The sequence below is a fragment of the Parabacteroides sp. B2-S-102 genome (assembly GCF_023656665.1).
GTDB classification, from domain to species: Bacteria; Bacteroidota; Bacteroidia; order Bacteroidales; family Tannerellaceae; genus Parabacteroides; species Parabacteroides distasonis.
Map to the genome: position 1 here is coordinate 1 of NZ_JAMOKM010000021.1, position 57671 is coordinate 57671.

A 57671-nucleotide genomic window follows, 5' to 3' on the forward strand; every position below is an offset into this window, starting at 1 on the left:
TTAGTTCTAATGAAACTAACAACAAATTTCAATTAACATAATTTTCCTTCATTATCTTCTTCCTCCTATAACATCCAATCACTATCTGACTATCATCTTGGAATAAAATTACAGCTCTATTTACAAGCTTCGAAAACAACTCAATCAGGAAATTAACCATTAACTCTAATTTCTTCCACAAATATTCAATGATTTGCACAGATTATCTCTACATTTGCGATATATATATATTAATGTATTGACTATGAACTGGACCCAGCTATTATCCGGCAAGCGTTTTGGGATGGAAGAGTATCACGAGCGGAAACATGAGAGAACTGATTTCCAACGAGATTATGACCGTTTAATTTTCTCATCCCCTTTCCGAAGACTACAAAACAAGACACAGGTATTCCCCCTGCCGGGAAGTATCTTTGTGCATAACCGACTTACACATAGTCTGGAAGTATCCTGCGTAGGACGTTCATTGGGTAATAACGTAGCGAAAGGGCTTATCCAAAAATATCCGGACGGCAGTATCAACTTCCCAGAGATAGGTTCCATCGTATCAGCCGCTTGCCTTGCCCATGATATGGGAAACCCTCCATTCGGGCATTCCGGAGAGAGAGCGATCTCCGCTTACTTCTCCGAAGGGAATGGGCGAAAACTAGAAGAGAAAGTACGGAAGGAACGGGGACGCTGGGAAGACTTCGTCCATTTTGAAGGTAACGCAAACGCCATGCGGTTGCTGACCCATCAGTTCATTGGACGCAGGAAAGGGGGATTTGCCTTAACATATAGCACATTAGCCTCTATCATCAAATATCCTTACGCATCCATCTATTCAGGAAAGAAAGGGAAATTCGGCTTTTTCCAGTCGGAGGAGGGAAGTTATCTGCAAATCGCCCAAGAGCTAGGGATCGGGCATAACCCGGAAGCCCCGGACAAATTTCTTCGTTACCCGTTAGTTTACTTAGTAGAGGCGGCAGACGATATCTGCTATCAAATTATGGATATAGAAGATGCTTGCAAACTACATATCCTGACCACCGAAGAGGCCATACAACTATTATTGGGATTTTTCGAAGGAGAGCGGTTGGAGCATATCCGCAAGGTCATGCATATGGTAGACGATACCAATGAGCAAATCGCCTATCTTCGTTCTTGTATTATCGGGCTATTAGTGGATGAATGTTCCCGTGTCTTTTTAGAGAACGAGGAAAGCATCCTCAATGGTACCTACAGCACTCCGTTAATCAGTAACATATGCGATCAAGCCAAGCAGGCTTACGCTAATTGCTCGGCTACAGCATACAAGAAAATATATAAGGCAAAAGAAGTACTCGACATTGAATTAGCCGGTTATCATATTTTCAGCCATCTGATCGACAGCTTGACCGAGGCCGTGATGAACCAAGAGCATGCTTACAGCAAACTGCTCTTACAACGGATACCGGAGCAATATGACACGAACGCTCCTACTACATATGGCAAGATACAATGCGTACTCGATTATATCTCCGGCATGACCGATGTATATGCGCTCGATCTATACCGTAAAATCACCGGTATGAGCCTGCCGGCCGTTTGATGTTGTAATAATGTGTTAGAATTCTTCCCGGTACTTGCTTTCCATGCGATCATCCAAGATGCTTAGATAGCTTTTATAGCGGGACTCGCTGATTAGCCCATCGTTAACGGCTTGAATGACGGCGCAGCCCGGTTCATGACGGTGCGTGCAGTTATTGAAACGGCATTCTTCCGAGTATTTAAACAACTCCCGGAAATAATGGGAGATCTCAGCGTCCGCCATCTCGATCGTTCCAAATCCTTTGATACCCGGAGTATCGATCAAATAGCCTCCCCCGGGAAGGGAAATCATCTCGGAAAAGGTGGTCGTATGCATTCCTTTGTTATGATATTCGGAGATATCACCGGTACGGAGATTCACCCCCGGCACCAGTTTATTGATAATCGTGGATTTTCCGACACCCGAATGGCCGGACAAAAGCGTAATCTTATCTTTTAGATCCGCTTTCAAGGCATCCAAACCTTCCTCGGCCCGGGCACATAGCGTCGAACAGGGATAACCAATCGAGGTATACAACTCGATTAAATTCTCCAACGCTCTTTGATCCTCATTATTATAACGATCAATCTTATTGAAAACTAATTTAACGGGAACACGATAAGCCTCGGCTGTCGCCAAGAAGCGATCGATAAATATCGTTGTTGTTATAGGATAATTCACTGTAACGATCAGCATCGCCTGATCCAAATTCGCGGCGATAATATGCGATTGCTTCGATAAGTTAGAGGCACGACGGATGATATAGTTCTTACGCTCCTCGATCTCTGTAATAAAAGCGGTTCCTTCTTTATTAATATCGATTACGACACGGTCTCCTACCGCGACCGGATTGGTACTCTTTATGTCTTTCAGACGAAAGTTACCCTTGATCTTACTCTCTATATCTCGCCCGTCTTCCGTACGGACCGTATACCAACTACCTGTGTTTTTTATTACCAGTCCCCTCATGAGAATTGAAAATTGAGAATTGAAAATTGAGAATTGGAATAAGGACTCAATGGGGTTCCTTAATTCTCAATTCCCAAGTTTCAACTTTCAATTATTTAAACGGTCATTACTTCTTTTTCTTTAGCGGCGTAAAGCTCATCGATCTTTTTGATAAACTTATCATGGATTTTCTGAACCTCTGCCTCGGCATCTTTCTCTACGTCCTCGGGAACCCCATCAGACTTGATGCTTTTCTTCAAAGCCTCGATAGCGTCACGACGAGCGTTACGAACGCTGATCTTCGCGTTCTCCGCCTCCTGCTTACATTGTTTCACCAATTGACGGCGACGCTCCTCAGTCAACGGAGGAATACCTAAGCGGATCACCTCACCGTTATTCTCCGGCGTGATACCTAACTCAGAATCCAGAATACCTTTCTCAATATCGCGGATGATCTTCTTCTCCCACGGAGTGATCATGATAGTCCGTGCGTCCGGAACCGTCACCGTAGCCACGTTAGTAAGAGGAACAGGCGCCCCATAATACATTACCTTCACACAATCGAGGATTTTCGGATTAGCCTTACCAGCCCGAATGTGAGACAATTGCTCGTCCAGATACTCAATGGCGAACGTCATCTTCTCTTCCCCTGCTTTGATCAATTGTTTCGTATCTATCATAAATATACGTTTTTTGTTTGCGAATCTTTTAATTAACAAAAGTAATAAAGATTTCCAACTTCGCAAACATATAATTAAAATACTCCCTAACAAAAGATTTATAATACCGTATAAAAGCTTATCGCCCTCACTGTTTACTTAACTTAGGCGTAAAGAATAGTAAGTAGGCTACGCCCACGCACAACACCAGCACTGCTCCTACTTGAGAAGCCAACATATCGGATGCCACGCCCATAAAGATCGGGAAGATCGTGCCGCCAAACAGTCCCATAATCATCAAACCGGACACCTCATTCTGCTTATTCGGCATAGAAAGCAGAGCTTGGGCGAAAATAATGGGAAAGACGTTCGAGTTTCCAAAGCCGATCAAGGCGATACAAGCATAGATGATCTCTTTCGAATGAAATAGCAGCAAACCGATCATCGCCAATAACATCAAGAAAACACTAAAGGCGAAGAATCCTTTCGGAGAGACTTTTCGCAAGATAAAAGCCCCGGAGAAGCATCCCGCCGTACGGAATATGAAATAGAGGCTCGTGGCGAAGCCTGCGTCGGCCAACGTCATGCCCAGACGTTCCATCAAGATCTTCGGGGCGGTCGTATTCGTCCCTACATCGATCCCCACATGGCACATGATACCGATAAAGCAAAGCAGGATAAAAGGCTTGCCCAGCAAAGCCAGACATTCGCCAAAGGTGGAGGGCCGCCCCTCCTCTTTGGTCTCGTGGATAGTGGTAGCTCCCAATAGCAGGATAGCGATCACGGCGATCACCATATAGACCGGAAACAAGACACGCCAACCGAGTTCCATCGACGGTATCGCTTGGGTAGCACCCCACATGGCGATATAAGGCGCCAAGAAGGAGGCGATCGCCTTCACGAACTGACCGAATGTCAAAGAACTAGCTAGTTTATCCCCGCTTACGATATTCGATAATAACGGGTTCAAGGAAGTCTGCATCAAAGCGTTGCCGATACCCAACAGGGAGAAGGATATCAACATGACCATATATGCGTCGTCGAAGATCGGGATCATTAGCGAAAGAAACGTTACGATCAAGCTCAATAACACGGTCTTCTTCCGCCCGATACGGTTCATCAACATCCCCGTCGGGACGGAGAAGATCAAGAACCAGAAGAACACGAGCGACGGGAAGATATTCGCCTCCGAATCACTCAAGCCTAAATCCGCTTTCAGGTAATTAGAGGCGATTCCCACTAAGTCCACGAATCCCATGGCGAAGAACGCCAACATCACGGGAATCAATTTCAAGGATGAAGTCTTCTCGCTCATGGCTTATAAATCTTTAGGGTAAGCAGGCCATGCGCCACTCTGCGTACAAACATAAGCGGCTACTTTTACCGCTTTCTCATGTGCCTCACGTAAAGGTTTTCCGGTTAAGATCGATGAAATAAACGCCCCGGAGAAAGAATCGCCGGCGCCTACCGTATCTACCACCTGTACCTTCGGGGTAGGAATCGTAGAGACCTCCTCCTCGGAAAAGATCGTACTATACTCCGCCCCGGCCGTAAGTACCAAATAGCGCAAACCATATTTCTTCATGAACCAGCGACACATATCCTCTATCGTGCCTTCCAGACCAAACATCGGGCGAAGCATTTCCAATTCCTCATCATTGATCTTGAATACGTTCGCCAATTCGAGCAACGATTCGATCAATTCCTTCGAGTAGAAATGCTGGCGGATATTGATATCGAAGAAGCGCAAGGCATGACTAGGCATATAAGAAAGTAAGGTACGAAGCGTCTCACGAGATTCCGCAGCACGTTGCGCCAATGTTCCGAAGCATACGGCGTCCGCACGTTTCATCAGGTCGATAGACGCTTGGGTAAGCGGGATATGATCCCATGCCACACCTTCGATGATCGTATAGGAAGGGATGCCGTTCTTTAGCTCTACCATCACGCTTCCGGTCGGATATTCCACCGTACTGATATAATTACTATCGATACCGTTCTTATCCAATTCCTGAATAATCTCGGTTCCGAACACGTCGTTGCCCACGGCACTGATCGCATAACCTTCCGCTCCTAATTGGGTAGCGTGATACACAAAATTGATCGGCGCTCCACCGGCTTTCTTCACGTCCGGGAAGACATCCCACAATAATTCACCAATGCCTACTACTACAGGTTTACTCTTTTCCATGATATATTTTGTTTTTAATTATTTGAAGGGATAAATGGTTAATGACGTAACCGTGAACGCTCCTCCCTTGGCATGAAAGCTAATGCGATTATACGGTTCTTCCGGGAAGACTAGGTTGGTCATGACAAACTCCCCATTCCCGTCGAAAGCCTCTATGCTGGATTTATCTACCAGCAAACGCAAGGTATATTCCTTAGCGGCGGAGATCGGGGCCGAGGTAGCCGTGGCGAATGTCTTGCTGAAATCCGTGATCCCGCTGTTACGGCGATCCATCGTGAACGTATTATCCAGAAGATTATAACGCATCTCCACCTCCTCGCCTTTCGAGTTAAACAGCTGGAAGCTCATGATATCGGCCCCGTTGTTCTTAAACTTGATCTCGATCTCATAGGTTCCCGTCGGATCGGGAAGTACCGGATTGACCTCATGGGAGCGGTCCACCTTGAAGGAACCTTTCTTCTGGGCTTTCCCTCTCAACTTCAACACCTCGGGAGACGGGGTGCTGCTCAAGTACGTCTGCCCGTTTTTCGTATAAAGAACCAAGTCGCGAGGAACCGAATTCGCACTCCGGTATTGCAAGGTCGGCACGTTATTCGCGTATTCCCAATTGCTCATCCAAGCCAAGGCGATCTTCCGGTCCTCCGGGGCGTTACTCCAAGTTACCGTAGCGTAATGATCCTTGCCGTAATCCATCCATTTGGTCAAGGCCGGGGATTCATTCACGAACTGTTTCCCATCGAACGCACCTACGAAATATTGGGTAGCGGAGCCGCCAAACGGACCACCGGGGTTGATATTACAGATCAAGACCCACTTCTTCAATTCCGTGCCCTTCACCGGAAGCTCGATCAAGTCCGGGCATTCCCAAACGCCCGCATGCGCTCCTTGTCCTTCCCCGAAACTGCTCTCATACGTCCAGTCCTTCAAATTGGGAGAAGAATAGAGTTGCATCTCCTGCCCTACGGCGAGTACCATGATCCATTTATTGGATTCCTTATGCCAGAAGACTTTCGGGTCACGGAAATCACGTTGCGTAGAAGTAAGGATCGGATTCCGGTCATATTTCTTGAACGTTCGGCCGTTGTCCAAGCTATAGCCCATACTCTGCACTTGCCGGTCGCTGGCCGAGGTATAGAAAGCCACGATAGCGCCAGCGCCAAACCCCGCGGTATTATCCTTATCCACCACACAGCTACCGCTGAAGATCGTACCCAAGGCATCCGGGGCGATCGCCACCGGTTGATGCTCCCAATGAATCAAGTCCTTGCTGATCGCATGCCCCCAGTGCATATTCCCCCACATCGAGCCATACGGATTGTATTGATAGAACAAATGATACTCACCATCCTTGTACACCATGCCGTTCGGATCATTCATCCATCCCCAAGCCGGCGAGAAATGATAGGCCGGACGGAATTTCTCCCGGTTAGACGAATCAAACTGATCGGATAGCTTCATCTCTTTCCAGCAAAGAGCCGATTCCGGGGCAAGCTGGAAGTTGAAGGAGATATGCTTATCCGCATACCCCGAGAGATCTACCGGAACGAAATAATCCACCTTATTCACCGCCAAACGAACATTGAAAGTCCGTACCACGTCATTATCGACAATCATATACAACTTGGATTCCGGCGAGGACTCCTCGACCGGAAGCAACAAATATTTGGCTCGCGCATCCACACGGACAATGCTTTGCCCTTCGCCCAGATGCTTTATATCTATAGTACGTTCTGCCGCATATCCGGCCAACGGATCGACCGCGCTCAATAAAATGATACCGACAGCCATACATAAACTCTTCAGAAGTCTCTTTGTTTGTTGTTTCATAAACGAACGGATTAAAGGATAATATTGTTTGATTCTCCGCCAAAATTAATAGGATTCTTCCGGATAGAAAAACACTTATCCCTTAAAGGTGAGGAGATATGACATTTGTGATAAAGATCGTACAAATGTTATTGATACTCGGTAGGCGTAACCCCGTAGACCGCCTTGAAGCATTTGGAGAAGTAAGCGGGTGAGGAGAAACCGGTTCGGTAAGCGACCTCGCTCACCGTGTACGCGTTCTGCCTCAACAACTGGGTCGCCTTATTCAAGCGATAGGTACGCAAGAACTCGACGGGTGCGGTTCCGGTAAGCTCCTTGATCTTCCGGTGAAGGTGCCCCCGGGATAATCCCAAGGTCTCGCTTAGTTTCTCCACATTATATTCGGGGTCCGCGTAAACGGCCTCGATCTGTTCCGCGAACTTACGCAGAAAGGCGTCATCGATGCTCTCCACCTTCTCCGGCTCGGACAGAAGGAGCTTATTATCCCGCAACTTCTCCAACAAACGTTCCCGTAACTTCTGGCGCTCTTGCAATAGGTGGATAATCTTGATCTTCACGTAATCCGTATGGAAAGGCTTCTGTATATAATCGTCCGCTCCGCCGGTAATCCCGAAAATCCGTTGGCGCTCATCGGTCAAGGCGGTCAATAAGATCACCGGGATATGGCTAAAGGGAAGTTGCGACTTGATCATCCGGCAAAGTTCGAAACCATTCATCTCCGGCATCATCACATCGCTTACTACCAATGATATCTCCTCCTCTTCCAATACCCGCAAGGCATCTTTCCCGTTCGCGGCCGTCCGGGTCTTGAAATGAGGGCTAAGCTCACGTTCCAAAAAGCAGCGAACCTCATCGTCATCCTCGGTGATAAGTATCGTATAAGGATAGGTTTTGGAAAGCATCTTATGGGTTTCCGAATCGTCCAACCGGGAGGCTTCGTAGGCTTGATGGGATACGGACGTTTCCATCAGGTCGCTATCCTCGAAATGCGCCTTTCCTTTCCGCAGGCAAACCGTAAAGGTAGTCCTTTGTCCCGGCTCGCTCTCCACACGGATCTCCCCTCCGTGCATATGTATATATTCCTTTACCAAATGTAATCCGATCCCAGTTCCCATCGACCGATCCTCCGTATAGAAACGGTCAAACAAATGCGGAAGGTTACCGGGTTGGATACCACTTCCCGTATCGATAACCTGTATAAAAACCCGATCCTCCTCTTCTGTCAGCTCTATCCGCACGCTACCTCCCTCCGGCGTAAACTTAAAGGCGTTCGAGAGAAGATTGACAAATACCTTCTCCAACAGGTCCGGATCGATCCATAGCGTACATTGTTTTATCGAAGAAGTGAACGTATAGGCGATCGCACGTACCGAGGCCATACTGTCAAAATAAGATTTGATCTCGCCAACGAAAGGGACCAAATCGATTTCCCGTACCGCTAGTTTCTCTTGCTTGCCTTCCACCTTCCGGAAGTCCAAGATCTGATTGATCACACGCAACAAACGGTTGGCGTTCTTCTGGATCAACCCGAGATCCGAGGCGTAAGGAGATTCCCGCAAGGAGATTATCAGGCGATCCAAAGGAGCGAGAATCAAGGTCAAGGGCGTACGTACTTCGTGAGAGACATTCGTAAAGAATTGGAGTTTCTGCGCCGTCACCTCTTTCATCTCCGCGTTCAAGGAGATTAGCTTACGATTCGCCTGCCTCATCTTCCGGTTTATGTAAAAGGCGTAAATGGAAAGGGCGATAAAACCGATCATCAATAAGGAGATCACCCCTAAAGAGTTTCGCAGGAAATAAAACCGGTCGGACAAACCGTCGATGCGGGAACGCTGCGCCTCGATACGTTGCCTATATTTCTGGAGTTGGTCCGCTTGCAACAATAAGGTGCGGGCAGACTGATGATCTACCGGAGCCGTACGAAGAGGGATAAACTTATCCACCGGCTCCCCTTGAATGATACGCATAGCCGTGCGAATCACTTGCTCCCCTCCTGTCGGATAGAGGAAAGAGGCATTGATCCGTCCATCTTCCACGGCTTCCAGACCGGCACCCGCCACGGCATCAACGCCGATAATCCGCAACTCCCGTCCTCGGATGGAATCCCATGCCATAAAGTATTCCCGGGCGGCTATGGCCATCATGTCGTTATGGGCGTAAACGAAATCTATCTGCTCGGGATGCTCTAACTTCTGAAGCTCCATCCGGGCGGTATCGACCAGCCATTGTCCTTCTATCTTACGGAAAGAAAGATCCTCCCTTTCTCGCAAGGCATCGACAAAACCTTTATGTCGCTCTTGCGCCGGGGAGGTTTGCGTGAGTCCCCATATCTCTAAGATAATAGCGTTCGGGGGAAGATAATTGGCGGCGTAATTGCCTGCCGCTAGTCCGATCTCATAATTGTTCGCCCCGACAAAAGAGGTGTATTGATCGGTATTTACCTTGCGATCTGTAATGATCGTCGGGATTCCGGCACGGTACGCTTCCTCGGCAACTGCCGTGATCGGCTCGGATTGGTAAGGGGAGATGATCAAGACATCCACCTTTTGGCGGATCAAGTCTCGTATTTGTTGTATTTGTGTCTCGTTATTGTTTTGCGCGTCCTTTATAATAATTTCCACGTCATCATAGTTGGAGGCTTCGATACGCATATCGTTAATCATGGCTTGCCGCCAAGCATCGTCCAGCATACATTGGGAGAGGCCGATAACGTGCTTCTTCTGTTTCCCCGAGCTTGTGCAGCCACACAAGACGATCAAGGTTAACCATACTAGTAAAAAGGGATGCTTCATATACAAGAATAAAGGTCTAACGTATTTGCCACAGGGCTGGCACAACCTTGCCATGCCTGTGGCACGACAGTACCACCAGCATGGCACTGCCGTGTCATCGGTTAATGGCACTAATTATGCACCAGTGTCCCGATATTCTCTCCGCTCATCACTTTCTTCAAGTTGCCGTTGGTATCCATATCGAATACGATGATCGGGAGGTTGTTCTCTTTACACATCGTGGTAGCGGTCAAGTCCATTACCTTCAGGCCCCGGGTATAGATCTCATCATACGTAATATCGGAGAACTTGGTAGCCGTAGGATCTTTCTCCGGATCAGCGGTGTAAATACCGTCCACACGGGTACCTTTCAGCATGACATCCGCCTCGATCTCGATACCTCTCAAGGAAGATCCGGTATCCGTAGTAAAGAACGGATTACCCGTACCGCCGGACATGATGACCACGTTACCTTGTTCCAGCAACTCGATCGCACGCCATTTATTATAGAACTCGCCGATCGGTTCCATACGGATAGCGGTCAAAACCTTCGCATTCACGCCTTGAGCGACCAATGCGGAGCTAAGCGCCAAGCTATTGATTACCGTCGCCAGCATACCCATTTGGTCTCCTTTTACCCGATCGAAACCTTTGGAAGCGCCACTCAATCCACGGAAAATATTACCGCCACCAATCACGATACCGATCTGTACGCCCATCTCGGCGATCTCCTTGATCTGTGCCGCATATTCATTCAAGCGGACCTCATCGATCCCATATTGTTTACCACCCATCAGCGACTCCCCGCTTAATTTTAATAAGATACGTTTGTATTGAGCCATGTTTTGTATATATTTAATATGTAATTCCGCAAAAGTAACGAATAATCCGATATTCGCATAAAAAAGATCGCCCCAACCGGTGTCGGGGCGATCTAAACACTAACCCCGTGTTTTGTAAGCTGCGAGGATTAGCTAAAATTATATGAAACGTTACTGGTTATTTTTTATCTAAGATCTCCAAGGTATCGGCAGCGATCATGAATTCCTCATCCGTAGGAACGACGATGATAGTCACCTTACTGTCCGGAGTGCTGATTACCATCTCCTCGCCACGCATGCCCTCGTTCTTCTCTACATCGATCTTCATGCCCATGTATTCCATGTTCTCACAAACCGCACGACGGGTCGCCCATTGGTTCTCGCCGACACCACCGGTCCAAACCAAGATATCACAACCACCCATAGCGGCGGCATAAGCGCCTATATATTTCTTGATGCGGTAGTTATATACGTTCAAGGTCATGATCGCACGCGGATTTCCGGCAGCTACGGCAGCCTCGATCTCACGCATATCGGAAGAGATTCCGGAAAGACCGGCAACACCACTTCTCTTATTGATCAAGTCGGAAAGGCCGGCACCATCCATGCCTTCCTTATCCATGATGAAAGACAAAGCACCCGCATCCACGTCGCCGCAACGAGTACCCATCAACAGACCCTCAACCGGAGTCAAGCCCATGGAAGTATCCACGCTCTTACCATTCTTGATAGCGGTGATAGAACCACCGTTACCTACGTGAGCCGTGATAATCTTCTGATCCTCATAAGGAACACCTAAGATCTCGCAAGCACGACGGGATACATATCGATGACTGGTTCCGTGGAAGCCATAACGACGTACGCCATATTTCTTGTACATCTCGTAAGGCAAACCATACATATACGCATAATCCGGCATGGTCTGATGGAAAGCCGTATCAAACACCGCTACTTGAGGAATACCCGGGATCAAAGCCTCCATCGCCCGAACACCCTTCAAGTTAGCCGGGTTATGAAGCGGAGCCAAATCAGAGCACTCGATTACCTTATTGATTACATCCTGATTGATCAATACACTGGAAGCGAACTCCTCGCCACCATGTACCACGCGATGGCCCACGGCATCAATCTCCTTATAGTCCTTGATGCAGCCATAAGTAGCGTCGGTCAACACGCTCAGGATAAACTCGATGCCTTCTTGATGGCCGGGGATCTCTCTCTCGATAACCACCTTCTTGCCATCCTTGTCCGTCAATTTCAAGAACGCGCCCGGCAAACCGATTTTCTCGATACCGCCTTGAGCCATAACCTCACCGGAGGTCATATCGAATAACTTATATTTGATAGAACTACTACCGCAGTTCAATACTAGAATCTTCATATTATTAAGTCGTTAGGATTATTATATTATTTTGCGGATTTCAAACCGATGGATTGATTACAAGCGATCGCTACCATCTTATAAATATCGTCTACGGAGCAACCGCGAGACAAGTCGTTCACCGGAGCAGCCATACCTTGAAGGATCGGACCGACAGCCTCAGCGCCACCCAAACGTTGAACCAGCTTATAAGCGATATTACCCACCTCCAAAGTCGGGAATACCAAAACATTCGCTTTACCGGCGATCTCGCTACCCGGAGCTTTCTTGCTACCTACAGCCTCAACCAAAGCCGCATCGGCCTGCAACTCTCCGTCGATCTTCAAATCCGGAGCCATCTCCTTAGCCAAACGAGTAGCCTCCACTACCTTATCTACCATCTCGTGAGAAGCGCTACCCTTCGTAGAGAAGCTCAACATAGCCACACGAGGCTCAACGCCTACGATATTACGAGCCGTAGCGGCGGTAGCGACAGCGATGCTAGCCAACTCTTCCGCGTTCGGGTTTGGCATAACCGCACAATCGGCAAATACCAAAATACCATCATCCCCATATTGAGGAGTCTTCGTGAACATAAGGAACGCACCGGAAACACACTTCATGCCCGGAGCCGTCTTGATAATTTGCAAAGCAGGACGCAATACATTACCCGTCGTATTCTCAGCACCGGCGATCTCACCGTCAGCGTCACCCGCCTTGATCATCAAACAAGCCAAGAACAAAGGATCTTCAACTAGAACCGCAGCCTTCTCGGGAGTCATACCCTTCTTTTGGCGAAGTTGGAAAAGCAAGTCTGCATACGCGGCTTTCTTCTCGTGATTTTTCGGATCGACAAGAGTTGCCTCACCGATGTGGTTCAGTCCGAAACCAGCCGCCAACTCCTTGATCTCAGCGGGGTTTCCAATTAAGATAATGTCTGCTACACCGTCGGCCAGTAATTGGTCGGCAGCTTTAAGAGTTCTTTCCTCGGTACCTTCGGGAAGAACAATACGCTGCTTGTCAGCTTTAGCGCGCGCAATAATGTCTTGCATTAAATCCATAGCGGAAGATATTTTATATTATTTAATAATTGTACTCGTAATCCGGCTACAAAATTAGGCATAATGCAATATAGAGTTTACAAAATAGGCAAAAGAATTACAGGTAGAGATACCAGTTTCAGATCTTTTAACAGTAATTCGTCACTTCCCGCTCCCCGGAGAGTATTTGTTGCAGTTCTTCCGCTGTCACATTCACACTTAACTTACCTTTATGGGCCACGGAGATCTTTCCTCTCTCCTCCGAGACAATAATAACCAGCGCATCTGTCTCCAATGACATCCCCAACCCGGAACGATGGCGCAATCCCATATCCTTGGGAAGGGTAGCGTTCTGGGCGACCGGCAAGATACAACCGGCCGCCTTGATCCGGTTATCGGCTATGATCATGGCACCATCATGCAACGGGCTGTTCTTAAAGAATATATTCTCGATCAAGCGGGCATTTACATCGGCGTTGAACATCTCGCCCGTATGCTCATAGATAGTCAAGTCCATATCTTGCTGGATCACGATCAAGGCACCCGTCTTTTTCCGGGCCATATTCATACAGGCCAAGACAACAGGGGCGACAAACTTCCCTTCTTTCTCCGGATCGCCTCCTCGCTTGGAAAAAAGTTTCCCTAGGAATTTCCAGCCCCGGTGCGAACCTAACGCCAACAGGAAACGGCGGATCTCGTCTTGGAAGAGGATTACCAAAACCACGAAACCTACGCTAATAAACTTATCCAAGATGGCCCCCATCAACCGCATCTCCAATACCTGCGAGATCAAGATCCATACGACGATGAATGATACGACTCCACTGAATATAGCCAATGTGCCCGAGCTTTTCATCAACTTATAGGTCTGGTACAGGAAGAAAGCCACCAGCAATACGTCAATCAAGTCTTTTATACCGAAATGCATCCACATAGTTAATTGAGAATTGAAAGTTGAAAATTGAAAATTATTTGTTGGTCATTTGACCTATGACGCGAATGGCTTCCACTGCTTCCCGCACATCATGTACACGAAGGATATTAGCGCCGTTCAAGAGAGCGTACGTATTCAATACAGTCGTTCCGTTCAAGCTATCCGCAGGGGTTCCACCCAGTAATTTATAAATCATGCTTTTACGGGAGACTCCAACTAATAAAGGCAACTCAAAAATAGAGAACTCCTTTAAATGGCTCATCAATTGGTAATTCTGCTCCAACGTCTTACTAAAGCCAAAGCCGGGATCGAGGATGATATCATTCACCCCTAAAAGCCGAAGCTGGCGTACCTTCCGGGAAAAGTACAGCATGATCTCCTCCATCATATCCGGGTAATCAGTATGCCTCTGCATAGTTTGAGGGGTTCCACGCATATGCATCATGATATAAGGCACCTTCAAATCCGCTACCGTTTGGAACATATCCGCATCCAACTCACCGCCGGAGATATCGTTAATGACAGCCACTCCATATTCCTCTACGCAACGACGGGCAATCCCCGCACGAAACGTATCTACGGACACCGGGATATCCGGGTAATGCTTATTTAATATATGTAAGGCAAACTCCAAACGGCGCATCTCTTCCTCCGGCGTAACCTCAGCGGCATCCGGACGGGATGAATAACCACCGATATCGATCCAATCCCCTCCCTCCGATAAGATTTCCCGGATACGGTCCTCGATAGCGGTCTCGGTCTGTTTGCGGCTGCCCGCATAAAAAGAATCAGGGGTAATATTCAAGATTCCCATCACCAACGGTGTCGCTAAAGAAGTAAGTGTCCCTCTAATATTGAGCATTTTATCTAACATGATCTTTCCTTATTTCCAGCAAAGATACAGGTTTCTCTCTTAAAATCTCCTTCTAGATTCTTCATTCTTTATTTAATTGCTACATTTGCGCCGAATTAGACAGGAATAAATATTTAACGCGATACAGTCATGAGTATTATCGACCTCTATGATTTATTTATACATAACCCTCAAATAACGACAGATAGCCGGAACTGTCCGAAGGGTTCTATCTTCTTCGCCTTAAAAGGCGATAAATTCGATGGAAATCAATATGCCGGGAAAGCCTTGGCATCCGGCTGTGTCTATGCCGTCATAGACAATCCCGATTATTATATAGGCGAACGCACGATCCTTGTTGATAACGTGCTGAAGACCTTGCAACAATTAGCGCACCATCACCGCAAGGTACTGGGGTTGCCGATCATCGGAATTACCGGAACGAATGGCAAGACCACGACCAAAGAGTTATTGGCTGCCGTACTCTCAACGAAATTCAATTTGCTATATACCGAAGGTAATTTCAATAATCATATTGGCGTTCCCTTGACCTTGCTCCGATTGACTCATGACCATGAGATGGCGGTTATCGAGATGGGCGCCAGCCATCCGGGAGACATCAAGGAATTAGTGGATATCGTCCATCCTAACTATGGCATCATCACGAACGTAGGCCGTGCCCATCTGGAAGGCTTCGGTTCTTTCGAGGGTGTGATCCGGACAAAAGGGGAGTTATATGATTATATCCGTCGCTCCAAAGGCAAGATATTTATCAAGAAAGAGAACGAGTACCTTCAGTCTATCGCCAAAGGCATCGAACAAATCACATATGGAAACGGGGATGATGCTTTCGCATCCGGACAGGTAGTCAGTTGCGATCCTTTCTTAGTGTTCAATTGGAAGCAACAAGGAAAGTTGCATACCGTCGAAACACATATGATCGGTAGTTATAACCTAGATAATGTATTGGCCGCCGTCGCCGTAGGCCGCTTCTTCAAGATCCCGGCAGAGCGTATCAGTCGTGCTATCGCCGCTTACGAGCCAACCAATAACCGTTCCCAATTCAAGAAAACCGAGAATAACGAATTGATTATCGATGCTTACAACGCGAATCCGAGTAGCATGAAAGTAGCTCTGGACAATTTCATCACCATGCCCGTACAGCCTAAAGCCATCATCCTTGGAGATATGCGCGAGCTTGGACCAACTAGCGACGAATTACACGCGGAGGTTGTCGAACAGATCAAGAAAGGCCAGTTCGACAAGGTGTTCCTCTGCGGCGAGCATTTCTCCAAGGTAGGCAAAGAGTTCTCCCCCTTCGCTACCACAGAGGCTATGACGGAGGAGCTTCGGAGGCAGCCGTTAAAGGGCTATCATATCTTGATCAAAGGCTCTCATAGCATGGGGCTGGAGAAACTAGCGGATATCCTATAAGCTATCATCGAACAAGACAGTTTTCAACTTTTGATACAAGAAGGAGAGAACCAATAAGATAACTCCCAAGATTATAAAGACGACCACTTTCCCGATCGTAGGCAAGAGCCACAGATCTACCAACACCAACTTTAGCAATACGATCGAGAAAGTGGCCAAACTAATCATCCGGACAACCTTCAGGTGCAATCGCATTCCCACCGCCATTTGCATAAAGCCGGCAAGACTCAACGAGATAGAGAAGCCTGCGCTTAATTCATCCGGCAAGCCCAACTGATTCAACAAATTATTCGTTCCCACGGCCAGTAATATCGTAGACAGCAAACAAATATATAAGGTCATCCCATGCGTACGCTTTTCTCTTGCGTCAAATGACTTATAATAGTACCGCCCCAAGACAAAAATATGCCCCCCGATTAAAAGCAAGGAAACCCATAGCAGGAACCGGGGAATAAAGAGATCATCATACCCGACCCACAAAGACATTCCTCCGAACAGGGATAAAGATAGCCCCAAGAGTAGTCCGTATCCCCCCGCATTTCTTGACACAGGCAAATAGCTTTTCCCTAATAAAACATTCGCAGCAAATAAAACCGCCACCGTAAATGTCTCGATATAGCTAAAGGACACGATCGAAGGATCTACATATGAATAGAAATCGAAAACAAAGGCTATATATAATACGACACATCCCGTCAAGAGAGGCCCTTTCGTAGATATCCTTGTCGGACGTACCAACCAAGCGTCTACCCAATACGATAGCCCCGTAAAAATACCGGTAGCGAACAAGCCATTTATAAATAGGGAAGAATCTCCGTACCGAGCCTCCATACATCCGTGGAAGACATCCATTCCGTAAGAGCCCAGCGTCAAGACCGGAAGTACCCAAGCGAATATCTCGTAAACCCGCAGACGGAAACGACTATAGAACCAGAGAATAATCATTACCTCTGAAGCCCAAAACAAGGTAATAAAGGTCCCTTCCAGTTGGATCGGGATCGTCACCGATACGAACGTAAGAGCGATACCCAATAACGTATGCATCAAGAAAGTGAAAGGTTCCCCTTTCCGTTTGATCCAAAAGAAAAGAGCGAAGTTAATAGCCGCAACAAAAAGGGTTACCAGACCTTTGCAATTCCGCTCAAGCTCCATATTCTGCAGGAGACAAAGGGCAAAGAACAGGAATACGAAATTGTTCAATCCGATCACTCCTAATAAATATTGATTGATCCCCCGGATATTGATTCGTACGATGGAAGCGACCGATAATAAGAAGATCAAATAGAAGGCGATAGAGAAAATAAGTAAATGTGTTAATTGGACACTTCCCATCAAATCCAGATCCGCAGCATACGTATAACCCGCAAAGACGATCCAAGTCAAGGCAAAACAAATTACAGGCAATTCCCCCCACTTCTTATAGATAGATAGCCCGAACATTCCTAGGTCCAAGATCATGACATAGGTAAACAGCACCCAATAACTTCCATCTCCGCTACCCACTAAGAATGGAGCGATAAATCCACCCACCAAAGCGATAATCGCCAGTTCCCCACGATTATAGAGTATAGATAAAGACGACATAAATCCGGTAAACAGCACAAGCAGAATAAAAGCGACCGTTTGGCTAAACAGCCCGTAATAATGATAGGCGATCGCCACCGTTACATAGAAGATCGCGAAAGCGCCTCCCGCCAGCAAAGAGCTAAAGGTACGATAGGAATCCTTCAAACGCCAAGCCACGAATAGAAGTAATCCGCCCATCCCAAAGCCAAGGATCGTACGCAAGGTCTCGTTTATCCATTCCTTATCTATCGCATACTTCACGAAAAGCCCCATACCCAAGACGAGTATCAGGATACCAATTTTACCGAATAAGTTCTCACCGATATATTTCTCATAATTGACAGGCTTCCGCACCTTCTGGGGTTGAGGATTTTTAGCAGGTTCGACAATCGCCCTTACCGGTTCAGGTTGTACGAAAACTTCCGGCTCTTTCAAGATCTCAGGCTCCGGTTCCTTTATCTCGTCCACAACTTCCGGACTATTCTCCAAACGTTTACGCAAGGCAGCGATCTCTTTCAACAATTCCTCCGTTTTCTCTTGTGATTTGGATATCTTATTACGCAAGTTTATCCAAATCATGATCAGTAATAGAAGTATCAGTAAGGTATATTCCATAAACTCTAAAATTATAAGCTTGCCGCAATATACGCATTTATTTATGTAAAAGCTTTCCGAACCATAAAAAAGTCCCGACGATACGAATATCGCCGGGAGCAATTTTTTATCCGGTTTCCTTCCTCACGGAAATACTATCGGAAGAACTTTTTTACTTTAGTATTAACCACACGTTCCCCCATCACGGGATACTTTGTTGCGTGGAAATTATTTAATTAAATATATTTAGATAGAGACGGGACGTGCCCGTCTCTACTGTATCATTTCGAATAAAATAATTATTTAACAACCACCTTAACAGCAGCCTCACCCTCTACAGCTACAGCTACGATACCTGCCGGTACAGCGATTGTAGCGTTATCAGATGAAAGAACTGTCTCAGCAACCACCTTACCTAAGATGTTAGAGATAACAACAGACTTGCCAGCGGCACCTTGGATTGTTACAGTACCATCGTTAGCGATAACAGAGATAGCAGACTCAGCAGCGATCTTGTCATTAGATGTAGGAGTGCTAGTTGTCATTACCTTGAATACTTCTGCTTGCTCAGGATCAGTTGTCCAATAAACAACATTGTTCAAATGAGCCAAATAAGCATTACGAGGTAAATATTTCTCTACATCATACTCTTCACCTTGCTCTTCAGCTGCTTCCTCATCATAAGCCGGATTCAAATATTCTTGAACAGAAAGGATCTTGTAAGCCTCATCGCTATACTCAGCAGCGACCTCAAATGCGACAGCTGCCGGATTCAAGTTCATCGCATTGATTGTATCACCCTTGATTGCGATAGAATCTATACCGCATACAGAACCAGCAATAAATGCAGCACGAACAGCCTCAGCGCCAGCAGCCTCATAAGCATAACCCTTAACCTCTGCAGAATCCAATGTATTCATCAAATAGTTTCTAGTTTTCACACCTTCTTCCGCAAATGCATTAGTAGAAAGATAATACAAAGGCATAGTCTCTTCGAAAGTCAAGCAAGCAGTATCCAACCACAAAGTCAAAGAATCATGCGTATATACATCGCTCTTCAAGATAGACTGTCCTTCTGCCTTCAATACAGCGAAACCATCTTTCTGGCTAGCGATCATCTTGTTATCATCCTCTGTATAAGAAGTGATCTGTACGTGACCGATATTCAAAGTAGCATATGTAGGAGCATCCTTCTTTGCGAACTCGAATGTAGTATTCTCAGTGTTGCACCAGCTAGCTGTATATAGCATTCCAGATCCAGCTAAAGCAGAGATTGCAGAACCATAATAACCATATTCTTCAGTATATTCAGAATAAGAAACCAACTTATATTCATTCTCTACACCAGTAGATAAGAAAGATAATGTAACAGGATAAACACTATTCTCTACATCAGGCTCACCCATTAAATAATAATCAGTTCCATTTTCATTTTTAGAGCATAAAGTAGCCTTACCTAAACGATCTGTTACATTATACTTGTAAACTTTCACTCCATTTGACTCAGCTACAGTTGAATTTGCCTCATCTAATTCAACCTCTTCTACCTTAAATCTATAAGCAGAAGCCAACTCACCGGCAGCTACATACAATTTGCCATCTTTAACAGTTACATACAAGTTCTCCAATAAATCAGATTTCAAACGGAATGACAATGCACCATTAACCAAATCTTCTTTAGAAACTTTCTTATAAGCTAACTCTTGAGCATCCTCCACTTTCGGGCCTTTTACCAATTGAACTGTATCTGTTCCAAAAGAATAAATAGCCTTCGCATCATCTATTACGCGGATAATAGCACCACCTCTAGTACTATTAGTATTCCACATATTAGCCAAATTATTAGTCTCAGTCAAATACCATAAAGCAGTAGGAACTTCTGTTACAGCACCAGCATGAACTGTACCGTTCTCACAGAAAGAGAATACATAGTATTTTCCTTTGTTCTTATTTGCGGAATGATCCTCATCAGACTTCGCATTGTTCATATCCTTAACAAAGTAAGTATACTCTGGATCCAATGTGGTCGGAAGCTTAACCTCAGCGAAAGTACATTTAGCAGCATCCTTAGTCCAGATTGTCAATTTCTCTGTACCTGCGAAGTTACCAAAAGCGATCATCTCACCATTAGCGGCAACCTCCATGTCATAACACATTTTTGACTTCTTCTCCGTATCATTTGCGCCTTTATATACAGGAGTAGCATACGGATAAAGGATCATCTTGCTATTATCGGAAGGATCTAAAACTACCTTGAAAGCATACAACTCTTTCGCACGACCATTCTCTAGGATCGTACCAGCTGTTACACCGGTAGCCTTATCAGCAGCAGCAGCCTCATCTTTAGGTTGTGCGTCTACAGTAAGTTTCCAGAATTTCTCAGAAGACAAATTAGAAGACCAAGAAGTAGAGTCCACAACTAAATACTTACCGGTAGTTCTATCCTGCAAAGTAACATAACCATCTAAACCGTCAATGTCTGTAGCGAACAACTCTTTGCCTGCCAAAGGATTTCCATCCAGATTTTTGTCGAAAGTCAAAGCGAAAGGAGAACCATACTTATTATTTAACAAGTCAGCAGTCATGTTTATCTTTGCTGGAGCTGCTACTGTAAAGTTAATCGCAGATGCAGATACAGCCGTTCCCTTTTCCAAAGTAACAATATCTGTTCTTTCAGCTTCCACATCATCTTTAGCGATGATAGAAACAACTGTCTTATTATCCAACTGAGCAGATAAAGTAACGGCAGTCACATTCTCCGGAGCGATAAACGCACCCTCATTTTTGAAGTTCCACTCAGCTTGCTTATCCAATGTCAACACTCTGCCTGTAGCGCTATTCGTCAATGTGTACGCCCAAGTATTCGCCAAAGAGACAAAACGATAAGTTACTTTCCATAAGGATTTTTGATAATCAGTGTTCTTGATATCCGCAGTAGGAGCATCAGCCAAGATCAAACTATCAGTCTTTGTATAAGACTCTGTGACAGACAAATATTTACCATCCTCATTGGTCAATTGGTAAACTTTGCCATTTTCAACCTTCGCATTAGCGGTAAAGGCAGTACATAAAGCCAAGCCCGCTACAAGAGTAGAAAACTTTTTGTTCATAATTCTAAAATTAATATTAATACTAGTGTTAATTAAAAGCTCTTTATATATGCATCCCACCTAAATGGGTACAAAACGACTAGTCTAAACGATCGTCTAAATCTTGCGTTTTTCAAGGGATAAAGGAGAAGGTTTGTTTATGGAATCGGTTGTTTCGTGATGGATAGCCTATTTGATTGATAAGAAAGCGGATAAGGGGTGATTTTTTTAACCTTGAAGGGTTGCAAGTGTCGAAGAAATGCGTACCTTTGCAAATGACTAGAAAAATCGATCGTTTAAACTAGTCGTTTTATAAACCTATCTTCATACGATCAATAGCATATACTATATTTTCAATAGAATTTACCCTTTTATCATATATTATATATGTACGAGCGTACATATATAATATAATTATCAAGCAATCAACAAATATTCCTTATTCCTTCAAGTCTTATAATAATGAAACTTTTGTTCACCTATGAAGTAACTTTAGTTCCATAAGCTTAAAACTATAGCTTGATGCCGATGCAACTAAAGTCACAAGGGCAAAACGCCTCTTTCATGCTTTTATTGGTCAAAAAAGAGAGTAATCTATGTATTTGAAAGCTTTTTTCATAAATTTGTCGCTTTATAATAAACTGAGTAAAAAATGAATACACACGAACTTTGCTGCGTAGGACACATCACCTTGGATAAGGTAGTAACACCTAAGAACACCGTCCATATGCCGGGAGGAACCTCCTTTTATTTCTCGCATGCGATAAAACATTTCGATGATATCGACTATACTCTAGTGACAGCCTTGGCTGAATCTGAGATGAAAACGGTGGAGGAACTACGAGCTGAAGGTATCGACGTTGCCGTGATGCCAAGTAAGCACACCGTTTATTTCGAGAATATTTATGGAGAGAACCAAGATAACCGTACGCAACGTGTATTGGCGAAAGCAGATCCTTTCACCGTGGAATATCTGGAGAACATCAACTCTAAAATCTTCCACCTTGGTAGTTTGCTTGCCGATGATTTCTCTTTGGAAGTGGTAAAGTATTTAGCGGGGAAAGGCTTAGTATCGATTGACTCGCAAGGGTATCTACGGGAAGTAAGAGACAAGGATGTATTTGCCGTGGATTGGCCAGAGAAAAAAGAAGTACTTAAATACGTGCACTTCCTCAAGGCTAACGAACATGAGATGGAGGTGTTAACCGGATATACCGATGCCGTGAACGCAGGAAAAGTTATCTACGATTGGGGCGTGAAAGAGGTATTGCTGACTTTCGGAAGCATGGGATCTATCATTTACGACGGTTCCACTTTCCATAAAATCCCCGCTTACATACCGAAAGAAGTAGTAAACGCTACCGGAGCGGGTGATACTTATATGACAGGATATCTCTATAAACGTGCCAAAGGCGCAAGCATAGAAGAAGCCGGACGTTTCGCGGCAGCTATGACAACATTGAAAATCGAAGGAATAGGCCCATTCAACGGCACTAAGGAAGATGTGTTGCGATGTTTAGAGACAGCGGAACAACGAATGCCTGAGTAGTTGAAAATTGAGAATTGAAAATTATTCGCTCTCTCCTAATTTTCAATTCTCAAGTCTCTATCTTTAATTATTCTTGAATGCTTTGCAGAATGTAGTCATTAGCAAGATACAAAGCCCTAACAAGCCGACCACGATATAAGCGTATTTCATATTGAAAGCCTGCGAGATCGCTCCGATCAACAAAGGTGCGATCAACGAGCCGATAAAGCTGATACTGGAAAGGATCGTCAAGGCAATTCCCACCGGAGTTCTCGATTTAGCGCCCACTAAGCTATAAATAGTAGGCACCATACACGAGATGCCCAAGCCTACCAACATAAAGCCTAAGGAATTCACGATCACCTTTACCGTCATCGATTCGAACATTCCACCCAACATGGCTGAGATAAAAAAACCTGCTAAAATAAAGAAACCCGCTAATTGCAACACCTTCTGCTTTCCTAAAACACTATAGGCGGAGTTCGTAAGAAAACGGCCTACCGTCATCATCACCATGAACACCAAGAAACCAATCTGTAAGGACTTAGGAACCTGCAATACCGATTCGAAGTAAAGTCCACTCCAATCAAACATCGCGCTTTCCACCACCAAGGCAAACAGCCCGACGATACCTAACTGGATCAACAGCATTTCCGGCTTACGGATAAAGCTCAACAATGCCGGAGCTTCTTTCTTCTCCGCTTCCTTCTCTTCCTCCGGTGACTCAACCGCCACGTCTTCCTGCAAATACTTCCGGCTTACCAAAACAGTCACTCCAATCAATAATGCAATCAACGTAAAATGCCAGAACGGAGTAACACCGGATACGATCATGATAAACCCGATCAAAGCCCCTAAACAAGCCGCCAGACTCCAACCTCCATGAAATGAGGCCATAATCGTACGCCCATAGAGTCGCTCGATACCAATTCCTTGCGTATTCAAGGATATATCGCAAAGATTCCAGAACACCCCAAAACAGAACAAATAAACACCCAGCAGATAAATATTATGTGCCGTACCTATCGCAAATAAGGCCAAGGCATACCCCAACACACTGACCTGCGCCATAATACGACTCCCCAACTTCGACACCAAATAACCCGCTAACGGTATCGCCACAAACTTACCTACCGGGATCAGGAACAAGACCAAGCCCCAATAGAAAGCGTAATTCACCTCAAAAATATCCTTCACGTCCGGAATACGGCTAGCCCAACTAGAGAAACAAAGACCTTGCGCTAAAAAAAAAGAAAGCATCGCATAACGAATCCGTTCCTTGGGAAAAGCGTTGCCCAATGTAGCATTCATTTTTTCATTCATTATCATTTACTTTTATTGTTATCATTTATTCGAGAAAGGGGCACGCCCCCCATTTCTTCGCAAAGCTATCAAATATATCCTAATATCCTAATCCCCTAAGTCTTAAATGTAGAATTTAAGAGATGGCTTCCCTAATGAAAAATATATTTTACACTTTGGCTGAAACACTTAATTATAACTTAAACCTTCGCTCAATTGAACAATTTGACGATATTCTCCAGCAACCCATACGTTGTCGTTTTCCTTGAATACGGTTTGGGATGGAGGATTCATCATTGACTTTCCGTCTCGTTCAATACCCAAGATCAGACAAGCGTTCTTATCCCGAATGTCAGACTGTTGAATAGATCGCCCGATCAACGGAGAGTCTGGTTCAATATTAAATTGCTCTATTTTGATATTATTATTAAAGCTTTGCGCCAACTGATCTCTATATTCTTTGTCCTGTTTTTGTATTATCTCCTGGAAAAGATCCAATTCCTCATCCGTACCAACAATTATAATCTTATCAAAAGGATAAAGGCGTTCCTCTCCTCTAGGTATATTGATTTGTCGTTCACCTCGAATGATGGAAACGATATTTATTCCATATTTTTGACGGAAGTTGATCTCTTTCAAACTCCGGCCGACAATGGAGGATTCTTGGCCAACAACGAAATCCATCAAGTGCAAATCATTGAAAGGCAAAGATTTCAAGATATTATCAGTCAAAGGACTTCCAATGTTTGAGTCCGTTGTTTTCCCGTTGAAGTTGTCAATAAATCTTTTCTCGATCGAGAGAGAACGCTTTTTCAGTTTTTTGGATAAAATAATCATTAGCAATATCAACAGGGTGATAATAAATCCAACACCAGATGCTACATTAAATATATGGACTATGACTGGCATTAGAATACTTGCGCAAAGGAGCAGCTTTATCGCTATCAAAGAAACCAATGGTCCCCGGTTGAATTTACTATCATTCCATAATTTCAGGAATTCAGGAGAATGATTCTTCTTCATAATGATAGCCCAAAGAAAAGGTAATATAATGGCCAAAATAATAGATAAGCTCAATAGAGCCCCTTTGAAGCCTAATATGTTCTCGCGAATAATTGGATTTACATAAGTGAAAAATATGATAATACTGAATATTGTCAATACTGTATATAGTATTACATCTAGTAACATAGATTTCAACAGCTTATTCCATGTACTTTTATGTTTGACCGTGTTGGATCCGGAAGAATAACGGTTCAACATTAGTTTTATAGATGAAGGCAAATAATTGTCAATCAATTGATAGACCGGGGTCGCCATGCGAATCATATAAGGAGTAAGAAATGTTGTAACGACTGATACAGCGACAATAACAGGATACAGATAATCGTCTGTTACCTTTAAGCTAACTCCCAATGAAGCGATAATAAACGCAAATTCACCTATTTGGGTCAGAGAGAATCCTGATTGTAGAGCTATCTTTAATGGCTGTCCGGACAAGAGGACACCAAGACTCCCAAAAAAGATTTGCCCAATGATAACCAATATGGTTAAGATGCAGATTGGGACAAGGTATTCAATCAATAAATCCGGTTGTATCATCATGCCTACAGAAACAAAAAATATGGCCGCAAACAGGTCTTTTACCGGTTTTACCAATTTTTCTATCTTCTCGGCCTCAATGGTTTCAGCCAATAACGATCCCATAACAAAAGCTCCTAACGCAGAGGAGAATCCCGCTTTAGCCGCAATCATAACCATACCTAAACAGAAGCCTAATGCTATGATTAATAAGGTTTCGTCGTTAAGAAATGGCTTAATCTTTTTAAGAAAACTTGGAATCAGATAGATTCCGAGTAATGACCAAAATATAAGAAACGCTCCTAACTTTAGAATACTTTCCAGCATTTCCATTCCTTCGACTTGCTTGCTGACTGCTAAGGTTGAAAGCAAGACCATCAAAACTACGGCCACTAAATCTTCGACCACCAAGACGCCTAATACTACTCCTGTAAATTTTTGCCCTCTGAGTCCCATGTCATCGAACGCCTTGAATACGATAGCGGTGGATGACATAGAAAGCATACCGCCTAAAAATATACTGCTTAGATGCGAGAAGCCAAGCGCGTTTCCTGCAGTATAGCCTAGAAACATCATTCCGGAGACTATGGTTATAGAGGCGATAACAGCTGTACCTCCTACGGTCATCAACTTCTTGAAAGAGAATTCTAATCCCATAGCAAACAAAAGAAAGATGACGCCTATATCTGCCCATATTTTTATATTGGTAGGATCGGATACCGTTGGTATATAAGGTACGGCGGGCCCGGCAAGAATGCCAGCGACAATATACCCCAAAACGACAGGTTGTTTCAAGCATTTAAAAATCAATGTAATTATTCCCGCCGCAATCAATATAACCGCCAAGTCGGAAATAAGAGGTGCAATTTCAGACATGTTATTCATTATTTTGTGCTCGCAAATTTACATATTAACTTAGAACCATGTTGGGATAAAACAAAAGTACTCTTGTCCTAAAAACATATATGGGAAATATTCCAGGACAACCGCAGCAAATTCCTCCTCCCCCCAAGAGCTTTATCTTAACAGCATGAATACACCAATATCTATAAGCGGCAGTTTACGAGATATAAAAAAAGGGTCTTCATTGCTGAATACCCTTTCTTGGTGATCCGCCTGGGATTCTCCTAAGAGAGTTACCACGCTGATATTTAAAACTTTATGTTTTTTGCTTCAAGCATATCCCATGATTTAACCCACTAATTTGCTACGTGCTTTTGCGGTAGTTTGCTCATGGAGAATACTGAAGGCAAAGATAGCAAGTATTGTTGCTATTGCAAAATTTAGAAGGTCTTTTATGATTGTTGGTAGGCTAATATTCTGTATTTTCAATTTTATTAAATGATAAAAGAATAATGTTGATTATGAGATATAAGCGGATGTTTGGGGTTCAAAATAGTTTGCAGATAATTAAACAGTATATTATTGTGTGCAATTTAGTTTTTTTTTGTAAGTTTGTGTTTTAATACATTTAAAATGAACCTTATGAGTAAAACTGTGATATTAGGTGCAGGTGTAGATTCTCTTAGTGGTATAGCAATGCCGCTAACAAGTGAACTAATACCTCAAATAAGTGATTTTGTACAAACTGAAATTGGAAAGCGGATTGATGAAAAGCTCCGTCTTTTACTGCCCCGTTTAAGATTTAGTTTTGAATCTTTTGTAAAAAGATCTATAGATAAGCTGGCAGATGAATTTAGAAGAGAGATTGATACTATCACAACTAATATAGAACACGAGTTGGAAACAAATCACTCTTTGTCTAACCCAGATAGAAAAATGGGAGAACTTGTCAATCGTTTATTACGAAAAATAAAATACATACAAGAGGGTGCTGAATTTGACGAAGAAACAGAGGACTTAATTCAGGAAGTATTGGGAAGGAGGATTGAAGATGAAGCCATTATTGATATAAAGAAGCTGTCTTTTACAGATACATTTAAATCCATATTGCAATATGTTTTAGAGCAGAGTGTCAGAAATTCAACAAATCCGATATTGAGGCATGTCTACAAAAACCTATTAGATATAGAAGATTTGATGGTAAAATATTTTATTGGATTCTATACAAGGAAAGATAGTGATATAAAAACGTATGTATATATATCTTGGATGTTATGGGCTTTTCTGAAGGAAAAAGAAAAACAGGTTTTTAATGATGAAACTAATCATTTACCTTTTTATTCTCAACTTCAAGATGATTGGAATATTATTACATTCAACTATACTTCTTTTGCAAGACAAAAGGTTGCTAACTCAAAATATTTTCATGGTAGCTTATTCGATTATATTAATATGTATAATAGAACTATGATGTCTTTTGAGGAAAATGATTATTATAATACTGATACATTTGAGCTTTTTGAACGCATAGCTACACCTAATATTGATTTCACTGAAAGTTCTAAAAAAATAGTTGTTCCAGCAATACTTCCCCCATTAAGGATAAAGCCTGTTTTATCAAGCAGATTTATTTCTACATGGTATGAATCAGCACAACAAATTATCCATTCTGATAAAATTATTATTGCTGGATATTCTTTTTCAAATACAGACGAACATTTTAATGATATATTGAGAGGTTGTCGAGATAAAAATATTTATATTATAGATCCAAATATTGATCTATTGATTAATAACCTTCACTCGATATGGTCATATAGACGTGATGATTTCTCTTTGACAAGTATTCAAAATAAAGAAACGTTGAAAGCTGGTTCTTTAAGTTTAATAAAAGCATCTGCAGATGAAATCATTTTGGGTAATTTGTAAATACATTACATGTCTCATTCTTATATGGGTTATAATTTCTTTTGTTGTTGCTACAGGGTGGCATCCTTTCTTTAAACCAGAAAGTTTAGATCATTTGGGCTCTTTTTTAGGAGGTTTTTTTACATTTATTGGAATATATTTCTTGTATAAAACATTGATAAGCCAAGAAAAAGCTATTACGAAGCAAAAAGAAGAATTTCTAATTCAAAGCTTTGAAAGTAAATTGATAGAGCGCATTAAGTTTAATAGAGAGATTGTTGATAATTTGTCGTATAGAATTCCATATCTTGTAGAAGAATCCTATATGGCTAAAAATCGAGTATTTGAGTTGTATTTTGAACAGATTTATGAAGCTATAAAAATCGTAAAAGACAAATTATCGGAAATTAGTATAGAGGAAATTTATTCTACAGAAGATAATTTAGAAAAAGATCGTGCTATATGGAAAGACAGTATTAAGGAAAGAACAATTATAAATATTGCATACTTAATTGTTTTTTTAGTGGTAAACAAATCTGGTTATCATTTATTAAAAGATCAATATTTAAAGAAATACTCAACCACAGTAATACTACCTCTTTTGAATCTTTTTTCCATAAAACCTGCCAAATGGGATTTAAGATATAGTGAGTTCTATTTAACACCTCCTGCTAATCCAACAAAAAAAGCGGAAATAAAGGAACAAAGCAACAAATACTATGCTGGCTTTCATAATGAACTTGGACATTATTTCAGAACATTGTTTCATATTTCAAAATATGTAAATTCACAATCAATGCTTAATTATAATAGCAAATATGATTACATGAAAATGCTAAGAGGACTATTTTCCAACTATGAAGAGGCAGTATTATTTTGTAACTCAATATCAGACTTTGGCGTTCAATGGGAGGCTCTTCCTAATTCTACAAGTGATATAAACAATTCATTTATAACCAAATATAATCTTATTAAAAATTTATCTCCAGATTTTATTGATGTGGTAAATATACGCCAGTTTTATCCCAATGTCATATATGAAGGTTTTGATTTTATTTCGCATGAACGATTGGAACTAGAGAAGCTTTATACTTAGCTGCTTTTCTCTGATAAACTTTGCATATATGGAAAGAATAAATAAGAAATTTAGCAAAATCCGTAGGGCTTGGCATTGACGTTTCAGTCTTGGAATATACCTTTGTGTTCAGAGAAAGAAAGGATTAATTAATTTATTCCATTGAAAAAATGATATATTAGATTGGCTACTATTATTGCGTAGTTCTCGCCATCTATGGTGTAGAAACCTAACTTTTGGGCAAATGAACCGCTTTTGTCGTTGGCGCACTCGATGCCGATATGATTAAAACTATACTTTTGGGCTATGCCAGTCAAGAATCGGATAAGGTGCGTTCCGTGTCCTATTCGTTCTTTGCTAAAACCCAATCGGGCAATAATCAGACAATCAGGTGGAAATCGGCTTTCTACCTTTCTGATACGCAAATACAAATCTACTCGGCTATTCCTACGGGTGGTAATAATGTTATCCACCGTCAGTCTAACGAGTGATTTGCGATATTTGAAACGCTCCATCAGGTAGCGATATCGGCTCTTAGTTCCTCGTATTCAATCATCGTCTTATCCCTTTCTTCTTTTTGCGTTTCTGTGTCTGTAATTCTTCCGCCAGTGTCGCGTCATAATTATTGCCATCTCCCAGTGAAAAAATAGATAACAAAGAATCACATCCATTATTATTTGGCTGATTGTAAGCGTGTTTATTTTCTTGTTTGCTATCAAGATTGCAAGAAATTACGTTTTCTTTCTCACTGGATTGTAATACTTCTTTTTTCTTTTCGTCAGTAAAATATTGTTTCGGTTCTTGTAATTCCTGTTCTTGCATTTTCAGTTTATCGTCAATGCTTCCGTTCTTCATTGTGTTGGAATACTCAAAGGATTCAGATAATTGACGGTCGTAACCAAATAACTTATCAAAGCCCTGTTCTGCCTGTTGGAAGAGGTTTACACGGTCAAAACCACCCGTTACCGTCCCTTTCTTTGTATTCTTGTGGTTGGTTAGCGGTGATAATTTTTTCTTATTAGATTGGTCTTTTCGGCTCACAATCAAATGACAGTGCATGTTTAGTTTATTGTCGGAACGGCTACGGTCAAAGTGTATCTTCCCGTAAAATTTTATATCCGCTTCGGATAGCCCTTTGTTGAAGTTCTTGGCATATTCAGGAATAAAGACTTCCCGAATATACCGTTTCATAGCTTCGGCTTTCTCCTGCTCGGTATTTCCCATTGCCTGAAGCTCCTTTTCCGATGGGCTGACATGGATAGCATAAAACTTAGCATCCGTTTTCAGGAGTTGCCCAATATTGGTGTCTATCTCTTTTACGACTTTTGATTTATAGATATTGTCATCTGTCAGATTGAAAAAGCTTTCTGTATAGATACCCTTTTCCATTCGTTCTAAATCTTCATGCTCTAAATAATTTGCGAGTTGCCGGCTACTTCCAGCATTATTATATGTACCGTTTGATGGCGGGGCAAAGTCGATGTGCATAATCCTATATATTTATCAGATTGATGATTTCAGCTTTCAGGTTCTCTTTACGTTTGCTATCCATCACACCGCAAGCAGAAAGTTCTGAATAGAGTTGTATTAGGTGAAGCAACTTTTTATAATCCCGTTGGTGTATCTGGTAGAGTGCGTTAATCTGTTTGGACTGGTTGTTTATCACATCGGCATGATTGCCGAACTGCTCACTTAACTTTTTGAGTACGGCTGTTTGTCTCTCCTGACTGGCTTTCAGTTGAGAGAGAATAAGAGTTTCCAAAGTTTTGCCGATAGCATCGAAACGCAAAGCGATAGAATTTGTTGCCCGTATCATGGGATTTAGTTGTTCTTCCTCATAGTGACGGATGAAGCGAATAATATCATCCTGTCTCTTATTTATTTTCGCCAGTTCCGATTTTACAGATTCAGGGGCTTCGGATGGGTTGATGTGTGCCTTATCTATATATCCGAACGCCAACTTTACAACTTCGCTCTTTTTCAGTGAATAGCGTTTGCATATCTTCTCTACCAAAGCTGCCGTTTCCTTGTCTATGGAAATGGTAGTGAATATCGTTTTCCGACCGCTGTTTGGCATGGTAATTACTTTTTTTATAGAAATATGAATAGATAAATACCTGATAATAAGTATTGCAACGAAAATACTTATTACAGGTGTCATTACAGCGTGTTCTTGTAACACGCTAAAGCCGAAGGCTTTGCCCCGCAGGGCAAGAGGGAAGAACAGGACTTGTCCAGTTCCCTCTTGCTCGATTTAGTGAAACAAGCTGAACCGATAGGTGAGGCAGTTTGTGCTAAATCGGGGTGGTAGCACAAAGGAATAGCCTGAACACAGGCTTCTTTCCTCTGCTACTTTTTGCTATCAGAGCTGATTAGCCAACTGATTGGCTTTTTCAAACTGTTTGTAGGTTTGAGAATCGGCATACTCACGGACGAAAGCTCGAATATCGCTGGCTTTATAATACGTTTTTCGTCCGATGGTAAAGTAGGGAAGTACCCCTTTCGCCCGATAGCGTTGTAGGGTTCTGAAAGATGCTTTCAACAGAAATGCTAAGTCTTGATTATCTAATAGCCTTTCGTTTTCATCGAACACGGTATCAGTATTGATAAGGGATTTCAAGTCTTGCCCGATTTCGGTGAGTTTTTTGGATAGCTTCTCCATCCACTTCTCGAAGTTTTCATTGTCTATATACATTTTGCTTCAATTTTAAGTTCAACATTATTATTCTCAATCGATTGATGAAGCAAAGTTCTGCAAAACAAGGTCGTAGAAAAAGAGGAGTAGTTACCTACTCCCCGAAAACTGGTTTATAAACTACTATAAATAAACAATTTGCAGAATCATCTTTTCCAATCTTTATTTATTCTTGCGTTTACGGTCTTCTCTGGCAATAGCATTTCGCAAAGCATCCAATGTTTTAGTAAGATTGTACGGTTTACGAGTAAACACTTCACCGATCTTATCGTAGATACTACCAAATTTCAGATTGAAAAGCTGTTCAAACCCACGAGCCAACTGAATTTTTGGGACTGGCTTTCCATTTTCCCCAACGATTTTTCCCAGTAGAAACAGAGCTAGTACAATTTCAGCAATACCTATAATCCCCAATTCTTTAGACTTTGGGAGTACATATAGGTCTGATTTGAACTCTGTAGGCACAGGTGAATTAAACTGTTCGGGATGGGTAATCTTCAGATTGAGTAACTCTAATTCTGCATCAATTAAGGATAATGCTTTGTGAATGTATAGATTTTTAGGCGCATTTTCCCCCCTGCCCATTCTGATACAACCCCTTTAAAGGGGCTATCTCAATACGGGTGAGATTAAGCATCCGGAAGATATGAGTATAATCTTCCGAATTGCTAATTGTTACTATTTGCTTCACAAAATCTTCATAAGCATCTTGCATTTCTGTGTTAATAACTTCTTGTGAGGTATCAGCCAGTAAGATGAAAAACCTCGTTCTCAATAAATCATTCATAGGCATAAAATTTAATTGTGAATAAATTATATCTATCAAAGCATTTGCTTTGTATGCTGAATGATTTCTTGTTTTGTTTGTAGTTCCTCTGCTAATCAGAATGATTCAAGGGGTATTCAGCCTTATTGGTCGCAATTCCAGAAATGGTGAACTTCAAATTCCTGCTTCTTACAAATATAATTCACTGGCATGAGTTCTAAAATAGCGAAATATAGCTATGCAGAAGAACTGCGACTTGCATCAATCCTTGTTAATGATTTCTTTATATAGTTCATAATCTCTCTTCATTTCTAGTAAGTAATTCATTCATTTTTCCCTCCATAATATATGGCAAACACTTACGTATCTTATCAGTAGACCAATTCCACCATTTCAGTAATAGTAGTTGTTGAATAACCTCTGCATCAAAGCGTTTTCGTATTTCTTTGGCAGGAGTGCCGCCCACAATCGTATAAGGCGGGACATCTTTCGTCACTACGGCACGTGCGGCAATAATAGCTCCATCACCGATATGAACCCCTGCCATAATCACAGCTTCGTAGCCGATCCATACGTCATTGCCGATCACAATATCGCCTTTGTTGTCCCATGCAGTAGTAATATTCGACTTTTCCAATTCCCATTCTTCGTAGAATAGAGGGAAGGTATAGGTAGACAGAGATTTCAATGAATGATTCGCACAATTAAACAGAAACTTCGTGCCACAGGCAATAGAACAGAACTTGCCAATGATTAACTTCTCCCGGTGGATGGGATAATGATAAAGCACATTGTTCTTCTCAAACAGCAAGGGATCAGCTACAAAATCATTGTAAATAGTATAATCGCCTACCTCAATTAGAGGATCTTTAATCACGGCATTCAGATAGACTGTTTGCTTATCTCCGGTGCGAGGATATATTTTTGTCATCATAACTTGATTCGTTTTAATAGTGTTTACTTTTTAGATAAATGATAGATTGAAGTGCCAGCAGAATCACAAACAGATATTCTGCCGTCAAGTAGAGGGATAAAGACGCTTCTATACAGAAACTCAACCAGTAGAGATACACTAAATAGACACAGGTGGTTGTCACCTGAAACAGAAAGGTGATTTTGGTTTTTCCCGTTCCCCCGACTGCATTAAGATATACATAGCCGGGTAGTGCAAACGTGTAATTCAGGAGCATTACCACGAAAGGGGCAAATGCTAATTCCACTAATAGTTCGTTATCAGTGTAGAAGCTTACAATCCAACGATTACAGAGCAAAGCAACTACTACCAATGGGAAGCCAACGGCATAGCCTAATTTCAGAACCTTGTGACAAATCGGGAAAAGTTCTTTTCTCGCTCCCGCTCCAATAGCATTGCTCACCAATGAACCCGTAGTGACAGCAAAGGAATTAGCAATTACGAAAAAGATTGCCGATACGCTTCGGGTGATATTGGAAATAGCTAACTCCGTTTTCCCTAAATGCTCGATTGCCACGAAAAATAGAAACCAAGGGGCTACACTGATAAAAGCATGGAGCATACTCCACACAGACAGATTCAGGACTTTGATAAGTAACCGTCCATCATACACGGGCTTCAATCCGTATTTTTCTTTATCTATCTTCACTCCTGTGTAGATACAAAGCACAATCAAAGAACCCATTTCCGCTAAAGATGAAGCGATGGCTGCTCCCGAAATACCTAATTCCAGTGTGAATATTAGGAAGTAGTTCAGCGGGATATTGATCGCCACCGCAGTAACAGCCGACCACGATAAGGCTTTTGTGTACGTTATTCCAACGAAGAAAGACCGGATAGCCAAAAAAGGAAATGAGAACAACAGCCCGAAGCTGCGCCAGTCCAAATAGTGGATTACCGCCTGATAAATTTCCGGTGAGGAAATTAACCGCTTCAATAGATAAGGGGAAACGGCATGAATCAGCAGGCAAAGCAAGACGGCTAATCCCGATAAAAAGAATAACCCTTGAAAGAAAGTCTTTCCTGTTGCTTGATAATTCTGTTCCCCGTTTCTGCGAGCAATCATCACTTGCAATCCAATACTGAACCCGAAGCCCAGCATATAGACCGCCAGATAATAAATTCCGGCAATAGCGGATGCTCCCAATTCCACCTCGCCTACGTGACCTAAAAAGACAGCATCCGTTATATTGATTAACTGCTCCATTAAGATGCTCATCATGACCGGAAAGTTGATGAGCCATATTTGTTTATATGTATAATTCATTGCTCAACTGCAAAATAGCACGATACAAACAGACCTGCATAACATGGTCTGCCAGCTCGTAAATTCATAAATAAAAGGATGTAAAATCTCTGTGGCAAATAAATCGTTATTTGTCAAATAGCTGAATAGCTTTCTTGAAGGGGGCTATTCGCAGGAGCGTAGCTATATACAGAGTTTCATAAGAAGTGAATACTATTTGTTAGTTGATATAGCGCAAATGTATGGAAAATTAAGAAATTCAATCTATCAATTCATGGATTTCTTTTATATGCAGGTGCAAATGTCCCAAATATCCCTCTATCATTTCTCTTAATGTAACCTTTGCTCCTGTAAAGTCGCACCAGTAACTATCCAGCCTGTTCTTATCTACCGAATTAATAACTTGGATGATGTGCAGATTGTAGCATTTCCACAACTGGATTAAGTTAGACCAGTCTGCATTTTGATAATCTTGCAGAGCTATCCACAAGTCATTATCCTGTGTATAATCAGGGAAGAAAAGCAGGTCTTTGCTATATTGCAGCCGAACCATGCGTTGATGATTATTGGATGCCGAATCAATCAAGTGACCGAGAATCTGCTTGATGGTGCGATTCTGCCTATTTCGCCTTTGTGTGATAACCTCTACGGGCAAACGACTTAACAATTTCTCTTCTGCTTCAATAACCTGTGCGATACCAGCGGTTATATGTATAAAATTACTTTCTTGCATAACTTTCTATTTTTAAATACTTCTGCAAAAGTAAGTTCTTTGCCTATCATCCACTTGTAAAAAACTGACATAATCACAAATGACTATGCACGATTATGCGATTTAATAACATTCAGCCTACAATCTTTAGAAAAGAATGTAGAATACGGAGAACGGGAAGATAGATATTGAGTAGGTGAACAGTCTGTAAACTCTTTAAAGTCTTTCACCAAGTGCGAAGGATCGTAAAAGCCACATGAATAAGCCAAGTCTACAAACTCCATCCCCGGATGATTCTGCAACAGATACAGTGCCCGCTGAAAGCGAACTACCCGATAATATTCTTTAGGGCTCATTCCTACATAGTTGGTAAATACTCGCTTGAATTGCCTATATCCCAAACAAGCACTTTCAGCAAGGGTATTCACGTCTATTTGCGGTTGATTGATTATTTGACGGATAGCGTGATGCGTTCTTTGGTAGTTACAATTTGCATCGACCAACCGTTGTATGAAAAAGCGTTCAATCAACCGGATGCAGGTTTCAACGGCTGGTTCGGCAGAAATATTTCGTTTCAGGTGATTCAATTCGATGTCTTCCAAATCTTCTACATCTATATAATGGTTGTAAAGTTCACTCATAGAACACCGCACAAATGGATTTAGCCCCAGAGGATGAAATATAACGGCAATCATATCAATATTACCCTCTGAAATCAAACTCCCATACGTTGAGAACTGTCCCCGGATAAAATTCTTTGGCTGTAAACCTTTTGATTGGATATTCAGATTCTCACCCCGATGGAAAACAAGGTGTACGCAACCCGATGGAATAGTCTGTACCATTACTGGCTCTACTTCATCGGTTTTTAGCACCCAATAGTATTTAATGTATTGGGAAAGTATAGGTGACGGATATAAAATCTTGCTTTCTCTCATCGTTATTTCGTTCATCTGCTGTGCGCATGGCGGTAAATATAGAGGTTAATCCCCGCATAACAATAGAGTAAGCCGAAAATTTAGATGAATGGCGTGTGTTTTGTTCCGCTATATGTCAGTGTTAAACGGTGCATTGCCCTCGTGATCGCCACATATAGCATACTCCGGTCGATTTCTGAATGATAATTTCTATCGTCTGCCTGTGGAATAATTACCTCATCAAATTCCAAACCCTTTGCCATGTGGGCAGAGGTGATAACAATACCCTGCACAAAAGCTGAACTTTGGTTCGATAGGAAATGAATATCAGGAATTTGTAATTTATCAGCCATCTCACAGGCTTGCGATTCGGTTTTGCAGACAATCCCCAGTGATTTATAGGCGGATGCCTGATAGGTAGCTATTAAATCTTTAATAGCAGATAGTTCTTCTTTCTCATTATTAAATTGTAATACTTTCGGTTTCTCTCCGTGTCGTGCGACTGGTTCAAGATCGGTATTTGTCCGTATTTTCTGTGCAAAATCAGTGATCTCGTAAGTAGAACGGTAACTTTTGCATAGCTTCATCACTTCACCCATGACAAGAGCTTTCTGAATCATATCCGCAGTAGACGAGCCGTAAGGATTAACCGACTGGCTGGCATCGCCCAATACCGTTTTCCGACAAGGGAATAGCTTTTGTATTACCTTATACTGGATTGGAGAATAATCTTGCATTTCATCTACCAGCAAATGTTTAACATAGTTCTTTGTACCACCTTCCAAAGCGATATGCAGATATGCCAATGGTGCTAAGTCAGCATATTCAAGTGTGCGATTCTTCCGCATTTTAAACAGTTCCGGCTTACCCATCCATGCGAAGAAATCTTTATAGACTTGCAGGTCATTGTTTCCGGCAAACATTCGCTTGATTTCTTTTTTTAGGAAATTCCGTTCCGCAGTCGTCACAGTAAAAGCATACTGTACTTTCATCATATCAAGAATATAATCCGTCATTGCCTCGAACCGTTGGCGCATGGGGTAGCGGTTGAAACGGTGGAATTGCTCTTCGATAAATTCAGCCGGGACGGTGATATGTTTGGTTAGCTTCACATCCTCTGCTCTAAAGTAGTGGTTTTCGATGTGCAAAATAAAGCGATCCAGACTGGCGATGAAATCGAAAGAGGATTTATATTCGATTCGCTCAATAAAGTCCGGTGTTGGTTTTGTTAGCAATTCATTCACTTGCTCGAAAAAACTAAGGTATTTGTATTTGTGATTCAGTACTTCGGAAAGTATCTGTTCCATGCTGGTTTCGGGTACGGTTTCTTCGCCCAGTTCGGGCAGGACGTTAGAGATGTAATCGGCAAACACCTTGTTCGGAGAAATAATCAAGATGTCTTTTGAAGATATACTGCCCTGAAAAGCATACAGCAAATAGGCGATGCGATGTAGGGCAATAGAAGTTTTGCCCGAACCTGCTACACCCTGAATGATGAGCGTTCGGGCTTCCTCATTACGGATAATTAGGTTTTGTTCTCGCTGGATGGTGGCAACGATATTCTTCATTTTATCATCTGCATTAGAACTTAGTTCCTTTTGCAGAATATCATCGTGGACGGTCAGCGCACTTTCGATCATGAATTCCATCTTTCCAGCCCGAATCCGGTATTGCCGTTTTAATGAAATATCCCCTTTTATCTCTCCCGATGGGGATTGATAAGATGCTTCACCCAATTCGTAATCGTAGAACATACTTGAAATAGGCGCCCGCCAATCGTAAATTACGGTTGTCCGGCTTTCAGTATCGTGAAAGGTATGAATGCCGATATAAACAGGGATTATCGGACGGTTCTCGCTCTTCTCTTGAAAGTCGATTCGTCCGAAGTAGGGAATATCCACTATTTTGGCAAGCCGTCGGCGTTTGTCAATTACACTTTCGCCTATGGCAAAATGATTCAGGATGCTTTCACGCATAGAGCGTATCTCATGTGGATCAATATCTTTATTATTCCAAAGGTAGTCTTTGTACTCCGCCAATGTATCTACATGGTCTTTCACGGACACATCGGTATGGCTGATTATCTGCTTCAGCCGATTGATTATTTGCTGCAAATAGCTTCTTTCTTGCTTCTCTGTTTGATTGAATACCATAGTAATTTATTGCTAAAGGATGAAAATAGAGTCAAAACGGTGCGCAAAATTACTGCAATCCAATAGGATAGGAAATGGCTATTTATAGCTATATATCCATAAGTTTTGTATCTTTGTACGCTCAAAATGAACGACATGGATATTCTTAAACTTGCCCTACATAATCAGCAAACCGCTTGGAAAATACTGGAACATACCGGTATTATCCCGGCATGGGGACGTATTGGGGCAACCGTCCATCTGGTAGGCTCACTCAAATCCGGTCTGCTGGCAAAGAGTAGGGATATAGACCTGCACATATATACCGATACATTGGATATTGCAGCCAGTTTTTCAGTGATGCAGGAGCTTGCCAAACGGATTTCTTTAAAGGAAGTCCACTATAAGAATCTGATTCAGACAGAAGAAGAATGCATCGAATGGCACGCCATTTACGAAGATGAGGACATGAACACGTGGAAGTTCGACATGATTCATATTCGTAAAGGCTCAAAATATGATGGTGTGGTTGAAAAAGTAACTGCTGCTATTACGAACCGACTTACCCCTGAAATCAAGCAAACCATCATTCAAATAAAATTCGATGTGCCGGACGGGATACAGATTCCCGGCATAGAAATCTATCATGCTGTTTTCGTGGGTGGAGTTCGCAATTATGAAGAACTGGAACAATGGAGAAAAACCAATCCGCTGACAAATAGCTTGGATTGGCTGCCGTAATCAATAGAGAATACCGAAACTTTCTGCCCGATTAATGGCTTCGATCACATTATCAACATTCAATTTTGCTAATATATTCTTGCGGTGATTGTTCACCGTGTAAATACTAAGGTTCAGTTTATAAGCAATCTCCTTGCTCAAAAAGCCCTGTCGGATTAATAAGAGTATTTCCTTTTCCCGCTTGGTTAATTGTTGGTCTGCCGGAACAACTGCCGATGCAAGTATCTCACCCGTTTCCCGATTTATAACCGTCCGCTTGATTCGCTCCATAGGTGTTTGATCGGGTGAAAGATCCATCACTCCCATAATCATCCACGCCTTTCCATTTTTGTCTTTCTGAATTACTTGGTGGCGACTGATTACATTCACATATTCCTGCTGGGCATTCAGCATACGAATCTGGAATATCTGCTGATAATTATTTCTTTGTTCTTGCGGAAGTGAATAGATAAACTGTCCGTGTTCAATCTGGTGTTCGATGAGTTGCGCCCGGTCGTCCGGGTGAATCCGTTCCTCTAACAAATCCCCCTGCTTCCGAATCATCTTTATCCATGTAGGGTTATATCCGAAGATAGTTGCAAAATTATCGGATGCAAAATCGTACCGTTCTTTGAAAACATCTACCGTAAAGATGCAACTTTGGCTCATTTGTGAGAATGTCTGTATAGATGCTCTGCGTTCATTCCACAAATCATAGTCCACATCCAGCGGGCTGATCTGCTGTCTTGCCCATAATTCTTCGGGAGTTATCTTGTTGGTAGTCATGGGGCAAAGATAAGCGATAAATCTTTTCGTATCTCTATTTCCATTTGACTTTCTATGTAAATGCGTTCAAAAAAGAATATCCTATGAGTATATTCCAAATGAATTGAGCCAGAGATAGACAGGATATACCACTTCTGGACAGTTTTGAAAACGGCTCTTGATTCTTCTTTCATTTGCCGATGAAAATAGAATCAACACGTTTTATAAACCATTTAAAATTAAAAGTATGGAAGTAGTAACCATTGAAAAGAGAACCTTTTCGTATGTCTGCGAGCGGTTCACCGAGTTTGCCAAACGAATAGAAAGTTTGTGCAGCACTCATACCCAGAAAATAGAAAACTGGCTGGATAGTCAGGAAGTATGCCTGTTGTTAGGCTTTAGCAAACGAACGCTGCAATATTACCGAAGTAGTGGACGGCTGGCTTATTCTCAAATCGGCAGCAAGATTTATTATAAGTCTTCTGATATTGAAAGTATTATTGCAGACAGCGAAACGCAAAATCAATCACCCAAACAAGTCATGCCATATGAAAAGAACTAAAGAAGATTACCCGTCCTTCAACCTGTTTTCTATTGTCGGCACATGGGAAAGCGTTAATCTGAATCCTACTGTTATCATCTACCGGAATGATAAAGAATATCTTCTTTCTATTATATATGTATCGGAAACCACTAAACAGGCTTCACCCGCTACTTATGAGATACAGCAAGATGGTAGCCAGTATTTTATTGGCATTGCATCCAAACGACTCTATGTAGATTATGATCCGCCAAAAGATATAGTTAGCATTTCATCGCTGGGTGACTATCTGCGTAACTAGCCAGCTATCTAGCCATCTTGAAATCAAGATTTCAATAAAACAATCTTTCAATCATGGAACTAATAAATAAAGAAACCCCACAAGTCAAAGAATTTATTTCTTCGCTCGATTCGATGCTGGATGGCATTGAATCTATAGTCAAGCATTACAAGCCCCACCTGAATGGGGAACGCTTTCTTTCTAATAATGAGGTTTCCAAGAAACTGAATGTCAGTTTGCGAACCCTGCAAGAGTGGCGAGATACAGGGCTAATCCCCTTTATCCAGATAAAAGGTAAAATCATCTATCGCCAGAGCGATATTGATAAACTGCTTCAAAAGCACTACTTTGAAAGTTGGAAAGAATAACTATCTAAAAGAGTATGATTTCCACTATCTTAAAAGGAAACCTCTTTTATTGAGGTGGAAATTATACCTTTGCATCCCAAACAATTGAAATTATGAAGTTTGTAATAGAATCTGGTACGGCTACCGACATTGACGAATTAGAAAAACTGTATGATGATCTGAATGATTATTTATCAGCTACTACCAATTATCCCGGATGGATAAAAGGCATTTATCCTATTCGTGAAGATGCGGTTGCTGGCATAGAAAATAATACTCTTTTTGTTGTCAGGCATGATGGAAAGATAGCTGGCTCTATCATCTTAGACCATCATCCCGATGAAGCCTATAATAATGTAAGGTGGAAAATAGAAGCTGACTATAGTCATATCTTTGTGATACGTACTTTTGTGGTGCATCCCTCATTCTTGAAAATGGGTATCGGTCGTGCTTTGATGGACTATTCGTTTGAACTGGCTCAACAATCAGGTATAAAATCCATCCGTTTGGATGTGTATGAAAATAATCTTCCGGGAATCTCCCTCTATGAGAAATGCGGTTTTGAATACATTGATACCGTAGATTTAGGCTTTGGCAACTATGGGCTGGATTGGTTCAAACTGTATGAGAAACTTGTTTAAACTCTAATCAAGTGGAAGACATTCCCCTCATGCCAGCCCCGAAAACATTGTTTTTCGGAATTTAATTTGAATCATTGACTTTTCCAGTGAAGTATTTAGTCTGTGCAAGTCTTTAGATGAAAATACGCTCGAAATGTAATGAGAGGAAGATTTTCATCTAAACCGAAGGCTCGGACTTGAACAGGCTAAATACGGAACTTACCTTTGTCAATGCTTCATATTGAGTTCTGGAAAACTTACAATAAAAGAAAAGGATTGAGAAAATGAAACTCATTCTTCCCAATCCTTTTTCAATATTAGCTACTACCTTTATATAGCCAATTCCGACAGACAGCTATTCACCTTTTGCATATCCTTGAAAATATTCTGATCCAATACCCTTGCATAGTGTTTTGTTACGCTTGTATCTGCATGACCTAACATCTTAGCAACATTCTCCATACTCACGCCATTTGCAAGGCAAATGCTTGTGGCGTAGCTATGACGGGCGGTATGTGTACTAAGATTTTTATGAATTCCGCACACATCGGCAATTTCCTTCAAATAACTGTTCATGCGTTGATTGCTTAATACAGGCAAAAGTTTTCCGGTACACTCTGCCACATCCTTATATTTATCAAGTATGGAAGCTGCCACAGGTAACACAGGAATGTTACACATGATTTTGGTCTTTTGGCGGTTCTTCCTTATCCAAAGTTCTCCTTTATTGTCTTTTACCAAGTGTTCGGGTGATAAATCTTTCACATCGCTGAACGCCAAGCCAGTAAAAATGCAAAAGACAAAAACGTCACGTACCTGTTCTACTCGTTTAATTGTGAACTCTTTAGCGAGAATGATTTTAATCTCGTCCATTGTCAGAAATTCAGGATCTGTTTCTTCCAGTTTGAAGCGATAGTAAGCAAACGGATCTTTCTTTATCCAGTCGTTTTCCAAAGCAATGCGGATAATCTTCTTCAAATTTTTCAATCGGGTGATAGCGGAGTTCTGCGCACAACCTTTTTCAATCTTCAAAAAAGCATCGAACTTAGAAATGAAGTTGGCTTCCAAGTTATTCAGGGCAATATCCGGTAATTGATATTCTTTCTTAATGAATTCTTCTAAATATCGGGTAGTGGTTTCATACCGCTGGACGGTCTTACTTACAAAGTCTTTTCCAATCAGCTTACGGCTTTGCTCATTATGCTCTCTGAATACCTGCAATAGCGTTTTGTTATCTTCGTCCACACCATAATACAGTTTTCTAACAAGATCAACAGTGATAACCTTACCGGAAGTTTCCAGTTCTCTATAAATTTGGTGTACGTGGGAACGTGTGATTTCTAAGTAGTGGTTCAGTTCCACCGACATGCGGTCTTTGCCTTTTGAATTCTCTTTTGCCTGATTCCATAGATTTACAGGACAGCTTCTTTTGATAGAAATATCTACCATACAGCCGTTTACGGTGATTCTCATGCACACGGGTGCTTCTCCGTTCTTTAATAATTTGCCTTTCTTGATGAAGAACAAAACAGAAAATGATTTTCTAGCCATTTTTACATCGTTTTTAGAGTTACAAAACTATGTATTCTCTTCCAAAGTAAGTCTATGCAAAATACTATGAATCAGTGAGAAAGATGCAAATTCGTGGGACTTTTTTGAACTAAATTTTAGTCCCACGATTTATCCACCGATAATATGCTTGAAACGGCTATTTTCTGCTACCTGCCAGAAAAAAGAAATCCCTGATAATGTCTGATTATCAGGGATTTGCTTGATTTTTCTTTTGTTTTCAGTGATCCGCCTGGGGCTCGAACCCAGGACCCCAACATTAAAAGTGTTGTGCTCTACCAGCTGAGCTAGCGAATCATCCTATGCGTTACTTCTGTAATGCGGGTGCAAAGGTAGGGATATTTTTTTAATACGCAATAGATATGGCTATTTTTTTGCGATTAAATCTGAATTTATTTCCTCTTGTTTAGGTTGATGAGCAAGGCTTCTGGAATCTAACTCATTATATTCATGCAAGATAAATCGTTTATAATAAGATAAGCATAAGGTTGTTAATGGGAGGGCTATTATTAAGCCGATAAAGCCTAAGATCGTTCCCCAGATGGATAATGAGAGTAAGATGATGGCGGGATTCAGTCCCATAGCCTTACCCATTATGCGGGGGGTAAGATATAAATCCTGTATACATTGTACGATACCCAAGACTAAAATAGCCATACCAAAGATCAACCAGAAGTTCTCTCCAGTCTCGGCCGAACGCAATAAGCTCAATAGAATCATCGGGATAATACCGATCGCCTGCATATAGGGAATTAAGTTCAGCACACCGATAAACAGGCCCAGCGTGACCGCCAACGGGAAATTAATGATCTTAAAACCAATCGCGAGGAGAACCCCTACAGAAAGAGCGATCAACGATTGTCCGCGGAAATAACGGTTCATGCTGTATTCCACATCCTCAGCCAAACCTTGCAGGAACGGACGGTAACGCTCCGGTATCAAATCGATCCAACCATTCGCGATCTTCTCATAATCCAAAAGGATGAAAATAAAGTAAAGCAAGATCACGAACACGATCGTGATACTGAAAAGGATTGAGAAAGTGTTCGATAAGATAGACCATAACTGGGGCGCAATCTGCTTCACCGCTTTCAACAAATTCTCCTTACTCAATAACTCCATGATCTGGGCGAAGTTCACATTACTTTCCAGATATTCCATCCATGAATGCGGGATCAAAGGGACATGACCTTCACCGGGATCATGTGTGCGGATCAGTTCTAGCGTTTTATCCGCCTCAGCCGCGATGGAAGGAATGACCATGACTACCAGCAACGTTATCAATAGCCCTAAAGTCACCAATACCGCCATAATCGATAAGATGCGGCTCTTAAAACATAATTTATATTGGAAGAACTTTACGAACGGTTGCATCATATAAGCCAGTAACCAAGCGATCAGGAAAGGTAACAAAGCGTTTCGTAATAAGGCTATCAAATAAATAATTCCTGAGATGACCAGTATACCGAACACTATGCGTATTACACGGTCAAACGTAAAAGGCTTGTCAAACAGTGGATTCATATTATTTTCATATCTTTGCTTGCGACAAAGATAGAATAAAGTAGAATATATAAACATCATGATACGTAAAATATCCTTTTTCTTCCTCATTTCTTGCTTATACCTTTCAGTGGGGGCACAGACTCCACAACCTATCAAGCAATTCCTGCGCAAGCCTTATATGGAAGGAGCTTCATTTTCCTTGATCGTGAAAGAGGTTAACAGTGGCGAGACGGTATTCGCTTACGATACAATCCGGCAGCTGACCCCAGCCTCGGTCATGAAAACGGTTACGACCGCTACCGCATTGGAGATACTGGGCGAGGATTATCGCTTTCCTACGGCATTAGAATACGACGGCTCCATCGAGAACGGCTTGTTAAAAGGCAATTTATATATCAAGGGAAGCGGAGATCCCAGCCTTGGCTCAGCGCATTTTGCCCCGGATCATAAGCGGTTTCTACAGGAATGGATCTCCGCCTTGAAAAAGGTGGGTATCCATAAAATACAAGGAGCCGTAATCGCTGATGAAAGTATATTTGACACGGAAGGCACTTCCCTTAAATGGGTTGGCGAAGATATGGGTAGTTATTATGGTGCCGGAAGCTATGGGCTTTGCGTATTCGACAATCTTTATAAATTAGGGTTGCAAACCGGAGCTCCCGGAACCCGCCCGAAGTTGAAAGGAACCGAACCGGAATTATCCGGCATCCATTTCCATAATTACTTAACGGCCCAGCAAGTATCTTCGGATAGTTCTTTTATCGTAGGGGCGCCATTCGCCACGGATCGTTATTTATATGGCATTGTCCCCGCTAACCGGGAATGGTATCCGCTCAAAGGGGATATTCCCGACCCGGCTCTTTTCCTAGCGGATTATCTCACTAGGCAATTGGAACATGAAGGGATCACGGTCGGCGAATCACCGTCTTGTTTCCGTATCTTGCGGGAAGCCGGTAGGTGGCAACCCGGGAAACGGACCGAGATTGTTACCACTTACTCCCCTACGCTTCGGGAAATCGTGGAAGTGACCAATCATGTCAGCCATAATTTATTCGCCGATGCCTTGATCAAGACAATCGGCCTACGCTATACGCCCCGTAAGGGAGAGGTTCTGTCTTCTTTTAACCGGGGTATCCAAGTGCTTCGGGAATATTGGCAAGGGAAAGGACTCGACCTCTCGTGCGTCTGGATGTACGACGGTAGCGGTCTTGCGGTTACCAACAAGTTATCAACAGCTTTTGTAGCTGATTTATTGATTTATATGAAAACCTGTTCACAACAACACACAGCCTTCTACGAATCATTGCCCGTAGCGGGGGTAGAAGGCTCGGTGAGGAACTTCTTAAAAGGCTCATCCCTCCAAGGAAAAGCCCATCTTAAAAGCGGAAGCATGAGCCGGGTAAAAGGATACGCGGGATATATAAACAAAGGCGATAAGCAATACGCCATCGCCCTATTCGTAAACAACTATTCCTGCGACGGACGTCCTATGACCGTAGCGATAGAGAAATTATTGCTCCAGTTGTTCAACTAACCAGCGGTTATTTCGGCAGGATCGATCTACGCTCTATCATCTCTAGGAAATGCTGTTTATAATTGTCGGAGATCGGGATATACTCCTTTCCAAAGACAATCCGATTCCGCTCGATCACCTTGATCTTCTCCGGCTGGACGATAAAAGAGCGATGAACACGCACAAAGCGATCCGAAGGTAACATATCCTCCAAACTCTTCATGCTCATCAACGAAAGGACCGGACGGGGCTCATCCTCCACGAATATCTTCACGTAATCCTTTAATCCTTCAATATATAATATCTTGCGCAGCTCTATTTGCAACAGCTTATACTCACTCTTGACGAAAATACTCTCCATCCCGCCCTTCTCCGCAATTGGCGCAGATTCTTCCTTCTCTTCCGAAGACACCGGCTTACGGAGCAACTCATACCATCGCAACGCCTTATTCGCCGAGGCAAGGAAGTCCGGATAACTAATTGGCTTCAACAAATAATCCAGCGCATTTACCCGGTAACTATCCACGGCATATTGATCGAAAGCCGTCGTAAAGATGACACGAGTATCGGCGTTCAAGATACGGGAGAACTCCAATCCGCTCAACTCCGGCATCTGGATATCCAGAAAAAGCAGATCCACCGGCCGATCCCGTAAGTCGGAAAGAGCGTCCAAGGCACTATTATAAGTCCCCTGCAAATCCAGAAACGGAGTTTTCAAGACGTAGCTTTCCAGCAAGCTAACCGCTAAAGGTTCATCGTCAATAATAGCGCAAGTCAATCTCATATCTCAGTCTCGTTTATAGTAATTGATAGATAAGAAGAATAGTTATCCCCCTCCCGACCGCATTGGAACGAGAAATGCCCCGGATAGAGCAGCCCCAAGCGTTTCTCCAGATTCACCAGCCCGATACCGGAACCACTTTTATCTTGATCCGGGCTTTTCGGGAAATAGCTATTCACAATAGTACAAACTACCTCCGCCCCCTCCTGATGGATATCCAAATGGATGAAAGACGGCTTATTATTGCTCACCCCATGCTTAAACGCATTCTCAACCAAGGAGATAAACAACAGGGGGGCGATCAAGGTTCCCGGGGAGGAAGCGACGATATTCGTTTTCAGCTCCACATGTTTGGGCAGGCGTATACGCATCAGCTCCACATAATTACGAAGGAAGTCGAAATCCTTCTCCAATGGGACAAAAGGCTGGCTACTCTCATACAAGACATAGCGAAGCAAGCGGCTCAAATCGTGCACCGCCTCCTGTGCCTTCTCCGGGCTGAACGCTATCAAGCTATAGATATTATTCAACGTATTAAACAGGAAATGCGGATTAAGCTGGCTCTTCAGGTTCTGCAATTCCGCCTCGGCACGTTCCTTCTCCAGTTCCCGCTGGATAGCCGCCACCCGGTACCATCCGTCCGTCATCTTGATCGCCACGCTAAGGCCGGCTACCAAGGAGTAGATAACGGCGTTGACGAGAAAGAACCCCACCGTCTCGTTCAACGGGCGGGGCGGACGGGGTGGGTGATGCATCTCCGGCGGATAGAAATAGCGCATGCAGAGATGCACGAACAGCATCATACCCCCGATAAGCAATAGGTTGATCAGCAGGAAACGCCCTGTCCGGCGGTTAAACAAATACCGCCTCACCAGCCACCCGTAATTCAAGTAGAAGACGAGCATGAAGGAAAGCGGCACGATGATGCTCCGGAAATAGCCCTCGAACGTGACTTGCGACTCCCTCCCCGTGAAGAAAAAGGGGGAGCAGAACAGGATACCCCATCCCGCGATGTGTATCAACTTTCCCAAACCTTTGATAGGGGGAGATTGTGGTGTGTCATTCATCTTATTATCCTCTTTAGTGCTACGCAAATATAGTCATTCCTACCGTTATATGAGCCATGTAGCCTTATCTAGTGAGCATTCGTCTACTCATAGCGTATGGCCTCGATCGGGTCGAGCTGCGCCGCCTTCTTGGCCGGGTACCATCCGAAGAACACGCCCGTCACCGTACATACCACGAAAGAGAGCAGTACGCTCCACGGCTGGATATAGATCGGGAAATGCGCCACGACATTCACGATCAAGGCGGCTCCCACGCCGAAAAGCACGCCGATCAATCCTCCGGTCACGCTGATAAGGATAGACTCGATCAAGAACTGAGCCAAGATATCCATGCCTTTCGCACCGATACTCATACGGAGGCCGATCTCCCGCGTACGCTCCGTCACGCTCACGTACATGATATTCATGATACCGATACCACCAACGAGAAGAGAGATACCAGCCACCGCGGCCAGCAACGTCGTCATTATATCCGTCGTACTTGTCAACATCGTGCTCAACTCCTGCATACTCCGGATCGTGAAATCATCATCATCGGTTTCCCGCAGCCTATGGTTACGCCTCAGTATCTCCGATATTTCGTCTATGGCTTGATCGGTGTACTCCTCCTTGAGCGCCGAACAAGTTATGCCTTGCAAATGGGTAATGGCCAAGATCTTTTTTTGAATAGTTGTGTATGGAGCTAAGATCAGGTCGTCTTGGTCCATTCCCATGCTGTTGTATCCTTTGCTTTTCAGTACGCCCACGACCCGGAACGGTAGCTTCTGGAAACGGATCACCTTACCGACGGGATTCTCTCCGCCGGGGAAAAGGTTATCCACCACCGTCTTCCCGATCACGCATACCTTGGCGGCGGTCTGCACGTCCTGATCGCTGAACATATCGCCATCCTCCACCTCGTATCGGCGTATCTCCATATAATCCGGGCTGATACCGTAGACGGTGGTCGGGGCATTGTTGGCGCCATAGATGACCTGCCCGCTACTGTTCACGGAGGGCGAGGTGGCGGAGACGTAGCGAGTCTCGTTCACGATATCCTCGTAGTCCTGTAGCTTCAGCGTCTCCATGGCAGAGGCGTCTTGGCGGACACCACCACGCATGTCGGCTCCCGGCTGGATCATGATCATGTTCGAGCCCATCTCGCTGATCTGCGCCTGTATACTCCGCTTCGAGCCTTGACCGATGGCCAGCATCGTGATCACGGAAGCCACGCCGATGATGATACCCAGCATCGTGAGGAATCCCCGCAGCTTGTTGTTGGCCAAGGCCCGGAAGGCTATCTTTAGTAAATTCGTCGTATTCATTCTAAATAATATGCTATTACCACATTAATTCATTATTCTAATCATCATTCTTGGGCAGGCGGGCCAAAGCCTCGGCGGCGCTCAAGATATTCGTATTCACCGTATCGGCGGTTACATGACCGTCGCGCAACGTGATATTCCGGCTGCTGTATTGGGCGATCTCCGGGTTGTGGGTGACGAAGATAATCGTGCGTCCCTCGGCGTGCAGGCGCTGGAAGAGCACCAAGATCTCGAAAGAGGTACGGGTATCCAAGTTGCCGGTAGCCTCATCCGCAAGGATCACCGCCGGATCGTTCACCAAGGCACGGGCGATCGCCACACGCTGCATCTGGCCACCGGACATCTGGTTACTTTTATGCATCAGTCGGTCTCCCAAGCCCACGGCGATCAAGGCGTTGACCGCCTTCTCCCTACGTTGGGCCGCTTTATAAGTAGGATTGTACATGAGAGGAAGCTCTACGTTCTCTACCGCTGTCGTCTTCGGCAACAGATTGTAATTTTGAAAAACGAATCCGATCTTGCGATTCCGGAGGGTCGCTCGCTGCCGCTTGTTCATGGTGCGCACGGATACTCCGTCTAAGTAATACTCCCCGCTCGTAGGAGTATCAAGGCAACCCAGCGTGTTCAGCAACGTACTCTTTCCGGAGCCGGAGGTTCCCATGATCGTAACGAACTCCCCCTCGCGAATCGTGAACGACACGCCTCGCAGGGCATGGACGGTCTCGTCGCCAACGTGGAAGTCTCGTTTTATATTGTCTAATCTGATAATTTCTTTCATGACGCAAACTATCTCTTATTTTTGTTGCTTCCCGGAGGGCCCGGCATGAAGGGGCTACGCTCCGCTCCTGCACCTACTTCCGGCATGTTGGCGGCGCTCGCTAAATCTACGGCTACCTCATCGCCCTCGCTCAAGCCCTCGGTTACTTCGGTCACGCTGTTGTTGCTGGTTCCGACCGTAATCTGCCTCGGGCTCAAGGTATTTCCTTGGCGGGACCAAACCAAGCGTTTTCCGGGTTGTACCTCCGCATTCGGATCCGTCACGGTCATACCCAACGATTCCATGATGGCGGGCTCGGGGATAAAACGAAGTGCCTTGTTCGGCAAGGTCAGGATATTCGCACGTTCCAACGTATAAATCGTGATATTCGCCGTCAAGCGAGGTTTCAGTTTCAAGTCCGGATTATCTGCCGTAATCACTACCTCGTAGGTAACGACCGTAGAAGAAGAAGTACTGGAAGAAGCGCTGGAGGTGCTTTCGCTATCCCCAAGGCGAATCTGGCGAACCACGCCCTCGAATTGATCGTTCGGATAGGCATCCACCGTAAAACTAACCCGTTGGCCTTCCTCCACATTACCTATATCCGCCTCATCCACATCCGCTATTACCTGCATCTTCGTCAAGTCGGCGGCAATGGTAAACAGCGTCGGGGTCTCGAAGCCGGCGGCAACGGTCTGCCCTTCCTCAACGGCCCGGTTGATAACCACTCCGTCTATAGGGCTCGTGATCGTGGCATATTCGAGATTACGGTTTACCTTTACCATGGAGGCCTGACTCTGGTCGTAAGCGGCCCTCGCCTTCTCGTAATTATAGGTAGCCGTCTCATAATCCGTATCGCTAATCAATTGTTTCTCGTGAAGCACCTTGCTACGTGCGTAGTTCTTCTGTTGATACTCGAACTCCGTCTTGCTGCTCGCCAATTGCGCCTCGGCGGAACGAAGCTCGGCTTGGAGGTTGATCTTATCCATCTCGGCGATCAGTTGGCCGGCTTTCACCACGTCGTTATAATCAGCGTACAACTTATCGATGATACCGGAGACCTGCGTACCTACCTCAACCTCGGTAACGGGCTCTACCGTACCGGTGGCCGTAACCGTATTCGTGATCGTGCTGCGCCCTACTTTAGCGGTCTCCAGCTTGATCCCGCCTTTCGAGGATTTGCCCGTGAAAAGGAACACGCCCCCCGCTATAAGGATAACGGCAACACCGCCCATGATTAGTTTCTTCTTGTCCATATTCTGATTCGTTTTATTTCTGTTTTACGTTGTATTCTTGTTCAAAAGGCCCCCGCGACCTCCGTCGCAGGGTAACCTTGAAAAAAGAGAGTGGAGTAAATATATCCATTAGTGGGTTAATAATTCTCCGCAACCGGCTTCTTCTGATAAACATTCAGCAATTGAACGCTCATCAAGGCCATGTATTTCGCTTGTAGCTGCTCTTGCTGGGCGGTCAGATAATTGTTCTTCTCCGTCAATAGCTCAAGCGTATTTTTCATACCGAGGCTGAATTGCTCATCGATCAAGTTATAGCTTTCTTTCACGTAACTCAAGCGTTCGGTAGCCGAGGTATATTGGGTCTGCGACGAGGTAGCGTCCAGATAGATCCCCTCCACGGTTTGCAGCAATTGTTTTTGGGTATTCAGCAACTCCAACTGGCTGGTGGTAATCGCGTATTTCGCCTTGTTATAGGCCGTCTTATACTGACGGTTACTGAAGATAGGGATGCTGATCGTCAATCCGACACTCTCGTTGAAACTATTCCAGACCTGGCTACCGAAAGCGTAATCCGTTCCGGAAAGATGGCCGGTACCCAGCCCGGCGTTCATGGAGAGCGAAGGAAGGAAAGCACCTTTCGCCTTTTTCTTCTCCAGCTCGGCGATGTCCACGGCCAGCTCACTGCTCTTTATTTGCGGCATCACGGCCAGAGAGGTATTGTAAATCGTTTGCTTGCTCGGAAGCGGGGTTAAGATATCTTTCTCCGTAAGCTCCGGCATCACCAATTCGATCTCTTCGGTTATATCCAGTTCTAGTAATTGCTTCAATTGCAACTTATAATTGTCTAGATTCGTCTGGGCTACGACCAATTGATATTTATCGGTGCTTAACTGGCTTTCCAACTGAGCCAAATCCACTTTCGAGATCGAACCGGCACGTAGCAACTCCACCGCACGATCCCGTTGCGCCGTAGATACCTCGACCGTATTTTGGTTGATACGAACGGACTCCATCGCATATAGTACCTGCATATAGGTCTGTATCAAGGAGATTTGGATATCATCCTCGTTTTGCTCGATACCCAGCTCATCGACGGTATTTTGTATTTCCTGTTGCTTGATCGCCTGTACACGTTGCCCTCCATCAAAAAGCGTCCATTTAGCGTTCAGCGCATAATTACCGCTATAGCTATTATTCGTAGCGGCGTCGCTCGAAGGATAATTCACGAATCCTTGGGTAACCGAAGCCGAAAGGGAAGGGAAAAGCTGTGCTTTCGCCTGCTTCGTATCCTCTATACCGGAAAGATGCGACACCTTGCTTTTCTTTACTTGGATATTATGCTCCAAAGCGTAATCCAAGCAAGCGCGCAACGTCCATCGGGTAGGTTGCTCTTGTGCCTTACTCCCTACACAGAGGAAGAACAGACATGCGAATAATAAAGCGTATTGTTTCATATTGCCTTCGTTTTCTATCTTTTTACGAAAGCAAAACTATATTACCTTAAAAACATGGGCAACCAGACTAGAAAAAGGGGCTGTTTTCACCGATTAAACGGGCAATTCCATCGACATCGGGATTACCAATATAAAATAATACCCGCGATACCCGCCAAGATGATCATCAAGATAGGATGTACCTTGAATTTCCATGTTAGGATGAAAGCGGCACCAAAGATCAAGAAGCTCTTGTAGTCGATGAAGTTCTCTTTATTCATTAATAGCAAGGCAGCGGCAGCGATCAGTCCCACCGTAGCCGGGCGTAATCCAAGGAAAGCCGCCTCTACATATTTATTATTCCGAAACTTAGCGAAGAAATAAGAGATCAGAAGGACCAATAAGAAAGAAGGCAGACATACCGCAAATGTCGTCAGGCAAGATCCTAGGATACTCATCGTCTCCGAATACCCCGCATTATGCACCGCCGTATACCCTATATAGGTGGCGCTATTGATACCGATCGGTCCGGGTGTCATTTGAGAGATAGCGACAATATCGGTAAACTCCTGCAAGGAAATCCAACCATAGCGGTCCACCACGTCGGCTTGTATCAAGGATAACATCGCATACCCACCACCAAAGCCCAATATACCGATCTTCAGATATACATATAATAATTGTAACCAAATCATATCAGCCCTTCTTATTTAAACCATACACCAAACCTCCGGCTATAGCCGCCAAGATAATCCAAGCGGGAGACACCCCACCCATCCAGATCAGCAATGCCGCCCCGACAGGTATGATCATTTGCACGTAACTCAACTTGATAGAACGTGCGGTTGTCAGACAAGGCACGGCGATCAAGGCGACCACCGCCGGACGCAATCCCATAAACGCCTTCTCCACCCATACATTATCCTTTACCTGCGTAAAGAATAATGCGATCAAGAGCATGATTACAAAAGAAGGGAGAATCGTGCCCAAGGCACAAACAAAACCGCCCCATGTCTTCTTCAGTTTATAACCCACGAAGATCGCTATATTCACGGCGAAAATACCCGGCAACGATTGGGCCACGGAGAAAACGTCGATAAAGTCCTCTTTCGTCATCCACCCCCGGTCTACCACATCCCGCTGGATAAGCGGCAACATGGCGTAACCACCTCCGATGGTAAACATACCGATTTTCACGAATGTCAGAAAAAGCGTCCAATACATACCCTTATCAGTTTACGTTGGCTAACGTCCTAAAAGCCTATTGTAAGTTTCTTTATTATTAATAATCTGAAGCGCTTTCTGGTAACTTGGATTATCATCATTGATAATCTGGAAGTACTGCGCCATATCATAGAGATCCCGTGCGATAAGCGCCTTGATCTGAAGCATGATCAACGGCTTCGAACGATTATATTGCTCTTCCTCAAACTCAATCTTCTCATCGCCGGCCATCTTCAGAAGCTCCTCCATGATATCCTCTCCGACCACGAAACCTTGCTTATACTGCTGGAATTTCGGATATTTAGCCATCATCTGGTTCCGATTACGATCCAGATAATTCATGGACACCCGATTGACCAAACCGGAAGCTACCAGTTTCCGGTGATAATCCGTATAGCGAGCCGTATCTACCGGGATGAACACGTCCGGCATAATACCTCCACCCCCATATACGGTACGCTCGGTAACCAAGGTGTTATACCTCATTGAATCCGGGAAATGAATGCTATCGGCACTCATCAACTCCCCCCGGTTATAACGGTCGATCAGATCATGGTGGTACTCCTCCATCTTCCCGTTCTCGTAAGGCTTTTGTATACAACGTCCGGTGGGTGTATAGTAACGGGAAACCGTCAAACGAATCATGGAACCATCCGGCAGGGGAATCGGTTTCTGTACCAAACCTTTGCCAAAGGTACGGCGACCTACGATCACTCCACGGTCCCAATCTTGAATAGCGCCGGAGACGATCTCGCTGGCCGAAGCCGAGGACTCGTCCACCAGCACGACCAAACGTCCCTCTTGGAATTGTCCACGAGCGGTAGAGTTCGCCTCCTCACGAGGTTGCTTACTCCCTTTCGTATAAACGATCAACCGGTTTTTATCCAAGAACTCATCCGCTAACTCTATGGCGATATTCAAATATCCCCCACCATTTCCCTGCAAATCCAGAATCAAGTTCTTCATGCCCTGTTTCCGGAGCTTCTCCAACGCCTCCCTGAATTCATCGGCGGAAGAAGCGGCGAAACGGTTCAACTTAATATAACCGGTATTCTTATCCGCCATATAAGCGGCATCCAGACTATACACGGGAATCTTACCGCGAACGATCTTGAAATCCATCAATTCCGGCGACTTGCCTCGCTTTACTTTCACACGCACCTCGGTACCTTTCGGTCCGCGTAGTTTCTTCATGATATCGGTAGTCTTCATCTTCACGCCGGCGATCAAGGTATCGTCTACTTGGATAATACGGTCGCCCGCCATCACCCCCACCTTCTCAGAGGGACCTCCGGGGATTACCTGAATCACGTAAAGCGTATCCGTCAACATATTGAACTGTATGCCGATACCATCGAAATTGCCTTGTAAAGGCTCGGTCATCTCTTTCGTCTCCTCCGGGTCCATATAATTGGAATGAGGGTCTAGCTTATCCAACATGCCGACTATAGCGTCTTCCACCAACTTCGTCTCGCTAGTAGAGTCGACATATAGATTAGATATAGCGAATAAAGCCAATTGGAGCTTCCGGGCATCCATATTCGCTTTTTGCGCTGTCGCTCCGGTAAACACACCTAGGACGATCAGCAGGGATAAGACGATTCTTTTCATCAGATATATTCGTTTCATAATTTTCAATACAATCTCGTCTCTTTAGGGACGAATTGGGAAATGTCTTTGCCGTAGCGTAACAACTCACGGACAATGCTTGAGCTAATATGCGTATGCTCCGGTTCCGTAAACAAGATAAAAGTCTCGATACCCGTCAACTTACGATTCACGTCCGCGATCGTCTTCTCATATTCGAAATCATTGACCGTACGGATTCCTCTTAAGATAAAGCCGGCTCCGACCTCTTTAGCGAAATCCACCGTCAATTGATTATATGACATGACTTTCACCCTTGGATTATCCTTGTATAGATTCCAGATCGCTTCCATCCGCTTCTCCAAGGAGAAATAGGTAAGCTTCTTATCGTTGATACCGATCGAGATCACGATCTCGTCCACCAGTTCCAACCCACGCCTTACCAAGGATTGATGCCCGATCGTAAAAGGATCGAAGGTACCGGGAAAAAGCGCGATACGTTTATTTTCAATTGATGACATCTTCTTCAACCACTAAGTTATCGATAATAAAGTTCTGTCGCTCCATGGTATTCTTCCCCATATAGAACTCGAGCATATCTTTCACGAGGTCCTCTTTCTTCATTGTCACCGGATCAAGGCGTATATCCTTGCCGATAAAATGCTTGAACTCATCGGGAGAGATCTCTCCCAGACCTTTGAATCGGGTGATCTCCGGATTCTTCCCGGCAGCGGCTATGGCAGCCAAGCGTTCCTCCTCTGAATAACAATACCACGTCTTCTGCCGGTTACGTACCCGGAATAACGGGGTTTGCAAGATATAAACATGATTACGCTTAATCAAATCGGGGAAGAATTGCAAGAAGAAGGTAATCAACAATAAACGGATATGCATCCCGTCCACGTCGGCATCTGTCGCGATAATCACCTTATTATACCGCAAACCTTCCAAGCCATCCTCAATATTCAAGGCCGCTTGAAGCAAGTTAAACTCCTCGTTCTCGTAAACGATCTTCTTTGTCAAGCCATAACTATTCAAGGGCTTACCCCTCAAACTAAATACAGCTTGGTAATTCGGGTTACGGCTCTTCGTGATAGAACCGCTAGCC

Annotated in this window: 50 protein-coding genes, 1 tRNA gene and 1 pseudogene (1 of these 52 running past the window's edge); 11 read left to right on the top strand and 41 right to left on the bottom strand. The window is 43.6% G+C overall.

The features are described 5' to 3' along the window. Nucleotides 1-244: 244 nt before the first annotated feature. A complete protein-coding gene (gene dgt / locus NBH07_RS18930; protein ID WP_005859743.1) occupies nucleotides 245-1570 on the top strand; it encodes a dGTP triphosphohydrolase in 1326 nt (441 codons plus the stop codon). A 15-nt stretch (nucleotides 1571-1585) separates the two neighbouring features. Here dgt and rsgA read toward each other — a convergent pair whose 3' ends face one another. The 11 genes from rsgA to folP form a co-directional block, all read right to left on the bottom strand. Further along, the gene (gene rsgA / locus NBH07_RS18935) at nucleotides 1586-2518 is read right to left on the bottom strand and encodes a ribosome small subunit-dependent GTPase A (protein WP_005859746.1); all 933 of its coding nucleotides are present in this window, start codon (nucleotides 2516-2518) and stop codon (nucleotides 1586-1588) included. Nucleotides 2519-2613: 95 nt separating this feature from the next. Beyond that, nucleotides 2614-3177 (bottom strand): ribosome recycling factor, encoded by a 564-nt coding sequence (gene frr, locus NBH07_RS18940; protein WP_005859749.1) that lies wholly within the window; start codon nucleotides 3175-3177, stop codon nucleotides 2614-2616. Nucleotides 3178-3304: 127 nt separating this feature from the next. Then, nucleotides 3305-4471, bottom strand: coding sequence for an MFS transporter (locus NBH07_RS18945; RefSeq protein WP_005859751.1), 1167 nt, complete (start codon nucleotides 4469-4471; stop codon nucleotides 3305-3307). Nucleotides 4472-4474: 3 nt separating this feature from the next. Then, nucleotides 4475-5347: a carbohydrate kinase family protein gene (locus NBH07_RS18950; protein WP_005859753.1), complete on the bottom strand. Its 873-nt coding sequence runs from the start codon at nucleotides 5345-5347 to the stop codon at nucleotides 4475-4477. Between the two features lie 18 nt (nucleotides 5348-5365). After that, nucleotides 5366-7174, bottom strand: coding sequence for a glycoside hydrolase family 32 protein (locus NBH07_RS18955; protein ID WP_156682559.1), 1809 nt, complete (start codon nucleotides 7172-7174; stop codon nucleotides 5366-5368). Between the two features lie 128 nt (nucleotides 7175-7302). Continuing rightward, complete coding sequence (locus NBH07_RS18960) at nucleotides 7303-9966, bottom strand: substrate-binding domain-containing protein (protein WP_039848531.1); 2664 nt, start codon at nucleotides 9964-9966, stop codon at nucleotides 7303-7305. A gap of 110 nt (nucleotides 9967-10076) precedes the next feature. Then, complete coding sequence (pyrH, locus tag NBH07_RS18965; protein ID WP_005859761.1) at nucleotides 10077-10787, bottom strand: UMP kinase; 711 nt, start codon at nucleotides 10785-10787, stop codon at nucleotides 10077-10079. Nucleotides 10788-10944: 157 nt separating this feature from the next. After that, a complete protein-coding gene (locus NBH07_RS18970) occupies nucleotides 10945-12147 on the bottom strand; it encodes an acetate/propionate family kinase (protein WP_005859763.1) in 1203 nt (400 codons plus the stop codon). Between the two features lie 26 nt (nucleotides 12148-12173). After that, a complete protein-coding gene (gene pta / locus NBH07_RS18975; protein WP_009016811.1) occupies nucleotides 12174-13187 on the bottom strand; it encodes a phosphate acetyltransferase in 1014 nt (337 codons plus the stop codon). A gap of 127 nt (nucleotides 13188-13314) precedes the next feature. Next, a complete protein-coding gene (gene cdaA / locus NBH07_RS18980; RefSeq protein WP_008772898.1) occupies nucleotides 13315-14100 on the bottom strand; it encodes a diadenylate cyclase CdaA in 786 nt (261 codons plus the stop codon). A 34-nt stretch (nucleotides 14101-14134) separates the two neighbouring features. After that, nucleotides 14135-14974 carry a dihydropteroate synthase gene (gene folP, locus NBH07_RS18985; protein WP_009016810.1) on the bottom strand — a complete coding sequence of 280 codons (840 nt, stop codon included), beginning with the start codon at nucleotides 14972-14974 and terminating at the stop codon, nucleotides 14135-14137. Nucleotides 14975-15103: 129 nt separating this feature from the next. Between folP and NBH07_RS18990 the strand changes: the two genes are divergently transcribed. After that, nucleotides 15104-16387 carry a UDP-N-acetylmuramoyl-tripeptide--D-alanyl-D-alanine ligase gene (locus tag NBH07_RS18990; protein ID WP_009016809.1) on the top strand — a complete coding sequence of 428 codons (1284 nt, stop codon included), beginning with the start codon at nucleotides 15104-15106 and terminating at the stop codon, nucleotides 16385-16387. On the opposite strand, the gene NBH07_RS18995 is transcribed toward NBH07_RS18990, so the two are convergent. Together NBH07_RS18995 and NBH07_RS19000 are read right to left on the bottom strand one after the other, a co-directional pair. Next, nucleotides 16382-18568 (bottom strand): DUF2339 domain-containing protein, encoded by a 2187-nt coding sequence (locus NBH07_RS18995; protein WP_009016808.1) that lies wholly within the window; start codon nucleotides 18566-18568, stop codon nucleotides 16382-16384. The two genes, NBH07_RS18990 and NBH07_RS18995, sit on opposite strands and share 6 nt — an antisense overlap. Nucleotides 18569-18846: 278 nt before the next feature. Further along, complete coding sequence (locus tag NBH07_RS19000) at nucleotides 18847-21657, bottom strand: DUF6383 domain-containing protein (protein ID WP_009016807.1); 2811 nt, start codon at nucleotides 21655-21657, stop codon at nucleotides 18847-18849. Nucleotides 21658-22288: 631 nt separating this feature from the next. On the opposite strand from NBH07_RS19000, the gene NBH07_RS19005 reads away from it, so the two are divergent. After that, nucleotides 22289-23185, top strand: coding sequence for a PfkB family carbohydrate kinase (locus tag NBH07_RS19005; protein WP_005859778.1), 897 nt, complete (start codon nucleotides 22289-22291; stop codon nucleotides 23183-23185). Nucleotides 23186-23248: 63 nt separating this feature from the next. On the opposite strand, the gene NBH07_RS19010 is transcribed toward NBH07_RS19005, so the two are convergent. Together NBH07_RS19010 and NBH07_RS19015 are read right to left on the bottom strand one after the other, a co-directional pair. Further along, entirely contained in the window at nucleotides 23249-24487 is a 1239-nt protein-coding gene (locus tag NBH07_RS19010) for an MFS transporter (RefSeq protein WP_005859780.1), read from the bottom strand. A 168-nt stretch (nucleotides 24488-24655) separates the two neighbouring features. Then, a complete protein-coding gene (locus NBH07_RS19015; RefSeq protein WP_005859782.1) occupies nucleotides 24656-26923 on the bottom strand; it encodes a monovalent cation:proton antiporter family protein in 2268 nt (755 codons plus the stop codon). Nucleotides 26924-27532: 609 nt separating this feature from the next. Between NBH07_RS19015 and NBH07_RS19020 the strand changes: the two genes are divergently transcribed. Both NBH07_RS19020 and NBH07_RS19025 read left to right on the top strand, forming a co-directional pair. Then, nucleotides 27533-28819 carry a hypothetical protein gene (locus NBH07_RS19020; protein ID WP_005801505.1) on the top strand — a complete coding sequence of 429 codons (1287 nt, stop codon included), beginning with the start codon at nucleotides 27533-27535 and terminating at the stop codon, nucleotides 28817-28819. Continuing rightward, nucleotides 28794-29894, top strand: coding sequence for a putative phage abortive infection protein (locus tag NBH07_RS19025; protein ID WP_009016804.1), 1101 nt, complete (start codon nucleotides 28794-28796; stop codon nucleotides 29892-29894). The genes NBH07_RS19020 and NBH07_RS19025 overlap by 26 nt, the downstream gene beginning before the upstream one ends. Nucleotides 29895-30022: 128 nt before the next feature. Here NBH07_RS19025 and NBH07_RS22690 read toward each other — a convergent pair. The 11 genes and pseudogenes from NBH07_RS22690 to NBH07_RS19080 all read right to left on the bottom strand — a co-directional run bounded on the left by NBH07_RS22690 (nucleotide 30023) and on the right by NBH07_RS19080 (nucleotide 39335). Next, a pseudogene (locus tag NBH07_RS22690) lies at nucleotides 30023-30429 on the bottom strand (GNAT family N-acetyltransferase). Continuing rightward, nucleotides 30426-31361, bottom strand: coding sequence for a DUF5712 family protein (locus NBH07_RS19035; protein ID WP_009016803.1), 936 nt, complete (start codon nucleotides 31359-31361; stop codon nucleotides 30426-30428). Before NBH07_RS19035 ends, NBH07_RS22690 begins: the two are co-directional and overlap by 4 nt. Before the next feature lie 4 nt (nucleotides 31362-31365). Then, nucleotides 31366-31950: a BfmA/BtgA family mobilization protein gene (locus NBH07_RS19040; protein ID WP_009016802.1), complete on the bottom strand. Its 585-nt coding sequence runs from the start codon at nucleotides 31948-31950 to the stop codon at nucleotides 31366-31368. A 285-nt stretch (nucleotides 31951-32235) separates the two neighbouring features. Then, nucleotides 32236-32568, bottom strand: coding sequence for a helix-turn-helix domain-containing protein (locus NBH07_RS19045; protein ID WP_009016801.1), 333 nt, complete (start codon nucleotides 32566-32568; stop codon nucleotides 32236-32238). Between the two features lie 162 nt (nucleotides 32569-32730). Further along, complete coding sequence (locus NBH07_RS19050; RefSeq protein ID WP_009016800.1) at nucleotides 32731-33153, bottom strand: hypothetical protein; 423 nt, start codon at nucleotides 33151-33153, stop codon at nucleotides 32731-32733. Further along, a complete protein-coding gene (locus NBH07_RS19055) occupies nucleotides 33128-33361 on the bottom strand; it encodes a hypothetical protein (protein ID WP_009016799.1) in 234 nt (77 codons plus the stop codon). The genes NBH07_RS19050 and NBH07_RS19055 overlap by 26 nt, the downstream gene beginning before the upstream one ends. A 265-nt stretch (nucleotides 33362-33626) precedes the next feature. Then, on the bottom strand, nucleotides 33627-34268 hold the full coding sequence (locus NBH07_RS19060) for a CatB-related O-acetyltransferase (RefSeq protein WP_009016798.1): 642 nt from the start codon (nucleotides 34266-34268) through the stop codon (nucleotides 33627-33629). Nucleotides 34269-34281: 13 nt separating this feature from the next. Then, complete coding sequence (locus NBH07_RS19065) at nucleotides 34282-35574, bottom strand: MATE family efflux transporter (protein ID WP_009016797.1); 1293 nt, start codon at nucleotides 35572-35574, stop codon at nucleotides 34282-34284. Between the two features lie 238 nt (nucleotides 35575-35812). Continuing rightward, complete coding sequence (locus tag NBH07_RS19070) at nucleotides 35813-36286, bottom strand: DinB family protein (RefSeq protein ID WP_009016796.1); 474 nt, start codon at nucleotides 36284-36286, stop codon at nucleotides 35813-35815. Nucleotides 36287-36369: 83 nt separating this feature from the next. Then, a complete protein-coding gene (locus NBH07_RS19075; protein WP_009016795.1) occupies nucleotides 36370-37203 on the bottom strand; it encodes an AraC family transcriptional regulator in 834 nt (277 codons plus the stop codon). A gap of 80 nt (nucleotides 37204-37283) precedes the next feature. Further along, nucleotides 37284-39335, bottom strand: a complete 2052-nt coding sequence (locus NBH07_RS19080) for a HelD family protein (protein WP_009016794.1) — start codon at nucleotides 39333-39335, stop codon at nucleotides 37284-37286. A 126-nt stretch (nucleotides 39336-39461) separates the two neighbouring features. On the opposite strand from NBH07_RS19080, the gene NBH07_RS19085 reads away from it, so the two are divergent. Continuing rightward, nucleotides 39462-40055, top strand: coding sequence for a hypothetical protein (locus NBH07_RS19085; protein WP_009016793.1), 594 nt, complete (start codon nucleotides 39462-39464; stop codon nucleotides 40053-40055). Here NBH07_RS19085 and NBH07_RS19090 read toward each other — a convergent pair whose 3' ends face one another. Further along, complete coding sequence (locus NBH07_RS19090; protein WP_009016792.1) at nucleotides 40056-40820, bottom strand: LuxR C-terminal-related transcriptional regulator; 765 nt, start codon at nucleotides 40818-40820, stop codon at nucleotides 40056-40058. A gap of 226 nt (nucleotides 40821-41046) precedes the next feature. Here NBH07_RS19090 and NBH07_RS19095 point away from each other — a divergent pair, with 226 nt between their 5' ends. The 4 genes from NBH07_RS19095 (at nucleotide 41047) to NBH07_RS19110 (ending at nucleotide 42608) form a co-directional block, all read left to right on the top strand. Next, nucleotides 41047-41361 (top strand): helix-turn-helix domain-containing protein, encoded by a 315-nt coding sequence (locus NBH07_RS19095; RefSeq protein WP_009016791.1) that lies wholly within the window; start codon nucleotides 41047-41049, stop codon nucleotides 41359-41361. Next, complete coding sequence (locus NBH07_RS19100; protein ID WP_009016790.1) at nucleotides 41348-41641, top strand: DUF3876 domain-containing protein; 294 nt, start codon at nucleotides 41348-41350, stop codon at nucleotides 41639-41641. Before NBH07_RS19095 ends, NBH07_RS19100 begins: the two co-directional genes overlap by 14 nt. A 53-nt stretch (nucleotides 41642-41694) precedes the next feature. Beyond that, a complete protein-coding gene (locus tag NBH07_RS19105) occupies nucleotides 41695-41988 on the top strand; it encodes a helix-turn-helix domain-containing protein (RefSeq protein WP_009016789.1) in 294 nt (97 codons plus the stop codon). A gap of 92 nt (nucleotides 41989-42080) precedes the next feature. Beyond that, complete coding sequence (locus NBH07_RS19110; protein ID WP_009016788.1) at nucleotides 42081-42608, top strand: GNAT family N-acetyltransferase; 528 nt, start codon at nucleotides 42081-42083, stop codon at nucleotides 42606-42608. A 309-nt stretch (nucleotides 42609-42917) separates the two neighbouring features. Here the strand turns inward: NBH07_RS19110 and NBH07_RS19115 are convergent, their stop codons facing one another. The 3 genes from NBH07_RS19115 to NBH07_RS19125 all read right to left on the bottom strand — a co-directional run bounded on the left by NBH07_RS19115 (nucleotide 42918) and on the right by NBH07_RS19125 (nucleotide 45680). Further along, nucleotides 42918-44138 carry a site-specific integrase gene (locus NBH07_RS19115; RefSeq protein ID WP_009016787.1) on the bottom strand — a complete coding sequence of 407 codons (1221 nt, stop codon included), beginning with the start codon at nucleotides 44136-44138 and terminating at the stop codon, nucleotides 42918-42920. A 242-nt stretch (nucleotides 44139-44380) separates the two neighbouring features. Next, nucleotides 44381-44453, bottom strand: a tRNA-Lys gene (locus NBH07_RS19120). 69 nt (nucleotides 44454-44522) lie between these two features. Further along, entirely contained in the window at nucleotides 44523-45680 is a 1158-nt protein-coding gene (locus tag NBH07_RS19125; RefSeq protein ID WP_005859784.1) for an AI-2E family transporter, read from the bottom strand. Between the two features lie 58 nt (nucleotides 45681-45738). On the opposite strand from NBH07_RS19125, the gene dacB reads away from it, so the two are divergent. Continuing rightward, on the top strand, nucleotides 45739-47196 hold the full coding sequence (gene dacB / locus NBH07_RS19130; RefSeq protein WP_005859786.1) for a D-alanyl-D-alanine carboxypeptidase/D-alanyl-D-alanine endopeptidase: 1458 nt from the start codon (nucleotides 45739-45741) through the stop codon (nucleotides 47194-47196). 7 nt (nucleotides 47197-47203) lie between these two features. On the opposite strand, the gene NBH07_RS19135 is transcribed toward dacB, so the two are convergent. The 11 genes from NBH07_RS19135 to NBH07_RS19185 form a co-directional block, all read right to left on the bottom strand. Next, the gene (locus NBH07_RS19135) at nucleotides 47204-47959 is read right to left on the bottom strand and encodes a LytR/AlgR family response regulator transcription factor (protein ID WP_005859788.1); all 756 of its coding nucleotides are present in this window, start codon (nucleotides 47957-47959) and stop codon (nucleotides 47204-47206) included. After that, on the bottom strand, nucleotides 47956-49023 hold the full coding sequence (locus tag NBH07_RS19140; protein WP_005859790.1) for a sensor histidine kinase: 1068 nt from the start codon (nucleotides 49021-49023) through the stop codon (nucleotides 47956-47958). The genes NBH07_RS19135 and NBH07_RS19140 overlap by 4 nt, the downstream gene beginning before the upstream one ends. An 83-nt stretch (nucleotides 49024-49106) precedes the next feature. Beyond that, a complete protein-coding gene (locus NBH07_RS19145) occupies nucleotides 49107-50327 on the bottom strand; it encodes an ABC transporter permease (RefSeq protein ID WP_009016784.1) in 1221 nt (406 codons plus the stop codon). 37 nt (nucleotides 50328-50364) lie between these two features. Beyond that, nucleotides 50365-51105: an ABC transporter ATP-binding protein gene (locus tag NBH07_RS19150; RefSeq protein ID WP_005859794.1), complete on the bottom strand. Its 741-nt coding sequence runs from the start codon at nucleotides 51103-51105 to the stop codon at nucleotides 50365-50367. Between the two features lie 8 nt (nucleotides 51106-51113). Further along, nucleotides 51114-52340: an efflux RND transporter periplasmic adaptor subunit gene (locus tag NBH07_RS19155; protein WP_005859796.1), complete on the bottom strand. Its 1227-nt coding sequence runs from the start codon at nucleotides 52338-52340 to the stop codon at nucleotides 51114-51116. 116 nt (nucleotides 52341-52456) lie between these two features. Further along, a complete protein-coding gene (locus NBH07_RS19160) occupies nucleotides 52457-53773 on the bottom strand; it encodes a TolC family protein (RefSeq protein WP_005859798.1) in 1317 nt (438 codons plus the stop codon). A 122-nt stretch (nucleotides 53774-53895) separates the two neighbouring features. Then, nucleotides 53896-54447, bottom strand: coding sequence for a chromate transporter (locus tag NBH07_RS19165; RefSeq protein ID WP_005859799.1), 552 nt, complete (start codon nucleotides 54445-54447; stop codon nucleotides 53896-53898). Between the two features lies 1 nt (nucleotide 54448). Beyond that, nucleotides 54449-54976: a chromate transporter gene (locus NBH07_RS19170; protein ID WP_005859800.1), complete on the bottom strand. Its 528-nt coding sequence runs from the start codon at nucleotides 54974-54976 to the stop codon at nucleotides 54449-54451. Nucleotides 54977-54997: 21 nt separating this feature from the next. After that, entirely contained in the window at nucleotides 54998-56587 is a 1590-nt protein-coding gene (locus NBH07_RS19175; protein ID WP_250833576.1) for a S41 family peptidase, read from the bottom strand. A gap of 23 nt (nucleotides 56588-56610) precedes the next feature. Continuing rightward, entirely contained in the window at nucleotides 56611-57084 is a 474-nt protein-coding gene (gene coaD, locus NBH07_RS19180; protein ID WP_005859804.1) for a pantetheine-phosphate adenylyltransferase, read from the bottom strand. Further along, nucleotides 57071-57671: the 3' portion of a DNA topoisomerase IV subunit B gene (locus NBH07_RS19185; protein ID WP_005859805.1), read on the bottom strand. It continues 1265 nt past the right edge of the window; only the last 601 of its 1866 coding nucleotides appear in the window; its start codon lies beyond the right edge, outside the window; it ends in the stop codon at nucleotides 57071-57073. Before NBH07_RS19185 ends, coaD begins: the two co-directional genes overlap by 14 nt.

Excerpts from the sequence above, each read along its gene's own strand:
- NBH07_RS19135 (WP_005859788.1), bottom strand. The coding sequence starts at position 47,959 with ATGAGATTGACTTGCGCTATTATTGACGATGAACCTTTAGCGGTTAGC.
- NBH07_RS19165 (WP_005859799.1), bottom strand. The coding sequence starts at position 54,447 with ATGATTTGGTTACAATTATTATATGTATATCTGAAGATCGGTATATTG.
- NBH07_RS19080 (WP_009016794.1), bottom strand. The coding sequence starts at position 39,335 with ATGGTATTCAATCAAACAGAGAAGCAAGAAAGAAGCTATTTGCAGCAA.
- NBH07_RS19095 (WP_009016791.1), top strand. The coding sequence starts at position 41,047 with ATGGAAGTAGTAACCATTGAAAAGAGAACCTTTTCGTATGTCTGCGAG.
- NBH07_RS19090 (WP_009016792.1), bottom strand. The coding sequence starts at position 40,820 with ATGACTACCAACAAGATAACTCCCGAAGAATTATGGGCAAGACAGCAG.
- NBH07_RS18990 (WP_009016809.1), top strand. The coding sequence starts at position 15,104 with ATGAGTATTATCGACCTCTATGATTTATTTATACATAACCCTCAAATA.
- folP (WP_009016810.1), bottom strand. The coding sequence starts at position 14,974 with ATGTTAGATAAAATGCTCAATATTAGAGGGACACTTACTTCTTTAGCG.
- NBH07_RS19055 (WP_009016799.1), bottom strand. The coding sequence starts at position 33,361 with ATGCCTATGAATGATTTATTGAGAACGAGGTTTTTCATCTTACTGGCT.
- NBH07_RS19035 (WP_009016803.1), bottom strand. The coding sequence starts at position 31,361 with ATGCACATCGACTTTGCCCCGCCATCAAACGGTACATATAATAATGCT.
- NBH07_RS19125 (WP_005859784.1), bottom strand. The coding sequence starts at position 45,680 with ATGAATCCACTGTTTGACAAGCCTTTTACGTTTGACCGTGTAATACGC.
- NBH07_RS19100 (WP_009016790.1), top strand. The coding sequence starts at position 41,348 with ATGAAAAGAACTAAAGAAGATTACCCGTCCTTCAACCTGTTTTCTATT.
- NBH07_RS19060 (WP_009016798.1), bottom strand. The coding sequence starts at position 34,268 with ATGATGACAAAAATATATCCTCGCACCGGAGATAAGCAAACAGTCTAT.
- rsgA (WP_005859746.1), bottom strand. The coding sequence starts at position 2,518 with ATGAGGGGACTGGTAATAAAAAACACAGGTAGTTGGTATACGGTCCGT.
- NBH07_RS18960 (WP_039848531.1), bottom strand. The coding sequence starts at position 9,966 with ATGAAGCATCCCTTTTTACTAGTATGGTTAACCTTGATCGTCTTGTGT.
- NBH07_RS19045 (WP_009016801.1), bottom strand. The coding sequence starts at position 32,568 with ATGTATATAGACAATGAAAACTTCGAGAAGTGGATGGAGAAGCTATCC.
- NBH07_RS18955 (WP_156682559.1), bottom strand. The coding sequence starts at position 7,174 with ATGAAACAACAAACAAAGAGACTTCTGAAGAGTTTATGTATGGCTGTC.
- NBH07_RS19115 (WP_009016787.1), bottom strand. The coding sequence starts at position 44,138 with ATGGCTAGAAAATCATTTTCTGTTTTGTTCTTCATCAAGAAAGGCAAA.
- NBH07_RS18945 (WP_005859751.1), bottom strand. The coding sequence starts at position 4,471 with ATGAGCGAGAAGACTTCATCCTTGAAATTGATTCCCGTGATGTTGGCG.
- NBH07_RS19050 (WP_009016800.1), bottom strand. The coding sequence starts at position 33,153 with ATGGGCAGGGGGGAAAATGCGCCTAAAAATCTATACATTCACAAAGCA.
- cdaA (WP_008772898.1), bottom strand. The coding sequence starts at position 14,100 with ATGTGGATGCATTTCGGTATAAAAGACTTGATTGACGTATTGCTGGTG.
- NBH07_RS19010 (WP_005859780.1), bottom strand. The coding sequence starts at position 24,487 with ATGAATGAAAAAATGAATGCTACATTGGGCAACGCTTTTCCCAAGGAA.
- NBH07_RS19150 (WP_005859794.1), bottom strand. The coding sequence starts at position 51,105 with ATGAAAGAAATTATCAGATTAGACAATATAAAACGAGACTTCCACGTT.
- NBH07_RS19110 (WP_009016788.1), top strand. The coding sequence starts at position 42,081 with ATGAAGTTTGTAATAGAATCTGGTACGGCTACCGACATTGACGAATTA.
- NBH07_RS18970 (WP_005859763.1), bottom strand. The coding sequence starts at position 12,147 with ATGAAGATTCTAGTATTGAACTGCGGTAGTAGTTCTATCAAATATAAG.
- NBH07_RS19075 (WP_009016795.1), bottom strand. The coding sequence starts at position 37,203 with ATGAGAGAAAGCAAGATTTTATATCCGTCACCTATACTTTCCCAATAC.
- NBH07_RS19040 (WP_009016802.1), bottom strand. The coding sequence starts at position 31,950 with ATGCCAAACAGCGGTCGGAAAACGATATTCACTACCATTTCCATAGAC.
- NBH07_RS19065 (WP_009016797.1), bottom strand. The coding sequence starts at position 35,574 with ATGAATTATACATATAAACAAATATGGCTCATCAACTTTCCGGTCATG.
- pyrH (WP_005859761.1), bottom strand. The coding sequence starts at position 10,787 with ATGGCTCAATACAAACGTATCTTATTAAAATTAAGCGGGGAGTCGCTG.
- frr (WP_005859749.1), bottom strand. The coding sequence starts at position 3,177 with ATGATAGATACGAAACAATTGATCAAAGCAGGGGAAGAGAAGATGACG.
- NBH07_RS19145 (WP_009016784.1), bottom strand. The coding sequence starts at position 50,327 with ATGAATACGACGAATTTACTAAAGATAGCCTTCCGGGCCTTGGCCAAC.
- NBH07_RS19155 (WP_005859796.1), bottom strand. The coding sequence starts at position 52,340 with ATGGACAAGAAGAAACTAATCATGGGCGGTGTTGCCGTTATCCTTATA.
- NBH07_RS19025 (WP_009016804.1), top strand. The coding sequence starts at position 28,794 with ATGAAATCATTTTGGGTAATTTGTAAATACATTACATGTCTCATTCTT.
- dgt (WP_005859743.1), top strand. The coding sequence starts at position 245 with ATGAACTGGACCCAGCTATTATCCGGCAAGCGTTTTGGGATGGAAGAG.
- NBH07_RS19170 (WP_005859800.1), bottom strand. The coding sequence starts at position 54,976 with ATGTATTGGACGCTTTTTCTGACATTCGTGAAAATCGGTATGTTTACC.
- NBH07_RS19005 (WP_005859778.1), top strand. The coding sequence starts at position 22,289 with ATGAATACACACGAACTTTGCTGCGTAGGACACATCACCTTGGATAAG.
- NBH07_RS19140 (WP_005859790.1), bottom strand. The coding sequence starts at position 49,023 with ATGAATGACACACCACAATCTCCCCCTATCAAAGGTTTGGGAAAGTTG.
- pta (WP_009016811.1), bottom strand. The coding sequence starts at position 13,187 with ATGGATTTAATGCAAGACATTATTGCGCGCGCTAAAGCTGACAAGCAG.
- NBH07_RS19000 (WP_009016807.1), bottom strand. The coding sequence starts at position 21,657 with ATGAACAAAAAGTTTTCTACTCTTGTAGCGGGCTTGGCTTTATGTACT.
- coaD (WP_005859804.1), bottom strand. The coding sequence starts at position 57,084 with ATGTCATCAATTGAAAATAAACGTATCGCGCTTTTTCCCGGTACCTTC.
- NBH07_RS19020 (WP_005801505.1), top strand. The coding sequence starts at position 27,533 with ATGAGTAAAACTGTGATATTAGGTGCAGGTGTAGATTCTCTTAGTGGT.
- NBH07_RS18995 (WP_009016808.1), bottom strand. The coding sequence starts at position 18,568 with ATGGAATATACCTTACTGATACTTCTATTACTGATCATGATTTGGATA.
- NBH07_RS19015 (WP_005859782.1), bottom strand. The coding sequence starts at position 26,923 with ATGTCTGAAATTGCACCTCTTATTTCCGACTTGGCGGTTATATTGATT.
- NBH07_RS19070 (WP_009016796.1), bottom strand. The coding sequence starts at position 36,286 with ATGCAAGAAAGTAATTTTATACATATAACCGCTGGTATCGCACAGGTT.
- NBH07_RS19085 (WP_009016793.1), top strand. The coding sequence starts at position 39,462 with ATGAACGACATGGATATTCTTAAACTTGCCCTACATAATCAGCAAACC.
- NBH07_RS19105 (WP_009016789.1), top strand. The coding sequence starts at position 41,695 with ATGGAACTAATAAATAAAGAAACCCCACAAGTCAAAGAATTTATTTCT.
- NBH07_RS19160 (WP_005859798.1), bottom strand. The coding sequence starts at position 53,773 with ATGAAACAATACGCTTTATTATTCGCATGTCTGTTCTTCCTCTGTGTA.
- NBH07_RS19175 (WP_250833576.1), bottom strand. The coding sequence starts at position 56,587 with ATGAAAAGAATCGTCTTATCCCTGCTGATCGTCCTAGGTGTGTTTACC.
- NBH07_RS18950 (WP_005859753.1), bottom strand. The coding sequence starts at position 5,347 with ATGGAAAAGAGTAAACCTGTAGTAGTAGGCATTGGTGAATTATTGTGG.
- dacB (WP_005859786.1), top strand. The coding sequence starts at position 45,739 with ATGATACGTAAAATATCCTTTTTCTTCCTCATTTCTTGCTTATACCTT.